This is a genomic window from Archangium minus (genome assembly GCF_044360475.1).
GTDB classification, from domain to species: Bacteria; Myxococcota; Myxococcia; order Myxococcales; family Myxococcaceae; genus Archangium; species Archangium minus.
The window spans coordinates 1,661,578-1,718,862 of record NZ_CP043494.1 but is presented as its reverse complement, the minus strand read 5'-3'; the positions used below and the strand labels follow the sequence as shown (position 1 = coordinate 1,718,862).

Sequence of the window (57,285 nt, the reverse complement as noted above, 5' to 3'; positions counted from 1 at the left end):
GGAGGCAGTCTGGGATTGGGGCTGTTCGCGGCCGGCTGGCACCTGGCCATCGCCGATGCCCGCCGCCGCCGCATGGAGACCCTGCGCCTCACCCGCACCGAGCTGAGCACCACGCTGGACTGAGGTACCTCACGCCGGGTGCAGCAGCGCGGGAATCGACGAGGGCCCGCGCACCACCATCGAGCGGTGCCACACCACCGGCCCCGGCCCCGGCGAGACCCCACCGTACCGCTCCAGCAACGCCTCCACGGCCAGCCGCGCCTCCAGCCGCGCGAGCGGCGCTCCAATGCAGAAGTGCGGGCCATGGCCGAAGGGCAGCTGCGAGCCCGGCCGATCGATGTCGAAGCGCTCGCTGTTCGGGAACAGCGCCTCGTCTCGGCAAAGCGAGCCCAGCAGCACCACCACCCGCGCCCCCTTGGGCAGACGGACCCCGCCCAACTCCACCTCCTCCGTGGTCACCCGCAGCAGTCCGTGGCCCGGCGCCCCGGTGCGCAGCACCTCCTCGACGAAGCGAGGAATGAGCGAGCGATCCGCACGCACCCGCGCCATCACGTCCGGGTGCTCCATCAGCGCCAGGACACACAGCCCCATCAGGTGCACCGTCGTCTCCAGCCCGCCCAGCAACATCAGGAACAAGAAGGCCAGGATCTCATCATCCGTGAGAGCCTCGCCCTCCACTCGGGCCCGGAGCAGGTCGCTCACCAGGTCCTCTCCAGGCTCGCGCCGGCGGCGCTCCACCACCTCGCTGAAGTAGCGCCTCACGTCCGCGACGGCCTGCCGCACCGGCTCCTGACGCTCCGTCTCATCGGGACGGATGGCGGTGACGCTGGTGAGCTGGTCCGCCCAGCGCTTGAGCTGCGAATGCAGCGAGGCGTCCAGCCCCAGCAGGTTGCCGAGCACGAACGCGGGCACGGGCAGGGCGAAGGCGGGAACCATGTCCACGGGGTGCTCCAACGGCAGCTTGGCGACGACCTCCTGGGCGAAGGCGCGCACGCGTGGCTCCATCCGGTTGACCGCCGCGGAAGTGAAGGCGTGGTTGACGAGCATTCGCAGCCGCCCATGCTGGGGCGGATCCATCGCGCCCATCGACTGTGACACGGGGTTGCCACCGAGCCACGGTGGGTTGGTCGCCAGCCCGAAGCCCGCCGAGGAGAAGAGTCGCGGGTTCTTGAGCACATACATCCCCTCTTCGTAGCGCGCGACGGCCCACATACCGCCCGGGTCCACCTGGCTGACGGGCGCATTGCGGCGCAGCTCCGCGTACAGGGGATAGGGATTCGCCTTCAGCTCGGGCGTCATCAGATTGGGGCGACCACTCATGGACAGGTCTCCAGGGAAGAGGCAGAACGCAGCAAACCGTACACTCAAGAACGCTACAGAGCAGGCGAGCGGACGAGCCTATTTGCCGCACAGGTTATCCCGTCTCGTTGGGAAGCCAGCAAACCTCGCGGCGCCTGTCTGGCCGCCTGCTCGCATTTTGGGAATGAATGTGAGAGCACCCTGTCCTGCCCCCTGGACAGGAACTGCCCATGCCGTTCCCGCGGCTCCGCTGGAGCCTCCTGCTCGCCCTCGTGTGCCTGCTCGCTCCTGGCCTCTCGCCTGGTGCTCAGCCGAAACGCAAACGGGTGAAGACTCCGTCGAAGCAGCTCGTCACCCTCCCGGGCGGCGAGTCGCTGCGCCGTGACGCCGCGGCTGCCTTCCTGCGCATGTCCACGGCGGCTCGCGCTGAGGGCATCCGGCTCTGGGTGAACAGCGGCTACCGCACCCGCCGGCAACAGCGCCTCCTGTATGAGCGCTACCGCATGGGCCTCGGCCCCCAGGCTGCACGCCCCGGCCGCTCCAACCACCAGCGAGGCCTCGCGGTGGACATCGTCGTGGGAGACGAGGACACCCCCACCTATCAGTGGCTCGCGGCCAACGCGTGCCTCCATGGCTTCCGCCGCACAGTGCCTTCGGAGCCGTGGCACTGGGAGTACCGGCCCCGCAGCACCCGCGCGCCGGCCCCGGGCACCGACTGCCTCGGCCAACCCCTGCCATCCAAAGAGCCGGAGCAGACGGCGTCCTCCTCCTGAGGTTTGGAGTGCTCGCTTTTGGGCACCCACGCTGTCGCGCCGTGCCCAGACCGCTCTCGGATGATGAGAGTGCTCGTTAGAGAGCACTCGCAATGTCTTGCTGTGTCATGAGCGTACTCATTTAGAAGGCAAACGAAGGGGGCGAACACCAATGTGGGCTGCCTGCCCATGCTCGCCCTCCTGCTCACAGCCCAGCTCTGGAATGCCAACGCTCCCGCCGGAGCGACGCTGGCCCAGGCTGAACCTCCCCTTGAGACCCAGCCCTCTGGAGCCCTGGCCCGGGCGTGCGAGCACGCCGCGGAGAATGACCGGCTCACCCACCGCGCCTTCGAGGTGGGCGCCGGGACGAGCCAGGACCTGGTGGTGAGTGAGTTCCAGTTGTTCCAGGCGCGGATGGGGGCATTCCTCGCGGAGGCGGCATGCGACTGGTGAAGCAGGGAGTGAGGGGAATGTGGTGGGTAGCCCTGGTGCTGGTCGGGTGCCAGAGCTCCAATGGCAAACAAGGCCCGCAGCAGGGTGGACCGGGAGGACCCGGGGCCGGACAGCCGATGGCGGTGGAGGTGATGGAGCTGAGACCGGGCCCGGTGCGCGACACCGGGGAGTACCTGGGAACGCTCATCTCCCGCCGCAGCATCACCGTCTATCCCCAGGTGGCCGGCTACGTGCAGCGCATCGTGGTGAAGCCCGGCGATCAGGTGAAGCGAGGACAGGCGCTGCTGGAGGTGGACCCGAGGCGCGAGCAGGCCAGCGTGCAGAGCGCCCAGGCTCAGCGCAGCTCGGCGCTGGCTCAGCGGGAGTTCGCCCGGAGCACCCGCGAGCGCGCCGAGCAGCTCCTGCGCGAGGGCCTCATGAGCCGTCAGGACTACGAGCAGGCGGTGACCCAAGCCACGGCGGCCGAGGCGGCTGCGCGCTCGGCGGAGGCCCAGCTCCAGTCGCAACAGGTGGAGCTCGGCTTCTACCGGGTGCAGGCGCCCTTTGACGGCGTGGTGGGCGACATCCCCGTGAAGCTGGGTGACTACGTCACCCCGCAGACGGCGCTGACGAGCGTGAACCAGGGCGAGGCGCTGGAGGTGTCCATCGCAGTGCCGCCGGAGCGCGCCGCGCAGGTGGAGGTGGGAAGCACGCCGGTGGAGGTGCTGAACAACGAGGGCAAGCCGGTGGTGAGCGCCCCCGTCTTCTTCGTATCCCCCACCCCCAACGCGCGCACGCAGTTGGTGGAGCTGAAGGCCGCCTTCGACAACACGGTGGGGCTGCGCCCGGGCCAGTTGGTGCACGTCCAGGTGGTGTACGACACGCGCGAGTCGCTGCGGCTGCCCACCTACGCGGTGACGCAGCAGAGCAGCCAGTTCTTCGCCATGGTGGCGGCACAGGGTGACGGGGGCTCCCCCATCGCGCAGCGCCGGCCCATCAAGGTAGGCGAGCTCCAAGACAACTACTACGAGCTGCTCGAGGGCCTGGAGGAAGGGACGCGGGTCATCGTCGGCTCGCTGCAGGCCATCCGGGATGGCCAGCCCATCCAGCCCAAGCCGGTGCAGCAGCCCCAGGACGAGGGTCAGGGCGTGGGCGGCGCCGCGGATGCGGGCACGGGGGGCGCGGGTACCGGTGACGCGGGAACAGGTGGCACCCGAGACGCGGGGACGGGTCCGGACGGGGGCAGGTGAGAGCACATGTTCACCGATCTCTTCATCCGCCGGCCCATCCTCGCCAGCGTCATCTCCATCCTCATCACGCTGGTGGGGGCCATCTCCATCCCCACCCTGCCGGTCGAGCAGTACCCCAACCTCGCCGCGCCCCAGGTGACGGTGACGTCCAACTACATCGGAGCCTCCGCCGAGGTGGTGGAGAGCGCGGTGACGACGGTGCTGGAGCGCCAGCTCAACGGCCTGGAGGGCATGCGCTACATCTCCTCCACCAGCAGCAACAACGGCACCAGCACCATCACCGTCACCTTCGAGCCGGAGCGGGACCTGGACGTCGCCGCGGTGGACGTGCAGAACCGGGTGGCCACCGCCTCGGCGCGGCTGCCCGCCGAGGTGAACGCGCTGGGCATCACCATCAACAAGACACAGTCGCAGCTGCTCATGTCCTTCGGTCTGTATGACAAGGAAGGGCGCTACGACACGGGCTTCCTCAGCAACTACGCGGACGTCTACATCCGCGACGCGCTGCTGCGAGTTCCAGGCGTGGGCGACGTGCGAATCTTCGGCGAGCGCCGCTTCGCCATGCGGCTGTGGTTGGACCCCACGGCGCTGTCGAGCCGGGGCCTCACGGCACAGGACGTGGTGAACGCCTTGCGCGAGCAGAACGTGCAGGTGGCTGCGGGCCAGGTGGGCCAGCCCCCCGCGCCCCAAGGCCAGTCGTATCAAATCAACGTGCAGGTGCTCGGCCAGCTCTCCACGCCGGAGCAGTTCGGGGACATCGTGGTGCAGCGCGGCGAGGACGGCTCACTGGTGCAGGTGAAGCACATCGGCAAGGTGGAGCTGGGGGCGGAGAACTACAACCAGCTCCTGCGCTTCAACGGCCGCGACGCAGTGGGCCTGGGCATCTTCCAGCTCCCCGGCTCCAACGCGCTGGACGTGCGCGAGGGCGTAGTGGCCGAGCTGGAGCGGCTCAAGACCAACTTCCCGCCGGGCATGGTCTACGAGCGGGCCTTCGACACCACGCGGGCGGTGGAGGAGTCCATCAACGAGGTGCTGCACACGCTGCTCGAAGCCGTCGTGCTGGTCATCTTCGTCATCTTCATCTTCCTGCACGGCTGGCGCAGCATCCTCGTGGTGGCCACGACGCTGCCGGTGTCACTGGTGGGCACCTTCGCCTTCGTGAGCGCGTTTGGCTTCTCGCTCAACACGCTGACGCTGTTCGGCCTGACGCTGGCCACGGGCCTGGTGGTGGACGACGCCATCGTGGTCATCGAGAACGTCGAGCGCCTCATGGCGGAGGAGAACCTGAACGCGCGCGAGGCGACGCACCGAAGCATGAAGCAGGTGGCGGGCGCGCTGGTGGCGACGGCGCTGGTGCTCTCCGCGGTGTTCGTCCCCGTGTCCTTCTTCCCGGGCACGACGGGCTCCATCTACCGGCAGTTCGCACTCACCCTCGCCTTCTCCATCAGCCTGTCGGCCCTGGTGGCCCTCACGCTGTCACCCGCCCTGTGCGCCCGGCTGCTGCGGCCCCACGAGGGCCAGAAGTGGCGCGTCTTCCGGTGGGTGGACCAGGCCATGGACCGCTTCCGCGGCGGCTACGCGCGCTTCCTGGGCAAGCTGCTGAGGCCCGCCGCCCGGTGGGTGGTGCTGGGCGTCTTCGTGGTGTTCCTGGGAATCACCGCGGTGCTCTACAGCGTCACGCCCACGGGCTTCATCCCCGAGGAGGACCAGGGCTACCTCATCGTCGCCATCCAGGGTCCGGAGGGCACGTCCCTGGACTACACGCGGCGAGTGCTCATCCAGGCCGAGGAGGTGCTGCGCCAGCAGAAGGAGGTGGAGGACATCTTCACCGTGGGCGGCTTCTCGCTGCTGGGCACCGGCCCCAACTACGGCGTCCTCTTCGTCAACCTCTCCCCTTGGGACAAGCGCGAGGAAGCGGAGCAGAGCGTTGCGGGCCTGGTGAACCGACTGCGCGGGCCATTCGCCGCCATCCCTGGAGCGCGGGTGCTGGCCTTCCAGCCCCCCACCATCCGCGGCGTGGGCAGCGTGGGCGGCTTCGAGTTCGTCCTCGAGGACCAGGAGGGTAACCACACCCTGGAAGAGCTGTCGGCGGCCACGCAACAGCTCGCGGCACGAGCCAATCAGTCCCCCGAGCTGCGCAGCGTCTTCTCCTCCTTCACGGCGAACACCCCGTTGCTCAACGTGTCGGTGGACCGGGAGAAGGCCAAGGCGCTCGGCGTGTCACTGGACACACTCTACTCCACGCTGCAGGTCTACATGGGCAGCCAGTATGTGAACGACTTCACCTTCGCCAACCGCGTCTACCGCGTCTACGTGCAAGCGGCCACGCCCTTCCGTGACGAGCCCCGGGACATCTCCGCCTTCTACGTGCGCTCGGCGCAGGGCGACATGGTGCCGCTGGAGAGCCTGGTGAAGGTGGCGCCCGTCACCACCGCGCAGAACATTCAGCACTACAACCTGTTCCGCTCGGCCACCATCAACGGCCAGGGCGCACCCGGCGTCAGCACGGGACAGGCGCTGGAGGCCATGGAGGCCGTCGCCCGCCAGGCGCTGCCCGCCGGTTACACCTTCGAGTGGACGGGCCTGTCGCTCGAGCAGAAGCAGGCCTCGGGCAAGGTGCTGCTCATCTTCGGCCTGGGCATCATCTTCGTCTTCCTGGTGCTGTCGGCGCAGTACGAGAGCTTCGCCCTGCCCTTCGTCATCATGCTGGCGGTGCCGGTGGCCATCCTGGGAGCGCTGGGGTTGCAGAACCTGCGCGGGCTGGCCAACGACGTCTTCTGCCAGGTGGGTCTGGTGATGCTCGTGGGCCTGTCCAGCAAGAACGCAGTGCTCATCGTGGAGTTCGCCGAGCAACTGCGTCACCAGGGCAAGAGCGTGGTGGACGCGGCCATCCAAGCGGCGGACACTCGACTGCGACCCATCCTGATGACGTCCTTCGCCTTCCTGCTGGGCGTGGTGCCACTGGTGCTGGCCTCGGGCGCGGGCGCGGCCTCGCGCAAGTCGCTGGGCACGGCGGTGTTCGGCGGCATGCTGCTGTCCACCTTCGTGAACCTCATCTTCATCCCCGTGCTGTACACGCTGGTGGAGCTGGCGCGCACGAAGCTGCTCAAGCGACACAAGCACGGAACACCGCCGCCCGCGGCGCCAGGAGGAGATGGGCAGACACCGCATCCAGCCTGAGGCCCTTCCCCTCTCCCTTTGGGAGAGGGACGGGGTGAGGGTATCGGGTGAACCCAGGCGGCCCCCCCTGCCCACACCGTGGAGCGACTGAACGGTGCCGATTCCGCCGCGGATGAGGTGGGGAATGTCGCAGCGGGAGACCTGCTCCACGACCACGGGGACGGTCGGCGGCCCCGTTGCCGTGCGTAGCTTCGAGGTGGCGACGACGCGCGTGTCAGCTACGGCGCGCCGAGGGCCCGCTCGAACAAAAAAACAGCGGCGGGCGTTCCCTCTGGCAAAGGATCGCCCGCCGCGCACCACATCGAACCGTCAGAGGAGGAGGAGTTGACGGGTCATGTCACGGTGTAGGGCTCCATAGAGCACGCGCCATGCCAAAGCCCAACCCCTTGATAAGATGAGGGCAACTTTTCAGACATGGTGCGTCAATGCTCCACGTTCAAGACTCAAGAATGTAAAGAGCCCTGACAATCCCACCTGAATCCCTTGGAGTCTCAACACTTTGGGAGGCTCATGCGACGGTGTCCCGAACCAGGACACCCCTGTCCTGGTCCAGGACAGTCTACCCACCCCACCCGTGTCAGCGCGAGAGGACCCGGAGGGAGCACACGAGCCACGGTGATAAGGAAGACTCCGCCCAACACCGAGGCTCTTGTGGTCCGCCCTGCCAAGCACATCGAGAACGTCCGATACGCCATCCGCAACGTCGTGGCCGAAGCGAGCCGCCTGGAGGCACAGGGACGGGAGATCCTCTACCTGAACATCGGGGATCCACTGAAGTTCGACTTCCGGACTCCGCCGCACCTGATTGAAGCGGTCCACCAGGCGATGCGGGACGGACACAACGGGTATGCGCCCTCGGCGGGAATCCCGTCAGCGCGAGAGGCCATCGCCCGAGAGGCCCACCGCCATGGCATCCCCGGCGTCGCGCCGGCGGACGTGGTGGTCACCACCGGTGCCAGCGAGGCGCTCGAACTGGCGCTCACGGCGCTGCTGGAGCCCGGAGAGCGCGTGCTCCTGCCCTGCCCCGGCTACCCGCTCTACAACGCGCTGATGGCCAAGCTGAGCGCCCAGGGCGTGCCCTACTCGCTCGACGAGGAGAACGGCTGGTCGTTGGACCTGGAGGAGATCGACGCGCTGTGCACGCCCGGCACCCGCGCCATCCTGCTGTGCAACCCCAACAACCCCACGGGCGCGGTGCTCGACCGGAAGGCGCTGGAGGGCCTACTGGAGATCGCCCGGCGGCGCGGGCTGGTGGTGCTGTCGGATGAGATCTACGACAAGCTCATCTACGACAAGCCGCACGTGCCCACCGCGTCGCTCGCGACGGATGTGCCCATCATCACCTTCAGCGGCATGTCCAAGGCATACCTGGCCTGCGGCTGGCGAGTGGGCTGGCTCGTCTTCAACAACGCGCACCTGATGCCGGAGCTCAAGAGCGCGGTGATGCGGCTGGCGGATGCGCGGCTGTGCGGTCCGGCCCCGCAGCAATACGCCATCGCGCCCGCCTTGGACGGGCCGCAGGACCACATCGCGGAGATGATGAAGCGGCTGCGCGTCCGGCGCGACCTGATGGTGCGCCGCATCAACACCATCCCCGGCCTGTCCGTGGTGGAGCCCGCCGCCGCGTTCTACGCCATGCCCCGCATCCAGCTGCCCGGCGTGCTGAACGATGAGGACTTCGTCCTGTCGCTGCTGCGCACCACGGGCGTGCTGTTCGTCCACGGCAGCGGCTTCGGGCAGAAGGCCGGCACCACCCACTTCCGGGTGGTCTTCCTCCCGCCCGAGGACATCCTCACCACCGCGTTCGACCGGCTGGAGACCTTCGTCCGCGAGCGCTACCCGCGCTGAGCCATCCACCGGTCGCGCGCGGCCCACAAGGCCTCGCAGGCGGCCACCGCGCCCATCTTCAGCTTCACGTCGACCACCTCCGACAGCTCGGTGCTCCCCGGGTTGATCTCCACGGTCGGACGCTTGTGCGCGATCGCCTCGAGCACGGGCCCGTCGATATAGGGGAACAGGCTCGAGGTCCCGATGGAGAACACCACATCGAACCCCGTCGCGAGCTCCTGCTGGAGGCGCATCACCTTCAGCTGCGGCAGCATCTCCTCGAAGAGCACGACCTCGGGGCGCAGCAGCGCGCCACACTGAGGGCAGCTCGGACACGGCTCCAGGTTCGAGTAATCCACCACGCGCTCGGTGAAGGAGCACTGCGTGCAGCGCAGCTCGTGGATGTCACCGTGGATGTCGATGACGTTCTTCGAGCCCGCCGCCCGGTGGAAGCCGTCGACGTTCTGCGTGAGCACCCAGCAGCGCTCGAAGCACTCCTCGAAGCGCGCCAGGATTTCATGGGCGCGGTTGAAGGTCGCACCCCGGCAGGCGCGCTCGATTTGATGGATGTGGTTCCACGTCAGCTCGGGCCGGCGCCGGAACATGCTCCCCGAGAGCGCCACCTCGATGGGCAGACCCTCGTCGGTGGTCTTGCCATTGTAGAGCCCTCCGATGCCGCGATAGGTGGGGACACCCGACTCCGCTGAGATTCCAGCGCCCGTGATGAACAGCACACTGCGGGCACGGGAGAGATGCGTGATGACGCGCTCGATCGCCTGGTCCATGGGATGAGCGTCGCAGCCGGACGGCCCCCTCGCAAGACTCAGCGGAATTCCGACCCCGAGCCCCCGCCGGGCATGGAAGCGGGCTCCCTCGGACAGCCCCCGCCAGAGAGGGACGCCGGGCCGGTGGGGGCGTGTTATGTGAGGCAGCATGCCTCCCCGCCGTCCTGAAATCCTCGCCCCCGCGGGCGACCTCGAATCCCTGCGCGCGGCGCTCGCCAGCGGAGCGGACGCCGTCTATTTCGGGCTGGACGAGGGCTTCAATGCCCGCGCCCGCGCCGACAACTTCTCGCTCGCTCGCCTCCCCGAGACGATGGCCGTCGTCCACCGAGCCGGAGCGCGCGCCTATGTGACGCTCAACACGCTCGTCTTCGAGCCCGAGCTGCCCGTGGTGGAGCGCATCCTCCGCCGGGTGGCCGAGTCGGGCGTGGATGCCCTCATCATCCAGGACCCAGCCATCGCCCTGCTGGCCCGCGCCATCTGCCCTCAATTGGAGCTGCACGCCTCCACGCAGATGACCGTCTCCAGCGCCGAGGGCATCCGCTTCGCCCGGGCCCTGGGCATCACCCGCGTCGTCGTCCCCCGCGAGCTCTCCACCACCGAAATCCGCCGGCTCGCCGGGCAGACGGACATGGAGCTGGAGGTCTTCATCCACGGCGCGCTCTGCATGTCCTGGAGTGGCCAGTGCCTCACCAGCGAGGCCTGGGGCGGACGCTCGGCGAACCGGGGCCAGTGCGCCCAGTCCTGCCGCCTGCCGTATGACCTGGTGGTGGACCACCAGACGCGCGACCTGGGCGAGGTGAGGTACCTGCTCAGCCCCAAGGACCTGGCCGGCGTGCGCGCCGTGCCCGAGCTGATCGACATCGGCGTCCACAGCCTGAAGATTGAGGGCCGCCTGAAGGGTCCGCAGTACGTGACGACCACGGTGCAGGGCTACCGGCGGTGGGTGGAAGGAATCCTCGAGGGCAAGCCGGATGAGCGCCAGCTCGAGAAGGACCTGGCCGCCATGTCCCTCACGTACAGCCGCGGCTTCTCGAATGGCTTCCTCGCGGGCTCGGACCACCAGACGCTCGTCGAGGGCCGCTTCCCCAAGCACCGGGGCCTGTACCTCGGCCGCGTGCGCTCGGTGTCCGGCAAGGAGGTCGTCGTCACGCCCGACGAGCGCCCGTGGACCGGAGGCCTCGGCCTGGGCGAGGAGCGCCCCGAGTCCCCCAGTGGACAGGTGTCCTCTCCGCTCGCGGGTAACGAGCCCACACCGGCGGCCGTGGACCCGCGTCCGGGCATGGGCGTCGTCTTCGACGCGGGAGCCCCCGAGGACAAGCACGAGCCCGGAGGCCCCATCTTCCGCGTGGACCGCAAGGGCAACGGCTGGGTGCTGGGCTTCGGCCACCCGGGACCGGACCTGGGACGGGTGGCACCGGGCCAGCGCGTGTGGCTCAACAGCGACCCGTCGCTGGCGCGCCACACGGAGAGCCTGCTCTCGCACGGTGAGCCCGAGGGCCGCATCCCGCTGACCCTGAAGGTCTCCGGCGCCGAGGGCACCCCGCTGCGCCTCCACGCGAGCGCCTGGGGACACGAGAGCACGACCGCGGGCCAGACGCTGCTCGCTCCCTCGAAGGGCAAGGGCCTGGACGAGGCCCTGCTGCGAGACAAGCTGGGCGCCATGGGAGGCACGCCCTTCACGCTGGCGCAGCTGGACTGCACGGAGCTGGCGCCGGGCCTGCACCTGCCCGTCTCCGAGCTCAAGGCGCTGCGCCGCGACCTTGTGGCCGAGCTGACCGCGGCGGTGGAGCGAGGCCCCAAGCGCACGGTGGAGGAGAAGCCGGTGCTGGAGCAGGTGCGCGCCTCGCTGCTCGAGCGCGTACCCGAGGTGCCGGCCGAGGACACCCCGCGCCTGCTGCCGCTGTGCCGCAACGACGCGCAGCTGGAAGCTGTCATCGCCGCGGGCCTGCGCGAGGTGGAGCTGGACTGGATGGAGATGGTGGGCCTGCAGCGCGCGGTGGAGCGGGCGCGAGCGGCGGGGCTGCGCGTGACGATCGCCACGGTGCGGGTGCAGAAGCCGGGCGAGGAGGGCTACGACGCGCGCCTGGACAAACTGCGTCCCGACGCGGTGCTGGTGCGCCACTGGGGCGCGATGATGCACTTCCTGGAGCGCCCCGCGGGCCAGCCGCGCCCGGTGCTGCACGGGGACTTCTCGCTCAACGTCACCAACTCGGTGACGGCGGCGTACCTGCTCGGGATGGGGCTGGACACGCTCACCTTCTCGCACGACCTGGACGAGACGCAGCTCTTCTCGCTGCTGGAGCACGTGCCGGCGCACCGCTTCGCCGTGGCGCTGCACCACCACATCGCCACGTTCCACACGGAGCACTGCGTGTACTCGCACACGCTCTCGAGCGGGCGCGACTACCGGAGCTGCGGCCGGCCGTGCGAGAAGCACCAGATTTCGTTGCGGGACCGCATCGGGCTGGAGCACCCGGTCATCGTGGACGTGGGCTGCCGCAACACGGTGTTCAACGCGCAGGCACAGAGCGCGGCCTCGCTGGTGCCAAAGCTGCTGGCGCGCGGGGTGAAGCGCTTCCGAGTCGAGTTCGTCCGCGAGTCGCAGGAGGAGGCCACGCGCGTGCTGACGGCCTACCAGGAGCTGCTGGCCGGAAGGATTCCGCCGTCCGAGGCGGTGCGGCGAGCGGCGGTGCACGAGCAGTTCGGTGTCACGCGAGGCACGATGCAGGTGCTGAGCCAGGTCCCGGAGACGAAACGCGGCTAGACCCTCTCAGGTAGAGTGGGAGTCATGACGGTCGCCATCATTGGATACGGACGCTTTGGCCGCGCGCTCGGCTCGCTGTTGGAGGAGGCGGGCATCGACTACCGGGCGCTGGATCCGGTGGCGGACGTCCCCGCGTCCCGTCGCGCCGGCTCGATGAGGGAACTGCTCACCGGGGCCACGCGAGTGGTGGTGGCCGTGCCGGTTCCGCGGATGCGGGAGGTGCTCGAGGCGATGCTCCCCCACCTGCGCCCGGAGCAACTCGTGCTGGACGTGGGCAGCGTGAAGGTGAAGCCCGTGCAGGCCATGAACGAGGTGCTCGGAACCCGGGTGCCCTGGGTGGGGACCCATCCCCTCTTCGGCCCGCTCAGCCTGGCCATGGCCGAGCGCCCCTTGCGTGTCGTGGTCTGCCCCAACCCGCTCTATCCGGAGGCAGCCCGAGAGGCCCGAGCCTTCTACGAGCGGCTGGGCTGCGAGATCATCGAGCAGACGCCCGAGGGACATGACCGGGTGATGGCACACACGCACGCGCTGACCTTCTTCGTAGCCAAGGGCATGGTGGACGCGGGCTCGGGAGTGGACGTGCCCTTCGCGCCCGCGAGCTTCAAGGCGCTGTCGCGCACCATCGAGACGGTCCGCTCAGACGCAGGGCACCTCTTCACCGCCATCCAGCACGAGAACCCCTTCGCGCGAGAGGCGCGCGGGCACCTGCTCCATGCACTCGAGGCCATCCACCACGAACTGGAGACGATACCGCCCGAGGCCGCCACGCCGGACACGCCGAGCATGGAGCTACCGGCGCTCGAGACGGGGCTGCCGGAGCTCAAGGAGACCCGCGAGCTCATCGACCAGCTCGACCACGACTTGGTGGAGTTGCTGGCCCGGCGAGCCGAGCTGGCCAGGAGAGCCCTTCGCGCCAAGGCCCAGGCGGGCACGCCGGTGCCGGACCCGGCACGGGAAGAGGCGGTGATCGCCACGCGCCGGGCCTGGGCAACCGAGTTGGGAGTGGACCCGGAGGGCATGGAGGCTATCTTCCGCGCCATCCTCCGCTTCTCCCGGCGCGCCCAGCAAACGAAGGAGTGACCCCAATGGAATTCAAACCCGTTGGAGCGGGTGCTCCCACACGTGCCCTGCCGGCAGTGGACGCTGTCCTTTCCGCACCGGGTGTGGTGGGTGCTGCTGATGGAGAAGGGGCTGCCCTCGGGCGTCCTCACCCTCTTCCTGCGAGCGGCGTTCGCCCTGCAGCATCGGAGGGCTCAGCGGCTGGGTTTGCGGGGTGGGCAGCTCAGGGCCGTATCGTTCTGGGAGGGCGGCCTGGAGAGGCCTGCGCCCAAAAGTGGCTGCACTGTCTCTACACTGCCTGGCCTAACCGCTCTCCTCGGCCTTTCTGCACCAGCCCACACTCTCAATAGGCTTCTTCATTTGCCCTATACGTCGAAGATGCTCGTGAACGAGGAGGTCTCGCAACTGCAGTCGGTCCGCGTCGGCGCGCTGTGCGGCCTAGCGATGGTGCTGCTGGAGCGCTGGGCCCCGAACAAGGCGAAGCCGTTCATTCCCTCGCCGTCGAGCATGGAGCTGTTCATCGTGATTCCGGACGCGAACTCCATCAGCGTCTTCATCGGTACGGCCATCGCCGAGTACCTGCGCCGCAAGAAGCCGCAACTGGCCGAGGCCACCGTGCTCCCGGTAAGCTCGGGCTTCATCGTCGACAAGAGCCTCATGGGTGTCGCCGTGGCGATGCTCAAGGACTTCGAGGTGATGCCCATGAGGCCCTCGCGGAAGGTGCCGAGGGCGGGAGCCGCTCCGTCTCGAGCTCTCGCGTCCACCGATCTAGGTATTCCTCACGCGTCTGCGCGTCCGGCAATCCCTCGATGAGCAGTGCGACGGTGACCCCGTTGCAGCTGAGAGGACACGCAGCGGTGCGAGAGTGGGGCCTTTCCTCGTACTCGAATCGGAGCCGAAGCTGTTCCGGGGGACGTACGTGGACGGCCTTCACCCGGGTTCCGTTCATGGTCGTGAACGAGTATCCCTCCTTAAGCCGTCCATCGAGATAGCCCGGCCAAAGAAGTCCAAGGGCTTCAAAAAGGGCCTTCTTACCTTGTCACATGCTTGCTGGTCTGACAGGATCCGAGATCACCATCGGGTAGGAAATTTGGATCGTACGCTATGCCATCTGAAGCTCCTAAGCACATTCTGAGCCAGTTGAAGTTTCCAGATCGGTATGAGCGACTGTCCTCTCTATTGGGCAGTCGCGTAGCTGAACTGCTTATCCCTCCTCCGGATGAAGTTCTGCTTGGGTTGCGTAGCATTGCGCATAGTGTTGACACCCGAGGGGAAGGATTCTTCTTGCCTTTGTCTGGCCCTACAGGAACTGGCAAAACAACACTGGCCAATAGCCTCAGCGCCTTTCTTCCTGAATATTTCTGTCAAACCTTTGAGCATCCAGAGTCGTCCACAATTACATTCGACTCTTTGCAAACGACGGCCATCAAGGGGCGAGAACTTACCTCGCTGGACGATCATCGAATTCTCCCGATTAATATTGATAACCGAGAAGGTGCTCCGCCATCCGAGCGGGAACTTGCAGAAATCAAGCGTTTCCTAAGGTCTCCGAAGACAGGAAGTAAGGCGATTGTCATATGGCCCGAGACATCGCAATCGATTGCCCAGCAAATCGGGAAAGATTTTCAGCAAATTGCAGGTGCAACGATAATTCCTCTTCCTTTTGAGGCGAAGGGGCCTCCTCGAAATACTTGGCAGGACACAGCGCTCCATATTCTGCATCTTTGCAATGAGATTACGTCTCTTGAAGAGTTGGGGATCAATCCGAAGAATTATGATCCGAACAAGTATTCGACTCTGGGAGAGTTTCTCAAAAAGATTTCCATTGATTTTGATACTCAGTCTGCAGAGTTGCGGGCGTCAACTCAAAAGCCACTACATCTGTTGATTACATTTGTTTCGGAGAGCATTGAAGCAGGGGCTTTGACGCACCTGACAACGCCCAGTAAGTACGGTCTCCTCGATGCCAATGGTCTTCTTAATGCAACAAAAGATAGCGCCATTGGTAAGTGGTGGTCCGCTCGGCGAGCATTGTTGACTCAATCGATCATCAAGCTCAATGCGCGCGCGTTCCATTTGCCTCCGTCGACCAGCATGATTATTTTGCGACGATTTGGTCCCGAAGACGTCGTCAAAAAGCTGAATAGCCTCACCAAGAGTTCAAAGAGAAAACTCCCCAGGGCAGATCAGTCGCGTGTTGCGGAATACGTGCGACGTACGGATTTGGGGAAATATATGTCCAATTCGACAGCAACTGCGTATGAAACACGAGGGCGACCGCCCGAGGAGGCCAAGGCCGCATTTGCGGCTATGGCCAAACAGGGAATTTGGACCGCGGGAAAAGACAAGCAATTAAATGGAGCCATGCTGGAGGCTCTTAAGATTCTACTGGCGTCCGCAAACATTAAGATTTCAGAGGCACAACACGAAAAGGCCATTGATGGACTGCCGTTGATTCCTGACAACTCAATGAGAATCAGCGATCAGGTTTTTTGCATTGAATATGCTTGGCGTTCAGGCAATTTCCTTGACTCTGGCAATAGGTCTGAAGCTGCCCAGTATTGCCTCAGTAAACTCAAAAATTATGCGCTGGCGTTCGGCTGGACCGCCCCTTGACGCTTAGGATTCTCTATCGGCGCGGCCATCGCTGAGTACCAGCGTCGCAAGAAGCCGCAACTAGCCGAGGCCACCATGCTCCCGGTGAGTTCGGGCTTCATCGCCGGCAAGAGCCTCATGGGTATCGCCGTGGCGATGCTCACAAGGCCTTCGGAGAGATGCCCAAGAGAACCTCGCGGAAGGTGCCTAGGGGCGGGAGCCGCCATTTCGTACCCGTCCGGATTTCGACGGGGGTTGCGTCCGAGGCACAGGAGGCCATGGACCCCATCCTTGAGCTGTACCTGAGAAGATGTCGAGAAGGTGTCAAAGAACTTGAGCAGCACGACCTGGCACGACACGCGGTGGGAAAGAGAAAAGCGGTATCCGTCCGGCCAATGACGTGCTGAGGAGCTTGGCCGGGGTGAGGGAGCCGACGGACCCTGCCGGGCATGTCGAAGCAGAGTGAGAAGCCGGAGTGGGTCCGGGTCGCCGAGGAGTACGAGGCGAGCGGGCTGACGCAGAGGGAGTTCGCGGAGCGTCGGGGCATGACGCTGAGCACGTTGCAGTCGTGGGTGTACCGGCGTAGGCGTCAGGAGAGAGCGCCTGTGGTGGAGCCAGTGCGGCTGCTTCCGGTCCAGGTGAGGGCGGCCCCGGTGGAGCGCGGCAGCGGCACCCTCGAGGTGCTCACCGCCAGCGGGGAGCGCGTGAGCTTCGCGGTGGGCACGGACGTGCAGTACGTGGCGCGACTGGTGGCCGCGTTGGAGCGCAAGACGTGCTGACGCTGCCCGGCTCGGTGAGGATTCTGCTGGCCACCCAGCCGGTGGACATGCGCAATTCCATAGACGGGCTCATGGCCCTGGTGCGCACCGCCTGGGGCGAGGACGTGTACTCGGGGCACCTCTTCGTCTTCGTCAGCCGCAAGGGCGACCGGGTGAAGATTCTCACCTTCAGCCGCGGCGGTTTCGTCCTTTACTACAAGCGCCTGGAGACGGGCCGCTTCCGGCTGCCGCCCGTGGACGCTGACGCCCAGGCCGTGCAACTGGACGCCACGCAATTGGCCATGCTGCTGGACGGCATTGATGTGGCACGCGTGGAGCGCCCGCGTGCCTGGACTCCTACCGGCCAGCCTTCGGCAGAAGTCACCTCGCAGAAGTGACCGCCTCAGTAGGGTGTTGGCGGAGGCATGACTCGCCAGCTTCCCCTGGACCATTTCTGCCCCTGGCGCGAGGAGGCCGAGGAGCTGCGCGAGCGGCTGACGGCGCTGGAGGCCAAGACGGCCACCTTGGAGCGGCACGTCTTCGGCAGGAAGGCCGAGCGGCTGCCGGGAATTCAGCAGTTGCTGCAGCGCGAGCAGACCGACGAAGACACCGAGGCACGCCGGCAGCAGGCTCTGGACAAGCGCCGGGAGCGAGCGGCGCGTCGGGCCGAGGCGCCTGCCCGGCAGGTGCACCACCTCGTCCCCGAGGAACAGCGCAGGTGCCCCGCGTGCGGAAACAACGAGCTGAAGGAGTTGGGGCAGGGGCGCACCACGGTGGTGTACGAGTACATTCCGGCGCGCCTCGAGCGTCAGGTGCACGTGCAAGAGACGCTGGCATGCGCGTGCGGCAAGGGCGTGGTGACAGCGCCAGCGCCGCCCAAGGTGGTGGACAGGGGCGAGTACGGGCCCGGTTTCATTGCCCACGTGGTGGGCTCCAAGTGCGCCGACTCCATGCCCTTGCATCGGCTGGCGCAGAGGCTGGAGCGTGGCGGTGTGCCCATGAGTCGCAGCACGTTGACGGACTTGTTCCACCTGGCCGCCGAGGTGTTGTCGCCCGTTTCAGTCCGCCTGTTGCAACACATTGCGCGCGCCGAGGTGGTGTGGGCGGACGAGACGCCCTTGCGCGTGCTGGACGTGAAGAAGACGCGCAAGGGCTACCTGTGGACCTTCCTCACCAGGAATGAAAAGGGCGAGTGGCTCATTGGCTACCGCTTCAGCATGGGCCGTGCGGGCAAGACGCCCAAGGATGTGCTGGGGGGCACCACGGGCGCGCTCGTGGTGGACGCGTACACCGGTTACAACACGGTGACGGTGCCCACGGGCCGCGTGCGCGTCGGCTGCTGGGCGCACGTGCGCCGCAAATTCTTCGACGCCCTCTCCAAGACGCCCGAGGCCGGGACGGTGCTCGATTCAATCCTGGCGCTGTACCGGGTGGAACACGAGGCGCTCAAGGCCGGCGTAGTGCGCACGCTCGCCCACCGCGCCTTGCGCCAGCAGAAGAGCCGTCCCGTGCTGGAGGCGTTGCACGCCTACCTCACGCAGCAGCAGCCGCTGCACCTGCCCAAGGGGCCCATGGGACAGGCCATTGCCTACGCACTCAACCAGTGGGACGCCCTCTGCCGCTTCGTGGAAGACGAGCGGCTGCCGCTCGACAACAACCGCTCGGAGGGCGCGCTGCGCAAGGCCGCTGTGGGCCGCAAGAACTTCCTCTTCGTCGGGCACGAGGCGGCGGGTGAAAACCTCGCGGGCCTCTACGCCCTGGTGGCCACCTGCGAGGTGAATGGAATCAACCCCGAGGAGTACCTGGCCGACGTGTTGCTGCGCGTGCAGACGCACCCCAACTCGCGCCTCGACGAGCTGCTGCCGCATGAGTGGAAGCGGCTGCGCGCCGCGGACTCCTCCTGAGCGCTCCCGCGCTCGCAGCCCGCCCTGCTCATCGCCTCCGGCCAGCTCGCGACCATCGCCGAGCACGCCCCTCGTCCGCCCTCAAGCAGCCTCAGCACGTCGTCCGTCGGACGGGTACGAAAAGCGGGAAACGCGCCGAGAAGTCCCCTCGCCTCCACCGAGCCGCCGCCTCTCGAAATGCCGCGACGAAGGCCCGGTATTGCTCGCGTAACTCCTTCAACGCATGCCTCGTGGAGGCATGCCCCAACGGCCTCGGGCCCCTCTTGAGGTGCGCGGGCCGGGATGCGGGTGCTGCTCCCGCACAACCCCAGCCGCCAGAACAGGCGAACCCCGTGCTTGGGCTTCGGCTTCCACTTCTTCCACCAGCCCCCGCACTGCACGCTGCCTCTCCTCCTCTCTCAGTCCTTCGCAGCACGGCAGGGGCGCTACTTCCAACTCCACCGGCTCGGCCCACTCCTGCGCGAAGCGCCCCTCTCTCTCCATGTCCTCGCCGCTTCCCCGTTTGCTCCAGCACTTCGTCCAGTTGAACACCGGAACTCCCGGGAAGGTGTCAAAGGATTCGTACCAACTCCTTGCTCCCCCACGAATCGTCTGACACCCACAGTCGGCTCCGTCCTACTCGTGGAAGGTATATGCTTGCTCCATGGGTGTGACCTTTTTCTGGCTGTCTCTCCGCATCCCATTCAAGATCGCCTCCGGAGTCGCCGCACGCTTCGCCGAGGCCGTGACCGCCTCGCCCGTGAGTCCAGCGGCGCGCCGGGTGCTCGAGCGCTGGCGCGAGACCCCCAACTCCTTGTCTCCCGAGTTCGTTCCCAATCCTGCCCGTCCTGACGTGTGGATGGAGTCCGAGGGAACCGTGGATTTCGAGGAGTTGTTCCGCCCGGAGGCCCTGAGTGCACTTGGGCAAGGACTCCTCATGCGGGGCACGGAGGCGAAAAAGTGGGGCATCGAACCCACCGAGGAGAATTCAGGCATCATCGTGACCGACCGCATCCCAGCCGCCGCTGCCTTGTACTTCGGACTGGGGGCTGAGCGAGCGGCACAGCTCCCGGGCCACTTCGGAGCCTTCTTCGTGGCTCCGAGCGATGTCGGTCAGGTCCTGCCCCTCCTGGAAGCCGTGCTCGCACGGCCCACCCCGGAGATGCTCTCGCGAGCCCGGCGCTGGCTGGACCGTGGCAATAACGAGTACACCCAGCCCGAAGAACTGTTCGACTTCATTCCCCGTGCCCTGAGGACAGCGCACGCGCGGCATGAAGGATTGTTGCTGCTCACGACCAAGGGCTGACCGGTCAGTTCGCCTGCGGCGACTCGACGGACATCCAGAAAGCGTCCATTGGCAGCATGATCAATGCAGGTTGAATCACTTCTTCCCCAACCAGTACGAGCGTCCCTTGCTGCGCAACACCTCCTCCAGGAACTCGGAGAAGGAACTGGCGATCTGCTCGCAGTAGGCCGGGTCCGGCCATGTCTCGTGGTCGCCGTCGAAGAGGGGTAACGGCCGTTCTGCTGCCGGGCCACGTCCACCACCACGTAGTTGCCGTCCTGCACATCACAGAGGGCATACATCGAGGCCGGGCCCCACTGGTCGTCATCCTCTCGACGAATGGCCACCCTCGCCCGGACGATCTCGGACAGGGGAAGCATCTGGTAGGGGGCATCCGGCAGCCGATTGAACAGCTCCGCTCCGTTGCAATGCAGGTAGAAGGCCCGCAGGTCCGAATCCAGCTTCCAGCCTACCCGCTGCTCGAATGCTTCAATCTCCTCGGGCGTGGCGGGCGCATAGGGGAAGTGTTCGCAGGAGACCTCTTCGAGCAAGCGGCTCATCGGCGTGGCCATCGTCAGTAGTCCGTATAGGGCTCCGAAGTGGTGTCAAACGCTTTGTAAAGCGCTGAGGTCGATGCGTGGGGTCTAGCATGTGGACTGGGCTACGAACTGGGACCAGCGGTGTAGAAGAGGGAGGAGAGGAGGCACAGCATGGCAGGTGAGAAGCGCGAGAAGAGCGGAAGGCTGGGTCCTTATCGGCTCGGCAGGAGGCACGAGAGCAAGGACCCAGAGATGAAGGGCCTGGGACGGCTCTACGAGGCGCACAACGTGCTCACGGACGAGCCTGCGCTGGTACTGGTGCCGGGGCCGGTCGAGGGCGGGGAGCCTGAGGCAGACTGGAAGGTGCGCGTCACGGCCCAGGCTCGGCCGCCCTATGTAGCGCTGGAGGTGGAGCAGGCGCCAGCCACCGGAGGGCTGGGGGCACTGACAGGGCTGTTCGAGGCGCTCGCTCGCGTGATGAAGAGGATGGAGTGGAGCGACGAAGCACGCCGTCACCTGACACAACCGCCGGAGGGATGGCTGAGGCGATGGGCCGCAAGAGCGCGCCGGCTGTTGGAGAACGGGGTGGACTACGGAATCGAGCTGCTCGTCGTGGCCATGGTGCTGCTGCTGATAACGGCGAACGTACGGGCCTACCTCGAGGGCCAGCGGGGCGAGCAGCACGAGGCCGGCGGGTTGGCCGTGCAGGCTGTGGAGGAGAGCCGTGCGCCCACGATGGTGGACATCGGCGACGAGAGCCCAGCGGGCATCGCCTATCCCCTGCCTGCGAAGCCTTTCAGCGACCAAGCGAAGGCGCCGTGCAAGCCCAACCGGTCCGAAGTGGAGCTCAACGGGGGCTGTTGGTTGGCTCTCGAAAAGCGCCCGCCCTGTGGAGAAGATTACGCCGAACACCAAGGCAAGTGCTACGTGCCGATCTCAGCGCGCTCGCGGAAGCCTCGTGAGCCACAGTCCATCCAAGAGTGAAGACATCCACGGACCCCTTGCCCAGTTCCTGCTCCATCCATGCACCATCCACAAGGCCCCGCAGGCGGCAGGCTGTCCGAAGGATCCCGAACTCCGGTAGTGTTGTTGTTGCGTTTCATCGAGCGCTGAGTGGGAGAACATGAAGGACCTGCTCCTGGAAGACCGCTGGACGCCTGTCACATCGGAGCTGGGATTTCTGGAGACCGATGCGGAGCGCGCTGCCCGAGCCTACGCGGCGTGGCAGGGAGGGCTGTTGGCGCCCCGTGGCATCACCGTGGGGGTATCCCCGGTCTCAGGTCCCCTGGAGCAGACCCTTTCCACCTTGCTGCCCCTGAACGATGCGGAGAGGCGGCGGCACCTCTTCATCCCAACGCGCAGTCCCTGGACGGCATACGTCGACAACGGGTGGCAGGGGACCGATGCCGCGAGCGCTATGTCCTACATGGCCGAGGCGCTGGGCTGCCGAGGCATGCGGGTGGTCGCGGTGCCCCACACACTCCGTCAGGACAAGGGTCGCTATGGGGCCGTCATGTTCGAGCTGTACAGCCCACAGCAGACGGACGGGCTCAACTACCTCCGCACCATTCATTCCATGAATGATGGTGGCCGCTGGGTCTTCGGCCAGTCCGGTCAACCCTTCCCCTTCGAGAAGCTGGAGCGGTACCAGGCGCGCAAGGTGAGAGACCGCTTCACCTTCGACATGCTCGAGGAGTACCTGCACCACCTGGGGCTGTCCCCCTTCCAGGAGGACTTCTACCTGCCGCGAGGCGCTCCCGCATGGCTCGTAGAGAAAACGGGGCCCGTAGTCCCCGCTCAAAAGGAGTACACCCTCGCCCAAACTCGTGAGGACTTCTGAGGGGAATGGCCTCAAGGGGCGAGACAGCCAGCACGAGAGCAGCGAGGGCGGCAACCATGGCACGCAGCGAAGAGTCCGCGTGCCAGCACCGCTTGAGAGGGCTCCGAGAGAACGCTCAGAGTCACCCCCCACCATCCATGGGATGGCGCACGGTGTCGGTTACCCACGTCCTGCCGTTTCCCTAGGGTTGCGGCACGCATGACCGGGTATCATCACCGCCGAGAAAACAACGAGGGCCAAGGGGTCACGATGCTTCAGATGCTGGCGTGCCTGTCGTTCGTCGCTTGTCACCCAATCGAGAGCGTCCTCCCTGCGTGGCTCGAGACGACAAAGTCCGCCCCTGCGCACTGCGCACTGTCACTCGCGCGAGCAGAAAACGCAGGATTGCGGTTAGCGGTGCCCAGCAATGTTTGCGCGATGGCAGGATCATCTGGGCCGCGTAAACGGCCGGTGAACAAGAGCCGCTGTCTGGATTCGGCGGCCGCTGGTGGCGTGGTATGGACAGCGTTCTGCACAAGCATCCAGGATGCCAGCATCCGCAAGAGATGTTTCGAGGTTAGCTTGGAGAGCGAGCAGCGGCGGAAGGGATTCTGCAACAACTTCTTCTAGATCTGGACAACATGGCCAGCGAGTCCTTTGCGGATCGGCTTGAACGCAGCAAGAAGGCTTCCGGACCCATCATTGCCGAGAGGGTGTTCGAACTCAGCGGACGGCCACGGGCTGTTCGCGTGCGGTTCAGAAAGCCTCGACAGGATCCGAAGACCGGCAATCACTGGTGCACATTCGAGGTATCCGGGCTGGAAGAAACGACGGGTTTCAAAGTGTGGGGCATCGACTCTCTCCAGGCACTCCAACTCGCGATGCGCGCAGCAGGCGAACTTCTGCGGGAAAAGGGCCACGGCATGACGTGGTGTGGAGATCAGGACCTCGGATTCCCCAGGACGTATCCCTCCTTCCTGTCCGCATCGGCCCATTCACGAATTGAGCGGCTGATCGACCGGGAACTCGCCAAAGAGGAGCGGGTATCGAGAAAGAAGCGCTCCAGTGTGCCCCGAAAAGATGTCAAACACTTCGTCAAGCGTTGAGGTCGACATCAACCCACAGCCGAGCGCCGACACGAGCGGCAGAACGAAGAGCAGCTCGTCGAGCCTGGGGAATGTGCTCTCTCAGGAGGAATGGGCCGCGAAGACGGTCCGCAGGCCGGCGATGAGCGCGTTGTCGGGGTAGGGCTTGCCCAGCGTGTCCAGCGAATCGAGCAACGCGCCAAAGAGCGCGCCCACGTGATGGCCGTACGTGCCGTCCCAGTTGAGGTGTTTGGCGAGGTGTTCGCTCTGCTTCTTGAACTCCGCCAGCGCCGCGTCGTACGGCGCCGCCGTGGGAATGTTGATGCGGAGGAGCACTCCCAGCAGCGCGATGACCTCCGTGAAGTCGTAGCGCCGCGCCTTGAAGTCGTAGAAGTCCTCGAGACGAATCCCGTCGGTGTTGAACCAGAAGCGGATGTGGTCAACGGCCCACTGAGCGCTGTCCTCCACGGTCACGCTCATCTGCGCGTGGAGCTCTGGGTCCGCCTGCGTCACGAGTGATTTCTGGACGGTGAGCTTTCGCAGAGTGCTGCTGTCGAAGCGCCGCTTCGGCAGCGTGCGCAGCAACGTCTGGTGGACGGACAACTCCTCGAGCTTCGGCAGACGCGTGAGCACCTCGGGGAAGTCCCACATCATCTCGACCTTCTGCCAGCCACCAAAAGAGGCCCGAACATAGGAGTACGGGTTGTTGGTGAGGTTCACCGTTCGCAGCTCGACGCACCGGGCGAGTGACTCCGGGAGCCGCCAGATGCAGTTGGCCTCGAGGTCCAGGAAGCGGAGCTTCGTCAGCGCGCCGATGGACTCGGGCAGCGTCTGCAGACCGTTGCCTCGGAGGCGGAGCTCTCGAAGCTCCGTGAGGAGTCCGAGCTCCTCGGGCAGCGTCCGGAGCTTGTTGTGCGTGAGGTCGAGCTTCTCGAGGCGCCGAAAGCGGAAGAGCTCTTCCGGCAACGAGGTGAGGTCCTTACCTGCCAGCGAAAGGCTCTTCACCTTGTCGGGGTCCTCGAGCTTCTTGGCAACGAGCTTCCGGAATGCGCCCCGGACGCTGGTGAATTCGGGCCGAGAGATGGGCTTGCCGGCGGCCAGGAGCTCCCGCGCCTTGTGGAGGTTGACACGATCGTCTTTCACCACCGCCGGGACAAACACGCCCTTGGCCTCATAGGGGTCCTGCCTGTCTTCGACGCCACCCGAGACAGCGAAGACCTTCGCGCCCCATCCGAGGTACCGGTGCGCGTCGAGCTGGCCCTCCGCCGTGATGGTGTGCTCGGTGGCAATGGTGCGGGCCACGAGCTCGCCGCCGGCCGCGAAGCAGCCATGGTTGTAGACGCCGACCATGTCCCCGGTCGTGACGTTCCCGTTGACCCTGACCTGTGCGCCACCGGTCGCGATGCCCTGAGCGATGAGGTGGCCATGAACCTGCAGGAACGGCCCGTAGTCGTCCTCGAAATTGAGGAGGCAGCCCTCGATGGTCAGGTTGCCGCGCACGATGAGCCCGGCGAAGGGCGGCTCGTTCTCATCGGCCAGGGCGAGGATGCCGCGGCGGTAGTCGAGCCAGAGGTTATGGGGCACGACGACGTCCCCGGTGAGCACCAGGACGCGATCGTTCTCGTTCTCGGAGTTGCCAGCGGCCTTCACCTCGTCCTTCACCTGCGACCAGGTGAAGGTCTCGAAGGCGAGCTCGCTGGCGTAATAGCCCTTGGCGACCTTGGCAGCGACGGTCTTCCGCGCGAAGGACGCCGCAGCCTCCTCCGAGGGGAAGGCCTTGGACTCGCGCTTGCCCGCCGTGCCCACCACCCCGTGATGCAGGTCGAGGCTCGCGCCGCGCTGCTCATATGACCAGAATTTCAGAGCCGCCCCCTCCAGGCCCTGGAGCCGCAGCTGGAGGCGATGGGGGATCATCGGAAGTCGTGGTGCTCGCATGGGCCCGAGGAACTACTGTGAAGCGATGACGCCGCGCAATGAAACGGTCGCCGAGCGCCACCTCGTGCAGGTGCGTCTTGCATCGGAGCGCCTCCTCGCTGAGCATCGCTCCGTGTCTCCGCCCCCCTCCACGTCGTCCCGCTGCTCGCACTCCTCTCGGGTGGGACGGCCTTGAGCGCGGGCACCGGCTCGCCACCGCCTCGCGTCCTGGCCGACGTCTTCGCCCGCACGCGCATCCATGATGGGGCGCTCGTGCTCGGCGCCGCGCTGTTCACCGCGTTGCTCGCGCAGGTCGCCATCGCGGTGCCGGGCTCCCCGGTGCCCATCACGGGACAGACGCTCGCGGTCGTCCTCACGGCCGCCGCGCTCGGGCCCGTGCGGGGCATGGCCGGGCAGTTCGCCTACGTCCTACTCGGGGCAGTGGGGCTGCCGTTCTACTCCAAGGGGGCCAGCGGCTGGGCACAGGTGTTCGGGCCGACTGGTGGCTACCTGGTGGGCTTCATCCCCGCGGCCTTCCTCGTGGGTCTCGCGGCTCGGCACGGCTTCGACAGGCAGCCGTGGAAGGCCGTCCTGCTCTTCCTGACTGGCCAGCTCATCATCCTGGCCATTGGCGTGTCCTGGCTCTGCGTGGCGGCCTCACTCGAACTCTCCACGGCCCTCCACAAGGGCTTCCTGCCCTTCCTCCCCGGTGGGCTGCTCAAGGCCGTCATCGCCGGCCTGTGGATGCCCCTCGCCTGGAGGCTCGTACGGCTTCGCGAGCCATGAAGGCGCGCCTGCCCCGGTGAATCACCGCGATGCTTGGGAGTGATGTCCGAGCGCTCAGGAGCCTTTCGTGCGCTCGAGGCGGACCCTGTCCGCGTAGGCCGCGGGCGACTCGCCGACGAACTGCTTGAACACCCGGCAGAAGTGGGCCTGGTCGGTGAAGCCGAGCTCGAGGGCCAGCTCGGCGAAGCCCGGCGTGCCGGAACGCGAGAGGGCGCCCGTCGCGAGGCGCTCGAGGGCCTCGTGCATCCGGTAGCGCTGAATCACCCACTTGGGGCTGACGCCGACCTTGGCCCGGAAGAGCCGCTGGAGGGCGAGCACCGTGAACCCGGCCCACCGCGCGGCGGTCTCCACCGCCGTGACCTCCCGATTGCCGGCGATATGCTCGACGATGCGCCGCGCCTCGTCCGCCGCCGGGTCGGGCGTCATCTCGAGGCTGCTCAGCGCCGCCGAGAGCCTCTCCACCGCCTCCTCCTCGCCCAGCGCGTCGAGACCCCGTAGCGCGCGCCCCACCTTCGCGCCGAGGAGGCGGGAGGCGGGCACCTCCCGGTCAGTCAGGGTGTGGAGCGGCTCGCGGGTGAAGGCGCAGAGGCCCGCCGGGCGGAACTTCGCGGCGACCACCCGGCCGGAGCCGCTCAACCGCCGCACGAAGCGCCCGCGCGTCACTCCCAGCAGCTCGCTCCGCGTGCCCTCGACCGTCCAGTGCACGACCGGGTGCGGGAGCGTGGCCTGCTCCAGCGTCTGCCCGGCGGGGAGCGACCAGCGCACCACCCAGAAGTGCTCGACGTAGGGCGCCAGCTCCGCGGGCGGCTCGAGGCGCAGGAGGCGCACCGGCTCACCGTTGGCCTGGCCCTGGCCGGGGCCGTGCACGATGCCTCGGGGGCGTTCGGTCTTGTGGCGCAGCGGGGCCATGCGGACGTGTTTGTACAATACGGCATCCGCCGATTCAGCCATGAGGAGGGCATGGAAACGACGAGGGAAGTGAAGGCGGTGTTCTCCGTCTCCGGCTGGGACGAGCAGCCCTACGCCGAGGCGGACGGGGTGAAGCTCGCGAAGGCGCGGTACACGAAGCGCTACCGGGGTGACCTCGAGGGCACATCGGTTACCGAATCGCTGATGGTGTACCGCACGGACGGCAGCGCCACCTTCGTGGAGCTGGAGCGGTTCGAGGGGAGCGTGCTCGGCAAGAGCGGCAGCTTCGTCATCCACTCCGACGGGGAGTACCGCGCGGGCTTCGCGGATAGCCGGGGGCACATCGTCCCGGGCACGGGGACCGGCGAGCTGCGGACCCTCACCGGGGAGACGCCCTATCGGGTCGGACACGCGCCGGAGCATCCGGTGGTATTCCGTCTCGCCTTCGGGTGAAAGGCGCTCCCCACAATGTCGTGCGGCATTGCTCGCCCCCGAACCGTGGGGAGCTTGAGGTCGTCGCAACTTCCGGGTCGCTCTCGTGGGACGGATGCGGCATCTCCCACGGTAGGAACTCGAAAGGGAGCGCCTCATGGTTTCCGGAGCAAGCACCGCCGCCGTTCGCCGCCGCAGGGCCCCTGGCCTCCCGGAGCGTGTGGCGGCGCTCGACTGGGAGCGCATCGCCACGGACCTGGACACGCACGGCTGTGCCACCGTGGGCGGGCTGCTCTCACCGGCGGAGTGTCTGGAATTGGCGGAGTGCTATCCGTCGGACGCGCTGTTCCGCAGCCGGGTGGTCATGGCGCGGCACGGCTTTGGACGTGGGGAGTACAAGTACTTCGCCTGGCCGCTGCCAGATGTCGTCTCGCAGCTCCGGACGACGCTGTACCCACCGTTGGTGGGCATCGCGAACCGCTGGAACGAGGCGATGGGCCTCGACGTGCGCTACCCGGACGCGCACGCGGCGTTCCTCGAGCGCTGCCACGAGGCTGGGCAGACACGGCCGACGCCGCTGCTCCTGCGCTACGGCGAGGGGGACTACAACTGCCTCCACCAGGACCTGTATGGGGAGCACGTCTTCCCGCTGCAGGTCGCCTTCCTCCTGTCGGTGCCGGGGGCGGACTTCACGGGTGGCGAGTTCGTGCTCACGGAGCAGCGGCCCCGCATGCAGTCCCGCGCGGAGGTGGTGCCGCTGGGGCAAGGTGACGGCGTCATCTTCCCGGTGCACCACCGGCCGGTGAAGGGAACGCGTGGGTACTACCGCGTCAACATGAGGCATGGGGTGAGCCGGCTACGCTCCGGTCAGCGCCACACGGTGGGCATCATCTTCCACGACGCTCGATGAGGTGCTGGGCCGCTCCGTGCAGGCCGAGCGGGCCCGGAGTGGGGCCTCGCCGCAAGCCTCACGAGAACAGCTTGAGCAACGCGGGTACGGTGAGCACCGCGGTGTAGTAGCCCATGAACTGCACGCCCGTGTTGAATCCGAGGGTGCGCGACAACAACCCGCCGAGCAGTCCCATCGCCAGGATCACCAGCAATCCCAGGAGCTGGCCTTCCCAGACGCTGATGACGATGATCAGGCCGACAAAGGTGGCGATGATGGCCTCGTGGCTCACCTTGCGCGAGACGAACAGCGCCGCCCGCCGAGCATGGTTCATGGCGAACGGGTAGGACACCAGTGCCGCCAGCACCACGGACAGCATGCCGTAACCCAGAAACTCCCAGTGACTGAGCAGGTCGTGCAGGTTGTGCGTCTGCCCGGTGGCGGTATCCACCGTGAACCGCGGAGGCGCGTTGAACAGCGGCGCCGCCGGGCCAGCCGCCACCGGACTCAAGGGCAGCCCGAAGGCGATCAGCGGAATCAGCACTTCGGCGATGTAGGTGGCCTCGGTCACTCCGTTGCGCGCGGCCAGCACGGTGGTCAGACGGTGATACGCATGCTTGATGCGTGAGCCCACGGCCTCGCCCATCACCACCGTCATCGCCACCGGGCTGAACACGAACGTGGCGCTCGACACCGCCGCGGCGGCGAACGTCCAGCGGGTCTGGGTGGCATCGAGCACCTTGAACGGGTTGGGAAAATAACCCGACCAGCTCTTGACGTCCGGAGCCAGCGAGAACGTCCGGACGCGGTCGCGTCGCATGCGCGGACCCTCGATCGGGGAGAGCACCAAGAACAGGTCGGCCACCAGCGGGCCGATGGCGATTCCGAGGAAGTAGCTCACACTGAGCTTGACGCCGCGGCTGGCCGTGAACGCCTGCAACGCCACGATGACGAGGACGAAGGGCACCAGCGTGACCACGGACGCCCAACGGCCGCCAGACAGGTAGGCGATCAGCACCGCAGCTGTCAGGAAGATCCACGGCGCCGACTTCGAGATGATGTCCCCGAAGGGCGCGAGCAGGACGGCGAACAACACCGCCAGCGGCACCGCCAGGAAGGCGGCGAGGAGCCCTCCGGACACCATCTTGCGCAGCGCGATGTGCGGCACGCCGAGATTGCGCAGGATGTTGGCGTCCTGCAGCAGTGGAATGGCGGTGGTGTCGCCGGGAATGCCGAGCAGCGCGGTGGGGACCGCATGCGTCATGTGTTTGGCGACCGCTCCGGCGAGGAAGAAGGTGAAGACGCCCGCGGGCGGCACGCCCAGCAGCGCGACCAGCAGGGTCGGCGGAGCAAGCGTCGTCGTCTCGTCGGTCCCGGAGATCAATCCAATGGCGGTGAACACCACCGCACCGAGCAGCCCCATGCCCGCGGCGACCAGGAGCTGGTTCAGGAGGTCCGCTTGCACTCTCACTCCTCCGTCGTCGGAAGTGCGACCTGGGGCATCCCCGGCTCCTTGGCTCGTACCGCCGGGGCGGTCCCGGAAGAGGCTACGGCGGCGTCAGGCACGGTCGGCTGGAAGTTCGCGAACAATTCGTAGAGGTGCAGCGCCTTCATCTCACTCACCACCGAGGGCGGCAGCTCGTCGACCGCTCCGAGTCCGCCGGACTGCGCAGCAAGCTCGTTCAGCACCTCCTGGCGCCACGACGGATCGGCCGCTCCGTCCTCCACCACCTCGCGCTTGGGAGGGAACAGTGCGCCGCAGATGACGCCGGACAGAACGCAGCCGACCAGACCCGCCAGCATCGCGTAGGCACGTGCGAGCGCGGCACTGCCGACCCGGTCCGCCAGGAGATGGCTGGCCAGAAGGAAGCAGGCCAGGCTGACGACGAGTCCGATGGCGATGGACCACGCCAGGTGCCGCAGATCGACCGTATCGCCCCAGACCTCGGCCAGGTGGCCGTGTCGCGGGTCGTGTTTCTTCATTTGTCTGTCTCCGCTCAGTCCCGCCACGCCCAGGGTGCGGTGGTAAGTCTACTTGCTCCGCGGTTCCTCGGGCAGCCCGGGGCTGACCGAACGGTGTGCCAGGCCGGTGCAGAGGCCGCGCAGCCCCCTTGGGGTACACGCCTGTCCGGGCCGCCCTCTATTAGGGCGCGGCAGGGGCCTGGGCCTGTTGGCTCTGGCGACTCGAGGTATCAGGGTAGTTGATGCCCATGAGCCACTCGAAGTCCTCGTAGCGGGTGTCTTCGATGGTGGCGCCCAGGGAGATGCCGGCGTTGTTGATGACGATGTGGATGGCACCCAGGTCCCGTGCCACCTCATCAGCCCAGGTTGGAAAGCGTCGCATGAACGTTTCGTGTGCAAGTTATTGCCGCCAAGGTGCGGCACCACCTGGAGCGCATGAGTTGGTGCACTCCCCGTGAATTCCCCTTGGGGCACGCGTCGGCCATGGCCGCCCTGTCCAGCAAGGATTCCTCAGGGGGGTTGGGCCCGCTGGCGGTTGCAGCCCGGCCGCGCCTGAAACGGTACACTTCGCCTGGATGCTGAATATTCCTGGCTATACCCTGCTCGGAGTGCTCAAGACCACGGGTACGAGCCTGCTGTTCCGGGCGATACGTGCTGCCGATGGCCTGAGGCTCATTCTCAAGACGCCGCTGGTTTCAGCCCCTGGTCCCCGTGAGCGCGAGAACTACCTCCGCGAGTTCGGCATCCTGCAGCGGCTCCAGGACGTGCGCGGCGTCATCCGGGCCCATGCATGTGAGCAGCTCCAGGGCCGGCCGGTGCTCCTCCTGGAGGACGTAGACGGCACGCCCCTGTCCGAGTCCACCGGCGAGCCGCTCGAGGTGACCCAGGCCGTGGACCTCGCCATCGCCGTAGCCTCGACGGTCGCGGAGCTGCATCGCCGCGGCATCGTCCACAAGGATCTCAAGCCCTCCAACATCCTCCTCACGCCCTCGGGGGAGACGCGCCTCATCGACTTCGGCACCGCCAGCCTCCAGCTCGTCGAGCACGTGGACGTGACGCAAGCCCCCCTGGTCGAAGGCACACTGGCCTATATGTCCCCGGAGCAGACCGGGCGGATGAATCGCTCGGTGGACTACCGCACCGACCTCTACTCCCTGGGGATCACACTCTACGAGCTGCTGGCGGGCCAGCGCCCCTTTCACGGCCGCGACGCGCTCGAGTGGTTCCACGCCCACATAGCGCAGGCCCCGCTGCCCCTGACGGCACGGGTGAAGAATCTGCCGCCCGTCCTGTCCGCCATCGTGATGAAGCTCCTGGCCAAGGTCGCCGAGGAGCGCTACCAGAGCGCCGAGGGCCTGAAGGCCGATCTCGAGCGATGCCGGGAGAGCCTGAGCCGGGGTGTGAGCGAGGACTTCGTGCCAGGCCGGCACGACTACCCCAGCCGCTTCCAACTCCCCCAGCGACTCTATGGGCGCGACAGCCACTCCAAGGTCCTGCTCCAGGCCTTCGAGCGCGTCGCCGAGCGCGGTCGCCCGGAGCTCGTCCTGGTCAGTGGCTACTCGGGGATCGGCAAGTCCTCGGTGGTCAACGAGCTGCACAAGCCCGTGGTGCGGCAGCGGTCCTTCCTGCTCAGCGGCAAGTTCGACCAGTTCCAGCAGGACATCCCCTACGCCACCGTGGCGAGGGCCATTCAGGGGCTGGCGCGGCAGCTGCTCGGAGGCACCGATGAGGAGCTGGCGCGGTGGCGTCGGGACCTGAGCGACGCCTGGGAGGGTCAGGGCCAGGTCCTGGTGGACATCGCCCCGCAGCTCGAGCTCGTCACGGGCAGACAACCGCCCGTCCAGGAGCTGCCGCCCTCCCAGGCCCAACAGCGCTTCCATCGGGTGCTCTGCCGGTTCTTTGGCGTCTTCGCCACGCCTGGGCACCCGCTGGTGTTCTTCATGGATGATCTCCAGTGGGCCGATCTGGCCAGCTTCCAGCTGCTCCAGCATCTCCTGACCCACCCGGAGACACCGCCGCTCCTGCTGATCGCCGCCTATCGCGACAACGAGGTCCATTCCACCCACCCGCTGACGCAGACGCTGGAGCAGCTGCGCCAGGCGGGTGCGCGGATGGCCCACGTCCAGCTCGAGCCGCTGAGCATCGAGGATGTCCGGCAGCTCGTCACGGACACGCTCCCCGGCGCGAGCGCGGAGCTCGTCGGGCCGCTGGCGGCGCTGGCCCGTGAGAAGACCGGAGGCAACCCCTTCTTCCTCCTGCAGTTCCTGCAGACGCTCCACCAGGACGGGCTGCTGGTGCGCACGCCCGAGGGCACCTGGCGCTGGGACGCGCAGGGCGCCCAGGCGAAGGGCTACTCCGACAACGTCGTCGACTTCATGGTGGCCAGGCTGCGCCAGTTCCCCTCACGAACGCAGCACCTGCTGCGGCTGGCGGCATGCGTGGGAAATACCTTCTCGCTGCGGACCTTGCTCCTCATCTCGGGAGTGGAGGAGCCGGGCGAGGTGGAGCAGGGCCTCGAGCTGGCGCTCCAGGAGGGGGTGCTGGCCACCACCGGCCCGGAGCAGTACCGCTTCCTCCACGACCGCATCCACCAGGCGGCCCACGCCCTCATCCCCGAGGACCAGCGAAAGGCCGTCCACCTGCGCGTGGGCCGTCTGCTGCTGGCGAGCCTGTCGCCGGAGGAGGTGCGCAAGAACCTCTTCGAGGTGGTGGGGCAGCTCAATACCGGCGCGGAGCTGATCACCGAGCCCGAGGAGCGCCTGCGCGTCGCACGCCTGAACGCCGAGGCTGGCGCGAGGGCCAGGGCGTCGACCGCATACCGCTCGGCCATCACCTATCTGGCGATGGGCTTCCGGCTCCTCCCCGGAGATCCCTGGGCGGTGGATCACGCGCTGGCCTTCAAGCTCCGGCTGGATCACGCGAGCTGCGAGTTCATGAGCGGCAACGCCGCCCAGGCGCGCCGCATGGTGGAGGAGCTCCGAAGCCGGACGCGCACTCCGGCGGAGATGGCCGCGCTCTACCGGCTGAAGTGCGACCTCCACGTTGCCGCCGGCGAGAACCAGGTGGCCGTCGCCAGCCTCCTGGAGGGCCTGTCGATGATGGGAATGCCGCTCTCCCCGCGGCCCTCCTGGGAGGAAGTGGTGGCCGCTCACGAGGAGGTGGGGGCGCTGTTGGGGGAGAGGTCCATCTCCAGCCTCGTCGAGCTGCCCCGCCTGAGCGATCCCGTCAAGGAGGCGGTGATGAGCCTCCTGGTGGCACTGTACTCGCCGACGCTCAACACGGACCCTCACCTGCACCTGCTCCACCTGTGCAAGCTGGTCTGTCTCAGCATCCGGCATGGCAACACGCCGGCCTCCGTCCACGGGTACTCCTCGTATGGGATGGTGCTGGGGCTTGCCTTCAAGCGTTACCGGGAGAGCCTGGCCTTTGGCCAGCTCGCCTGCGCGCTCGCCGAGCGCTACGACGGGGTCGCGCTCCGGGCAAGGGCGTTCTTCGGCATGGGGATGATCAGCCACTGGCTCCAGCCCCTCTCCGAGTCCCTGGGCTTCCTGCGCGGGGCCTTCCAGTACGCGCTCCAGGCCAGTGAGTTCCAGGTCGCCGGCTTCTGCTGCACGCACATCGTCTCGCAGCGGCTCACCCTGGGGCACTCCCTGGAGGAGGTTTATCAGGAGTCGATCGCGCGGATGGACTTCGTGCGGATGAGCGGCTTCGTGGACGTGCGGGACGTCGTCCACATCTACCAACGTTTCACTCAGCAGCTCCGGGGGCGCACCGTCTCGTTCCAGTCGCTGAACGGAGATGACTTCACCGAGGAGGCCTTCGAAGCCAGGCTGACGCCGGAGCGCACGAGCCTCGCCCGGTGCGTGTACTGGCTCCTCAAGATGCAGTCGCGCTTCATGGGCGGGGCGTACGACGAGGCGCGGGAGGCGGCGGACAAGGCCGCCCAACTGAGCTGGTCGTTGCTGGGCCGCATCCAGCTCCTGCAGTTCCACTTCTTCCATGCCCTGACCCTGGCCGCCTGCTACGGAAAGATGGCGCCGGAGTCGAGGGGCGCCACCCTCGAGGTCATCCGTGGGCACCATGCGCGGCTCTCGGAGTGGACGGGCCATTGCCCCGAGAACTTCCGCGCGCTCGAGCGCATGGTGTCCGCGGAGCTGGCCCGCCTCCAGGGTCATGACCTCGAGGCCCTCCGCGCCTACGAAGAGGCCATCCAGGCTGCCCGCGAGCAGGGACGCATCCATGACCTGGCCCTGGCCAGCGAGCTGGCGGCCCGCTTCTGGACCGAGCGCGCAGTGCCCACCATCGCCGAGGCCTACGCTCGCAAGGCCCGGGAGGCCTACCTGTGTTGGGGCGCCTTGGGCAAGGTCCAGCACCTGGATGCCCAATGGCCGCCCCCGCCCGCCCTCTCGCCCGAGGAGGCGACCACCACGGACACGAACTCCGCGCACATCGACGCGCTCACCGTGGTGAAGGCCCAGCAAGCCATCTCCGGGGAGATCGTCCTGGACAGGTTGGGGGACACGCTGCTGCGGGTGGCCATCGAGAACGCCGGCGCCCAGCGGGGCGCCCTGCTGCTCCCGCAGGGTGACACTCTCTCGGTGGTGGCCCTCGTGGACTCCTCACTGGAGGAGTCCGCCGACCCGCGGGACGAGCGCCTGCCGTGGACCCTCATCTCCTACGTCCGGCGCACACGGGAGCACGTGCTCATCGGCGATGCCTCCCAGCCCCACCCGTTCTCCTCCGATGCGTGGCTCCAGCGCGGCGGGGCCCGCTCGGTGCTGTGCCTTCCCCTGGTGCGCCAGGAGGAGTTCCGGGGGGTGCTCTACCTGGAGAACAGCCTGGCCAGCAATGCCTTCACTCCCGTGCGCACCTCCCTGCTCGGACACCTCGCCTCCCAGGCCACCATCTCCATCGAGAACGCGCGGCTGTACACCGAGCTCCAGCGTGCCGAGGCCGCCCTGCGCCGCGCCAACGACGAGTTGGAGAAGCGGGTGGAGGAGCGCACACGGGAGCTCCGGCACGCCCAGGCCCAGCTGGTGGACACGGCGCGCGCGGCGGGTATGGCCGAGGTGGCCACCAACGTGCTCCACAACGTGGGCAACGTCCTCACCAGCGCCGTCATCAACGTCCAGGTCCTGACCCAGACGGTGAGCGCCTCGCGCATGCGGCGGGTGAAGCAGGTCTCCTCGATGTTCGAACAGCACCAGGGAGCCCTGGCCGACTTCCTCACGCGAGATCCCCGCGGTGCCCATCTGCCGGGTTACCTCTCCATTCTCGCCGACGAGCTGCTCCACGAGCACGCGGCGCTGCAGGAGGGCCTGGAGGCGATGAACAAGCACATCGACCACGTGCGGGCCATCGTCCAGGTGCAGCAGACCTACGCCCGCAGCACGCTCGTCACCGAGGAGTGCGATCTGTCGAGCCTCGTCAAGGACGCATTGAGCATCCAGCTGCCCGCGCTCAAGCGCCATGGCGTCAACATCGTCCAGGAACTGTCCACATTACCCGCGGTGCGGGTGGACAAGCACAAGGTGTTGCAGGTCCTGATCAACCTCATCAGCAACGCCAGGAACGCGATGGCCTCGGTCCCCACCAATCAGCGCAACCTGCACGTGCGGCTCGACGCGCTGGACGACATGGCGCGCATCCAGGTGGTGGACAGCGGCATGGGCATCGCACCGGAGTTGCGCGCGCGGCTCTTCACCCAGGGGTTCACCACCCGCGAGGGGGGACATGGCCTGGGCCTGCACTCGAGCTCACTGGCGGCGCGGATGCTGGGCGGGCAGCTCACGCTGGAAAGCGAAGGGCCGGGGAAGGGGGCCACGGCCACACTGAAGTTGCCGCTGACGTAGCGGTGTGACGCGGTCCCCGGCGAGTTGGCGCCCTCCGGGCAACACTGCCATCATGGCGCGGGAGCAGCGGAGGCTGGCGAGGGCTCCTGTTCGGGGCCTCCTCACCGGCCTCGCGCGCGGAGGTTCGCCGCGCTGGCTGTCTCATGAACACATGACTCTGGGAGGAACGCCGATGACGCACGTCGTGGCTGCAAGGGGAAGAGTTTGGGAGCAAAGGCCTCGGGGGAAACCTCGTCACCGCCAGGGAGCCCTGGCGGCGGTGCTTCTCGTGGGGCTCATGGTCGCCGCACCAGGCTCGGCCCATGCCAACGTGGTCGCCGAATGGAACCACCTGATGTTGAGGCTCGAGCCTACGCCGCGGTTCACGCCACACACGCGCGGCGCGGCCCTGATGCACGTCGCGATGCATAACGCGCTCAACTCCATCCCCGGCTCGCGGCGATACACCACCTATCTGCCCCCCGTGCCCGCCTCCGCCGGTGCGTCCCCCGAGGCCGCGGCCTCCGCCGCCGCGCGTTGGGCCCTGCGCCGCTATACCCAGACGGTCCACCCCGAGAACACCGAGCTGCTCGGGCAAATCGAGACGCTCTACACCACCTCCCTCGCGTCCATTCCGGACGGTCCCGCCAAGACGGAGGGCATCCGCGTCGGCGAGGCGGCGGCGGAGCAACTCTGGACGGTGCGCGCCAATGATGGCTGGAACAACCCGGACAATCTCCAGTACACCTTTCCCGCTCCCGCGCCCGGTGTCTGGCGGCCCGTGCCGCCCTGGCCGTCCAACAACCTCCCGCCCTTCTTCTGGTGGAACCGGGTGACGCCCTGGACGCTGACCCAGGCCTCGCAGTTCATGTCGCCCCCTCCTCTGGACATCACCAGCGAGCGGTTCCAGAGGGACGTCGCGGAGACCCGGGCTTATGGTGACATCCAGAGCACGGTTCGCACCGCGGACCAGTCCCTCGCCGCGCATTGGTGGGGCACGTGTGTGGAGAGCAACTTCGGCTCGCCCGGCCTGATCGCCCAGCAGCTCGTCCTGGATCATGGCACCGGGTTGTACGAGAGCGCTCGCATCTTCGCGCTCCTCGCGCTCGTGCAGGCCGACGCGATCATCTCCAACATCGAGAACAAGAACAGGTGGAACTTCTGGCGCCCCATCACCGTGATTCGTGAGAACGGCGATGTGAGCTGGACGCCCTTCCTCACCACCCCTCCGAACCAGGAGTATCCGGCGGGCCATCCCATGGTCAGCGGCGGCGGGGTGTACGTGCTCGCGAAGTTCTTCCCTGGCCGGCTGAAGCAGCCCTTGCGTGTCACGAGCGCGTCCTGCAGCACCCGGACGTTCCTCCACGTCTCGGATGCCGTCGATGAGGTGGTGAGCGCGCGGGTCTGGGGCGGCATGCACTTCCGCCACTCGGGAGAGGTGGGCGCGGGCCTCGGCAAGAAGATCGCCCACTGGGCGTACAAGCACTACCTGCTCCCGCTCGACGAGCCCCACTAGCTCGGCCAGCACTACCTGTCGGGGCTCACCGAACTGACCCTGCTATGCGGCAGGGTCACCGTATTGGCGAGCACACCTTCGGTTGGCTCAACCGGAACAGACGTCTGACCAAGGACGACGAGCGCAAGGAGGAGTCCTCCGAAGCCTTCATCCACCTGGGCATGATAAAGCTTATGCTTCGCCGTATTGCCTGACCGCCCCTGTTCAACAGCCTCTGACACCTTCCCGGGCTCTTGCGCCCTCAGTCGTGTGTGCTCTGGGTTGGACACCTCTTCACGTTTCAGGTGGTTCACCCACGGGTTCGGATGAAGGCCTGAGCGCTGCCCATTTCAGCAGAGCGTCGAGCGCCGGGCACAGCGCCTGTCCCCAGTCCGTCAGGCGATATTCCACCTTGGGGGGCACCTGCGGGTGGACGATGCGCTGCACGACCCCGTCAACCTCCAGCTGACGAAGTTGCTGAGCCAGCATTTTCTGCGTGACGCCCGGGATGGCTCGCTCCAGTTCCGAGAACCGCTTCACCTGGCCGCCGAAGAGATGAAAGAGGATCACCAGTTTCCACCGGCCTTCCAGGATCTTGAGCGCCGCTTCGACACCATCCGCCGCCGAGGCAGGTGTCATGTCCGAGGACTTACTTTTTTGTAAGGGTCTTACTTCTTCGTGCGTTCTTGTCATTTCGAAACCGTAGTTTCATCTTGTCATCCATGCAACGTACTGGTGCATCCGGGGCCGCTGACGGCCAAGGGCACCAGGACGTACGCTGCCTATCAGCAACTCAACCAGGAACCGAGACGATGAATCCATCAACCCACACCCCATCCGATGCACATGAATTCAAGGGCAAGCGCGTACTGGTCACCGGTGGAACCAAGGGAATGGGCGAAGCGATCGTGAAGCGCTTGAGTCGTGCCGGAGCGACCGTCATCACCACCGCGAGATCCATTCCCGCCGATTGGCAGACGCCTGAATTGCTCATCCAGGCGGATCTCAGCACCCCTCAAGGCACGGACACCGTCATCAAGGAGGTACTCGAGCGCTTCGGGGGGGTAGACATCCTGGTCAATAACGTGGGGGGCTCATCCGCTCCGGGTGGGGGCTTTCTGGCCCTTGGCGATCACGACTGGCAGCAGGCCCTCAACAGCAACCTGCTCGCCGCCGTACGGCTGGACAGGGGACTGCTGCCGCGGATGCTGGAGCAGGGCGCTGGAGTCGTCATTCATATTTCATCCATCCAGCGACGCCTGCCCCTCTTCGAAGCCACATTGGCCTATGCGGCGGCGAAGGCCGCGCTGACCACCTATAGCAAGGGATTGTCGAAGGAAGTCGGTCCGAAGGGCGTGCGGGTCAACACGGTTGCTCCTGGGTTCATCGAAACCACGGCCGCGCATGCGTTGATTCTCCGGCTCGCCAGCCAAGCTGGTATCGACGAACAAGCTGCACGACAACGATTGATGGCTTCACTCGGCGGCATTCCTATCGGTCGCCCAGGGCGTCCTGAGGAGGTCGCTGAACTGGTGACATTCCTGGTGTCCGACCGGGCCGCGTCGATCAACGGAAGCGAGTACGTCATCGACGGAGGAACCGTTCCAACCGTCTGACCTCCGTGTAGTGCTTCCCGTCGGGGCCCCCCGCTGCCCGGTCTGTTGCCTGGCCGGCACCGGATAGGTCCGCGCACTCTCACGCACCACGCCACCCTGGACGCGGACGGTCCCCCGCTGGCGCGCGAACGTGTCCCAGCCCGTGAGGCGGAAAAGCCGGAAGCCGTTCTCCAGCGAGGAGTAGAAGAGGACCTCGCTGCCATTGGGGTCCTCCCACACCACGCCCGGCGCCAAGTCCGTGTTCGTCGTGTAGAATGCGGAGCGCACTGCCCGCGCCTACGCGGCGTGGCAGGGAGGGCTGTTGGCGCCCCGTGGCATCGCCGTGGGCGTATCCCCGGTCTCAGGCCCCCTGGAGCAGACCCTTTCCACCTTGCTGCCCCTGAACGATGTGGAGAGGCGGCGGCATCTCTTCATCCCAACGCGCAGTCCCTGGACGGCATACGTCGACAACGGATGGCAGGGGACCGATGCCGCGAGCGCTATGTCCTACATGGCCGAAACGCTGGGTTGCCGGGGCATGCGTGTGGTCGCGGTGCCCCACACACTCCGACAGGACAAGGGTCGTTATGGGACCGTCATATTCGAGCTGTACGGCCCACAGCAGACGGACTGGCTCAACTACCTCCGCACCATCTATGCAATGAATGATGGTGGCCGCTGGGTCTTCGGACAGTCCGGTGAGCCCTTCCCCTTCGAGAAGTTGGAGCAGTATCAGGCGCGCAAGGTGAGAGACCGCTTCACCTTTTGACATGCTCAAGGAATACCTGCACCACCTGGGCAGGATGCCAGCAGCCGCAAGAGATGTTTCGAGGTCAGCTTGGAGAGTGGGCAGCGGCGGAAGGGATTCTGCAACAACTTGGCTCTAACACGCTCGCGCTTTCGATGCCGCATGCGGGATCGTGCACTTTGCTGACGGACGTGTTCGCCTGCGTGCAAAGGAGTCGTTCCGACCAGAACCCCAGACACCAATGGCTGGGTGCCGCACATCAATGCAAGCGATTGGCAGTGGCATTGTGATTTTTCAAGGCACGTCGAATCGAGGAGCAATTTCGCGGAAAAATCGTTTTGACAGAATTTCACGGGCAGTGCACTATCATCCCGCCGCACGGGCGTGTACGCCTGCTCGCGCACCCATAGAAGCTTTCGCATAGCACACGAGGAAGTGTCATGTTCCGGACTCCTGCGCCGCGCTTGACGAGCATCCTGGCCGTTCTGCTTTTCGTGCTGCTTGCCTGCCCGCGACTGGCAGATGCACAGACACGCATCATGCCGCTCGGGGATTCGATTACCGGATCGCCGGGGTGTTGGCGCGCGCTGCTGTGGAACCAACTGCAAAGCACCGGCTTCACGCATATCGATTTCGTCGGCACGCTGCCGCCCCAGGGGTGCGGTGTCGCTTACGACGGCGACAACGAGGGCCATGGTGGATATCTGGCCACCAACGTGGCGGATCAGAATCTTCTCCCCGGCTGGTTGAGCGCGACACGCCCGGACATCGTGCTCATGCATTTCGGCACCAACGATGTCTGGAGCGCGCGAACGCCCAGCCAGATTCTGGCTGCATTCAGCAAGCTCGTGGACCAGATGCGCGCGAGCAATCCAAACATGAAGATTCTGGTGGCGCAGATCCTTCCAGTGGCGCCCGGTAGCTGCGCGGAATGTCCGCGGCGAACCATCGAGTTCAACGCCGCGATTCCCAGCTGGGCGGCGAGCAAGAGCACGACGGCTTCGCCAATCGTCGTCGTGGATCAATGGACCGGTTTCAACCCGGCCACGGATACCTACGATGGCGTGCACCCCAACGACGCGGGCATCGTCAAGATTGCGAACAAGTGGTATTCGCCGCTGACACAGTTCCTGAGCAACCATGGCGGCGATGGCGATGAAATCATCGCTGACGGAACATACCGCGTCACCCCGCGCGCTAGCCCCGGCAAGGCGCTCGATGTGGCGGGGCATGGGACGGCGGACAACACCAATGTGTTGCAGTGGTCCTATGGCGGAGCGAACAATCAGCGCTGGGCGCTGACCCATCTGGGCAACAACGTGTATCGGCTCATCGGTGTGGAAAGCGGCAAGGCCCTGCAGGTCACCAGCACCTCGACGGCCAACGGAACGAATGTCGACATCGGCACCTACACGGGCGCCGCGAACCAGCACTGGACCATCACCGCCACGAGTGGCGGGTTCTATCGCCTTACACCCGTGAGCAGCAGTGGGTCGGCATTGGAGGTGGCAGGCAGCTCCACGGCCGACGGAGCAAATGTTCAGCAGTGGGAGTGGACCGGCGGCACGAATCAACAGTGGTCGTTTCAAACGCCCTGACCACCCTGACCAGGGAAGCGTGTAGAGAGGGGTTCCTTCCAATAAGGGGTTGACAGGCGCCCGCAGTGCGTTTATCTGCTGTCCCAGCATCCAGAGCGGCCTCCGCTTCACGCGGTGGCCCGACAACCTGGAGTCGGACCTCCAAGGTGTCCAAACGATGCGGCTCGAGGAGAAATACCTCCCGGGCAATTCAAGCGTCCGAAGCAGAGGCCACCCCTCCGCTTCGGTGAGAGAGGGCCCCCGTGGTTCCATCCACCCTTGCCGCATCCCTGAACGTCGCCGCTGACCGACTCATGCCGTGCCGTCCCTCGGCCACGAGCATGCGCCAGCTCCGCGCGGGCCACGCTCGAATGCGCCGGCCCGGCGGCGAGCGCTAGTCCGCGTCCGCCAGGGCTCCACTTCCTCCTGATTCCTCTCATGCCGTGGGCGCGCGTGCGCCGCGACGGGCCTTCGTGTGCCCGGAGCGCGGAACGTGTCTGCCTTTGACTGTCTTCCCGGGCCCGCGCGGCCCTCCAGAGGTTCGCAGATGAGCAGCACTCCCTTCCAGGTGATGAAGTTCGGTGGTTCCTCCGTGGGCTCGCCCCCGCGACTCCGTCAGGTCATCGAGCTGATTGGTAGACACGCGAAACAGGGGCCCCTCGCCGTCGTCGTCTCGGCCATGGGCGACACCACGGACTGGCTCATCGAAGCGGCGGGGCTCGCCACCCAGGGAGACCTCGAGGGCTCCCTGGCCGTAGTGGAGCGCATCGCCCACCTCGCGAAGACGAACGCCGCCGCGCTGGAGCCGGCGCGCACCACGGCGCTCGCGGAGCGGGTGGAGTCCCTGCTCGCTCCCCTGCGGCTGCTCCTCCAGGGCATCTCCCTCACCCGCGAGTGCTCGGCGCCCTCGCGCGACAGGGTGCTCTCCTTCGGAGAGCTGGTCTCCGCCACGCTCCTCGCGGAGCTGCTCACGGCCTCGGGCACCGAGGCCACCTTCCGCGACGCGCGGCAGTTGCTGGTGACGGATGACCGCTTCGGCGCGGCCCGGGTGGATGTGGCTCGCACGCGCGAGCGGCTCCAGGCGTCCGTGGCGGGCTGGAGGGCTTCCGTGCCCGTCCTCCCCGGCTTCATCGCCGCGACGCCGGACGGGCGCACCACCACGCTGGGGCGCAATGGCTCCGACTACACCGCGGCGCTGGTGGCCCAGGGCATCGGCGCGACGGAAGTCACGGTGTGGACGGACGTGCTGGGCCTGCACACCGCCGACCCGGACCTCGTGAGCGACGCCTACCCCGTCGCGCACCTCACCCACGGCGAGGGGCTGGAGCTGGCCGCCGTCGGCGTCCGCATGCTGCACCCGCGCACGATGATTCCGCTCATCGAGTCGGGCATCTCCCTGCGCATCCGCAACACGATGCACCCGGACCACCCGGGCACGCTCATCGATGCCATCGGCTCGCGCGACGGCCAGCGGCCCACGTGTATCGCCACCCGTGAGGAGCTCGCGCTGCTCGGCATCGAGGTGCGCAAGCTATCGGACCAGTTCCAGCTCGGCGAGCGCGTGCTGGCCGCGCTGCGCGAGGCGGGCGTCACGGTGTGGCTGTCCACGCAGTCGGCCAATGGCCAGTCGATCGCCGTCGTCGTCCCTCGGCCGGACCTGCTGCGCGCTCGGGGCGCCGTGGAGAACGAGCTGACCCAGGAGCTGGCCAGGCACGAGGTGGAGCCCCTCGCCATCCGCGAGCCGGTGACGCTGCTGACACTGGTGGCCGAGGCCATGGGGCAAGGCGTCAATGTGGCCGGGCGCTTCTTCAGCGCGCTGGGCGCGGTGGGTGTCAACGTGCGTGCGAGCGCCCAGGGTGCCAGCTCGCGCTCCATCTCCTGCGTCGTGGACGCGGCGGACACCGCCATCGCCGTGCGCACCACGCACGCGGCCTTCAACCTGGCGCACCAGCAGGTGAGTCTCTTCCTCCTCGGCCGGGGCACCGTGGGTGGCCAGCTCCTGGCGCAGGTGCGCGCGCAGCAGGCACTGCTCAAGGACAAGCACGGCATCGCCCTGCGAGTCGTGGGCCTCGCCGACAGCCGGCGCGTCCTGTTCGACGCGGCGGGCCTGCCGCTGGAGGGACTGGAGGAGCGGCTGGCGCGCGTGGAGCCGGTGAACCCGGAGACGCGCACGCTGGTGCCGGTGCTGGACGAGCTGCGCCGGCTGCCCGTGCCCATCCTCGTGGACTGCACCGCCGCGAGCGGCATCGAGGCGCTCTACACGGAGGCCTTCCGCCGGGGCATCCACGTGGTGGGGGCCAACAAGAAGCCGCTGGCGCTGCCGTGGGATGACCGGGAGGCGCTGCTCGCCGAGGCCCGGCGCCACCATGTCGCCTACCACTACGAGACGACGGTGGCGTCCAGCCTGCCCGTCATCGACACGCTGGCCAACCTCGTCCGCACGGGCGACACCGTGCGCCTCATCACCGCGTCGCTGTCCGGCAGCGTGGGCTTCATCTGCAACGAGCTGATGGCCGGTGTCCCGCTGTCCGTGTCCGTGCGCACCGCGAAGGAGCGTGGCTTCACGGAGCCGGACCCGCGCGAGGACCTGAGCGGCACGGACGTGGCGCGCAAGGCGCTCATCCTCGCCCGCGAGCTGGGGCTTCCCCTGTCCCTCTCCGACGTGGCGCTGGAGCCCTTCGTCCCCGAGGACCCGCGGCCCGGCGCTTCCGTGGACACGTTCCTCCACGGGCTGAAGGCCCTGGACGCGGCCTACGCGGACCGTGTCACGCGCTGCCGGAGTGCCGGCACGGTGCTGCGCTACCTGGCGCGCATCGATCCGTCGAAGGTGGGCACCGACTCGCCCGTCATCCGCGTGGGCCCCGTCGCCATCGAGGCCGGCCAGCCCGGGGCGGATCTGCGCGGCGCCGAGTCCTTCGTGTCCTTCACCACCACGCGCCACAGCGACTTCCCGCTCGTCGTGCGCGGCGCGGGCGCGGGCGGCGCGGTGACGGCCTCGGGCGTGCTGGCCGACATCCTCCGCATCTCCCAGGCGCTGCGCGGCCGCTGACCTCTTCCCCTGCCCTCACCGACTGAAAGAGCCCCTTCCATGAAACTCGCCACCGCGCTCGTCCACTCGGGCGTGCGCCGGGACCCCACCACCGGCGCGGTCGCCGTCCCCATCTACCAGTCCGCCACCTACCAGCACCCCGCGCTCGGCCAGTCCACCGGCTACGACTACTCGCGCACGAAGAACCCCACCCGCAGCGCGCTCGAGGACGCGCTGGCTCGGCTGGAGGGTGGCAGCCAGGGCCTCGCCTTCAGCTCCGGCATGGCCGCGCTGCACTGCGCGCTCCAGCTCTTCGGGCCGGAGGACCACGTCCTCCTCACCGAGGATCTCTACGGCGGAACGTACCGGCTGGTGGATCGCATCCTCCACGTGCCCTTCACCTTCGTGGACACCACGCGTCCGGAGGCGGTGCGGGCCGCGCTGCGCCCCAACACGAGGGCCATCCTCGTGGAGTCCCCCACCAACCCGCTGATGAAGACGGCGGACCTTCCGGCCCTCGCCGACATCGCGCACGAGGCCGGAGCACTGCTCATCGTCGACAACACCTTCCTCACGCCGTGGCTGCAGCGTCCGCTGGAGCTGGGCGCGGACATCGTGGTGCACAGCGCGACGAAGTACCTCGCCGGGCACAACGACGTGGTGGCGGGCGCCCTGGTGGTGCGTGACGCGGCGCTGGGCGAGCGTCTCGCGTATCTCCAGAATGGCATCGGCGCGATCCTGGGGCCGCAGGACGCGTACCTCGTGATTCGCGGGCTGAAGACGCTGGCCCTGCGCATGGAGAAGCACCAGGCCAACGCGCGCGAGGTCGCCGCGTGGCTGGCCGCGCACCCGCTGGTGGAGCGTGTCTTCTACCCGGGCGTGGGGGGCATGCTGTCCTTCAACGTCACCGAGGCTGCCCTGGTGCCTGGGGTGCTCGCCTCCGTCCAGGTGTGCCTCTTCGCCGAGTCGCTCGGCGGCGTCGAGACGCTCATCACCTACCCAACCACCCAGACCCACGCCGACATCCCCGTCGCGCGCCGGGAGCAACTGGGCATCTCCGACCGACTGCTTCGCCTCTCCGTGGGAATCGAGGACTGTCATGACATCATCGCCGACCTGGCCCAAGCGCTCGAAGGAGCCCGCTGTGCCCACCCGCTTCGCGACGCGCCTGCTGCACACCGGGCATGAAACTGATCCCGCCACCGGCGCGGCGGCGGTGCCCATCTACCAGGTCTCCATGTTCGACCAGCCGGGGCTGGATCAGCCCGGCGAGTTCGACTACGCGCGCTCGGGTAACCCGACGCGCAAGGCGCTGGAGGGCGTGCTCGCCGAGCTGGACGAGGCCCACGCCGCCTTCGCCTTCGGCTCCGGCATGGCCGCCATCTCCACGGTGCTGATGTTGTTCAACGCGGGGGACCACCTCGTCATCACCGACGACTGTTACGGTGGCACCTACCGCGTGCTGACGCGCGTGTTCAGCCGCTTCGGGATCAAGGCCACCTTCGTGGACACGAGTGACCCGGAGGCGGTGCGCGCCGCCATCCGTCCCAATACCAAGGCACTGCTCGTGGAGAGCGTCAGCAACCCGTTCCTCAAGCGCACGGACATCCTCGCGATGTCCATCCTCGCGCGCTCCTGTGGCGCGCTGCTCATCGTCGACAACACGTTCCTGTCGCCGTACGTGTCGCGGCCGCTCACCGAGGGAGCGGACATCGTGGTGCACTCGGCCACGAAGTACCTGGGCGGGCACAGCGACGTGGTCGCGGGGACGGTGGCGGTGAAGACCGCGGCGCTGGCGCAGGATGTGTATTTCCTCCAGAACGCGGTGGGTGCCGTGCTGGGCCCGCAGGACTGCTTCCTGCTCCAGCGAGGCATCAAGACGCTGGGCGTGCGCATGGAGCGCCAGGTGAGGACGGCGGCGGGGCTGGCCCGCTGGCTGGCGGACAGGCCCGAGGTGAAGGAGGTCTTCTACCCGGGGGCGGGGGCGGTGGTGTCCTTCCGGCTGGCACGCGACGAGTGGGCGGCCCCCTTCGTGGAGGCGCTCCAGTTGCCCTTGCTCGGCGTGTCGCTGGGCGCGGTGGAGAGCATCGTCACCGTGCCCGCCCGGCACTCGCATGCATCCGTCCCGGCGCCCGAGCGGCAGCGGCGCGGCATCACCGATGGGCTCATTCGCTACTCGGTAGGGCTGGAGGACCTGGAGGACCTGCAGGAGGACCTCGCGCTCGCCTTGGGACAAGCGGTGCGCGTGGCGGCGTGAGTGTTCCCCCAAGCCCCCCTGTCTGCGGGGGACCGGTTGGACGAACGACCCGGCTCAGCCGCCGAGCAGCCGGGCGCTCTCACCCTCCCCCCGGTTACCGTCCAAAAAGTGGACCTAACTTGGGGACATGTCCGACGCGTTCACCCACCTGGAGGTCGCGGGCCGTCACGTGCGCATCAGCCGGCCGGACAAGGTCTTCTTCTCCGCGCGCGGCGAGACGAAGCTCGACCTCATCGAGTACTACCTGGCCGTCGGTGAAGGCGTGCTTCGCGGCGTCCGCGAGCGCCCGTGCGCCCTCAAGCGCTACCCGGACGGGGCCGAAGGTGCGTTCTTCTTCCAGAAGCGGGTTCCGGCCGGCGCGCCCGAGTGGCTCCAGACCGCCGAGGTGACTTTTCCCAGTGGCCGGCGTGCGGACGAGCTGTGCCCGGTGGACCTGGCGCACCTCGTCTGGGCGGTGAACCTCGGCTGTCTGGACTTCAACCCGCATCCGGTACGCCGGAGTGACCTCTCGCACCCGGACGAGCTCCGCGTCGACCTCGACCCGCAGCCGGGCGTGCGCTTCTCTACCGTGCGCGAGGTCGCCCTGGGCGTGCGCGAGGTGCTCGAGGAGCACGGGCTCGTGGGATACCCGAAGACGTCCGGGTCGAGAGGCCTGCACGTCTATGTCCGGCTCGCACCGCACTGGGACTTCACCCAGGTGCGCCACGCCGCGCTCGCGCTCGCGCGGGAGGTGGAGCGGCGCATGCCACGCCAAGCGACGAGCGCCTGGTGGAAGAAGGAGCGCGGCCGGCGGGTGTTCGTGGACTTCAACCAGAATGCGAAGGACAGGACCATCGCGTCTGTCTATTCCGTGCGGGCCAACCCCGAGGCGCGCGTGTCCTGCCCGCTGCGCTGGGACGAGGTCGCGGACGTGGAACCCGAGGCGCTCACGCTCGCCACGGTGCCCCGGCGCTACAAGAAGCTCGGCGATGTCTGGGAAGAGATGGATGCGCGGGCCTTCACGCTCGACAGCCTTCTCGCGCTCTTCGAGCGGCAGAAGGCCGAGGGGCTCGGGGAAGCCCCCTTCCCGCCACACTTCGAGAAGCAGAAGGACGAGCCGCTCCGTGCGCCGCCTCGCGAGGGCGCTCTCCGCGCGAAACCGGCGCTCGCGGCCCGTGCGAAGCGACAGCCGCGTCGCGGCGGAAGCCGTTGAGCCGGACCGGGGCGCCCCTTTACTGGGCCGTGGCGCCCTCGTGTCCGGAGGCGAAGACCTCGGCGAGCTCGGCCGGGACCGAGCGCTCCAATTGCGCGTAGGTGCACGAGCGCGGCGTCCGGTCCGGGCGCCACCTGCGGAAGTGCGTGGCGTGACGGAAGCGCATGCCCTGCAGGTGGTCGTACGCCACCTCGACGACGAGCTCCGGGCGCACGGGCTCCCAACTCAGGTCGCGCTGCCCGCTCCAGCGGCTCTGGGCCCCCGGCATCCGGACCGTGGCGTCCTCCACCTCCGCCCACTCGCGCCAGGGGTGCGTCTCCATCGCCCGCTTCCGGTACGGCTCGAGCTTCTTCGCGAGCTCCACCCGCTGCTTCGCGGCGAACCCCGTGGCGACGCCCGCGTGTTGCAGCGTGCCGTGCTCATCGTAGAGGCCGAGGACCAGCGAGCCGATGCCCTGGCCGTCCTTGTGCCAGCGGAAGCCACCGACGACGCAGTCCGCGGTGCGCTCGTGCTTCACCTTGTACATCTCGCGCTTGCCTTCGAGGTACGGCAGGTCGAGCGGCTTGACGACGACACCATCGAGTCCGGCGCCCTCGAAGCGGCTGAACCAGGCCTCGGCCACCTCGCGGCTGCGCGTGGCGGGCGTGAGGTGAATCGGCGCACGGACCCCCGCGAGCGCTTTCTGGAGCAACCGCCTGCGCTCGTGGAAGGGCCGCGGCCGCAAGTCCCGCTTGTCGAGCGCGAGCAGGTCGAAAGCCACGAACGAGGCGGGCGTCTCCACCGAGAGCTTCCGGATGCGTGAGGCCGCCGGGTGGATGCGCTGCAACAGCGCGTCGAAGTCGAGCCCGCCGTCCTTGCCCACGATGACAATTTCACCGTCGACGACGCAGCGGTGCGGGAGATGCGTGCGGAGCGACTCGACAAGCTCGGGGAAGTAGCGCGTCATCGGCCGCTCGTTGCGGCTGCCGAGGATGACCTCGTCCCCGTCGCGATAGACGATGGCGCGGAATCCGTCCCATTTCGGCTCGTAGAGCACCTCGCCCTCCTCCGGGAGCTCACGCACCAGCTCGGCGAGCATGGGCGACACCGGAGGCATGACGGGTAGTTTCATGAAGGAAAGCTGGGCCCGACCCGATGGGTAATCAACCCTGAACCCGCTCGTCCCCGCCGCTGATGCCCGCTCGCTCAGCGACCGGGTCGTCTGACAGGAGGGACCCAGAAGACGGACGGAGCCTGGCCGAGGCCCCATCGGCTCGCGGGCTCGCCATCGCCTTCTCGTGCAAAGGACGAGGGGTGTGCCCGTCCTGCAATGCGAAGCGGGCGCATGTGACGGCTGTGCACCTGGTAGAGCGAGTGCTGCCTCACGTGCCCTACCGTCAGTGGACGCTGTCCTTTCCGCACCGGGTGCGGTGGGTGCTGCTCAAGGACGTGGGCCTGCTCTCGGACGTCCTCACCGTCTTCCTGCGCGCGGTGTTCGCCCTAACGGCACCACGCACTTGCGCTTCACCGGGTTGGAGCTTTTACGGCGTGTGGCATCCCTGGTGCCTCCACCGAGGACGAACCTCATCCGCTTCCATGGCGTGTTTGCCCCGGGGGCGAGAGTCCGACCATTTCTGCTCTCCGCAGCGGCGGCCCCGGGAGAGGAGGAGGCACCCGCTTCAGATGCGGCAGCTCGGGCCATGTGCCGCAAGCGTCAGCGCGCCCGGAGGCTGGATTGGGCGGGGTTGCTACGCAAGTCGTTCTCAGTGGACGTCTTCTCCTGCCCGAGGTGCGCAGGAAGGCAGCGGGTGCTGGCCTACCTCACCCAGGGCCGCGTCATCCGGCGCATTCTTCGCCACCTGCACCTGCCCGAGCTGCCCCCTCCCCAAGCACCTGCCAGCGGGCCAGCGCAGCACGCGCTGGGGGAGTGACGCACGGCTGAGTCACGGAGCCCACGGCGACCGGTCGCCTGCGCTGGGGAGGGGGTGCCTGGAGCGCGACGGGAGGGCCTCCTCGGGGCCCTCCTGCACCGTCCCATGCCTGTCGCGCGGCCCTCCTGGACCACCACCTACCCCGGCCCTCTCCCTCAACAGGGCTCCCATGCCTCCTATGCTCCGAGATCTGGGATCAGCTGGACATGATGTCCTTGTTGCAGCAACTCGGCGCGCTTCCCCCCGCCGTACAGGCGGCCTGACCTCTCGTTGAAACCCGGAGTACCTGCTACTGAGAGGAGTCCTCCCGTCAGGGATGCCCTCGCCCGCCATACTCCGCCAGCCCCTGTGACGGAGGCCAACGAGGCCCACCGGGTGATGGCGGGAGGGCACGTACGCGGAAAGCTGCTGTTCGTCACGTGAGCCAGGGCTGTCCGTCTGTCAGGCGGCGCCTCAGCTCGTCGAGCAACCACCGGCCGGCGGTCCCCAGCACGCGGTCGCGTCTGTGGGCCGCATAGATTGTCAGTCCGTCGCATGGGGTCGTTGCGGCCAGCAGCGGAAAAGCTGCCCGTGTCGGCAATCGTCACGAGGACGCGCAGTTGATCCAGAGTGAGGTTGCCAATCATAATCCATCATCCGCGCCGATGGAGATCATCATGATTTAATCACTCCCGCGGGGGAGAGGCGGCGTTTAGATTGACGAAATGCAAATGAGCACGAAAACAAAAAGCATGACGCGCCGGGGGCTGCTCGGCGCGATGGGTCTGGCGGTGGTGGCGCTTCCCCTTCCCCGCTTCCTGGCGTGGGCGAAGCAACCCGCGAAGCAGGTGAGGAAGGGCTGGGCCACCGGAGGAACCGCCGCGATGACCGGCGCCAGTGCCTACCCCAATCCCTTCACTTCCCAGGTGGGAGCGGCGTGCAAGCTGACGTGCGAGCAGGTCGTGGGCCCCTGCTATGGGAGCACGAAGGTGCGCAAGGACATCAGCGAGGGTCACGCGGGGCTGCCCGTGCGGCTCGCGTTCCGGATATTGGATGAGACCTGCAAGCCCATTCCGGGGGCGAGCGTGGACATCTGGCATGCCGGACCCGAGGGCGTCTATTCGGGCGACGATCAGCACCCGCTCTGCAATCCCCATGACGAGAAGGCGCGAGCCGCGCATTGGTTCCGGGGTGTGCAGACAACGAACGACGAGGGCCGGGTGGATTTCAATACCTGCTTTCCTGGCTGGTACAAGAGCCGGACCGTGCATATCCACTTCACCATCAAGATCGCGGGCACCGAGAGCGTGACGTCTCAACTCTACTTCGAGGACTCGCTCAACGACGACATCCTGAGCACCCAGGCGCTCTACAACACGCGCGGCGTACGCGACACGCGCAACTCAACCGACAAGACGGCGGCACCCGACAAACAGGGTGACTTCGTGCTCCAAACCCAGAAGATGTCGGATGGTGCGCTGCTGGCCTGGAAGACATTCATCGTCCGCTCCTCGACGGGCATTCCCTTGTGCAATGCCAGCAGCGAGCACGTCAAGGCGTTGATAAAGTCGGGCGTCAATCCTGCGGACCCAAACACCTTCCCCTCCGAAATGCTCTCCCCGGAGAATTGAGGCGTATAGGAGCCTGACGCGTGCATGGTTCGCTCGCCACGGTGCCGCGCCCGATTCAGAACGCGACGCCCGTTACCGATGGCGAGCTTCAGGTCGAGCGCCAGGGGCTCGCTCGATCTCAAGGCGGCGTCTCAGGTCCTCGAGCAGCCAGCGCCCGGCGGGACCGAGCATTCGATCTCGTCTGTGGGCCGCATAGATCGTCAGCCCGTCGCGCGGAGTCGTATCCTGATCGATGTGGAGCAGCGTCAGCCGACCGGCAGCGAGCGGTTCGGCGACGAGATGCTCGGGCATGCGACACCACCCGAAGCCGGCAAGCAGGAAGTCGAGACGCCGTCCAAGATCGACGAAGCGCCAGAGTCTCGCGCTTAGAAGCCCATAATTCTCGCCGCCGGGCTCGACTGGATCCGTGAGCACGAGCTGGACGTGCGGCTCCAGGTCAGCCCGCGTAGCCGCTCGCCCGAGCGAAGCGAGCGGATGCGCGGGCGCCGCCACGGGCAGCAATCCGATCCGGAGCAGCGGGTAGGCCACGATATCGTCAGGAACGGCAGGTAGGAGCAGGCAGATCGCCAAGGCGGCCGAGCCGTTGCGCAGGCGCCGCAACGAACCGCCGAGCCCCTCCGTCGAGAAGCTGACCGGAAGAGCGGGAAAGGTGCCGCTGAGCGCGCGCAGACTTTCGATCAGCGGCGCCGTCGGCACCAGGGGATCGATCGCGAGCGCGAGTTCGGGCTCCAGCCCCGCGCGCGTGCTTGCCGCCACCGCTTCGAACCGGGTCGCGCTCGCCAGCACCAGCCGCGCCTGCTCGACGAGCACGCGCCCGATCTCGGTCAGCTGCGGTCGGTGACCGCTCCGGTCGAAGAGCAACACCCCCTGCATGTCCTCGAGCGTCGCCACGGCCTGGCTGATCGCCGATTGCGCACGGCTGAGCTTGCGGCCAGCAGCGGAAAAGCTGCCCGTGTCGGCAATCGTCACGAGGACGCGCAGTTGATCCAGAGTGAGGTTGCCCATCATGATCCATCATCCACGCCGATGGAGATCATCATGATTTAATCACTCCCGCAAGGGAGAGGCGGCGTTTAGGTTGACGAACTGCAACCGACAGGAAACCTCTAATGCCCAAGCTTCTCATCGTCGAGACCAGCCCGCGCGGTGACCATTCCATCTCGCGCAACATGACCCGCCGCTTCGTCGCCGAATGGCGAGCCGCGCATCCAGGCGGCGAAGTGGCCGAACGAGACCTCATGGAGACCGAGCTCCCGTTCGTCACCGCGCCCTGGCTCCAGGCCTATTTCACGCCGCCCGAGCAGCACTCGCCGGGAATGAAGGAAACGCTCCGGCTGTCGGACGAGCTCGTCGCGGAGCTGCTTGCCGCCGACCACCTCGTCATCGCCACGCCGGTCTACAACTACAACGTGCCGGCGGCCTTGAAGGCGTGGATCGATCACATCGTGCGCAAGGGGCTGACGCTTGGCTACGATGGGCAAGGCCTCGTCACGGGCAAGAAGGCGACGATACTGCTCGCCTCGGGCGGCGTGTATACCGAAGAGTCGCCGATCCGGAATCGCGACATCGCGACACAGTATCTGCGCCTGATCCTGAACGTGATCGGCATCACCGACGTGACGATCGTCGCGGGCGGGGGCGCGAAGGTCGTCGACATGGGCAAGGAGACGATGGACGGGTTCCTGGCGAGGATCGAACCCGACATCGAGCGCGCCGCGTCGAGTTAGAGGCCGGGGGTCGAGGCCTCGCCGACGAACGTGGCGATGCTCTGCGGATCGACATAGAACGACGCCGCGCCATTCAGGACTTGATAGCCGCCGCCGTAGCCGACGTTCAGGCTCGACGAGGTGCTGTACTTGGTGAACCTGGCCAAGCGACCGCTCGGCACGCTGACGTTGAGGCCTCGGTGCTGCGTGCTGGTGTTGACGACGACGAGCACGATCTTGCCGTCAGGCGTCTCGTACGCGGTCGCGTAAACGTCCGAATACGGTTTCTCGGTGGCACCGATGCGCACGGAGCCGGGCCGGACAAAGCGCGCGAACTGGGACATCACGTAACCGCGCTTGCTGACGCTGCCGTTCTCCGAGATCAGGCCGTAGCTGCGTCGGATGTACCACCAGATGTACCCGCTGTAGTTGGCGACCATGCTCTTGTGCAGTTCGCTGCCCACCTCCAATGCCGACGGCCAGACATTGGCATCGGTGTTGTCGGTGAAGTGCTCGGTCATCCACAGTTCCTTGCCTTTGCTCCGAGCCAGCGGATAGTCCTTCGGCTGCACGCCGTACAGGTGGCCGCCGACGATGTCCAGGTGCTGGCTGGTGGTGGCGTTGTTGAGGATTGGATCGGTCATCGCCGGGTTGAAGTTCAGCGACTCAGCGGCCAACACCTTCAGCGTGCCGAACCTGGCGCCCTGGGCATTCAGGAAATTGGCGAAGTCGGTCCCACTCCACTCCGCCGACTCGTAGTCCGGGTGCCAGTCGGGCTCATTCTGCAAGGAGATCGCGTACAGCGGCGCGTTGTTGTTGGCCATGTAGCTGGCGAAACCGAGCAGGTGCGTCGCATAGGCCTCGTAGTACTGTGGCAACAGTTTGCCGCCGTTGATCAGGCTGTTGTTCGACTTCATGTAGGCAGGAGGCGTCCACGGCGTCCCCAGCAGGAGCGCTCCCTTGGCATGCGCGCGCGCGGCTGAGGGCACCTGTAGATTCCACCTGGAACTCGACGGGTCGATGCGCATCCGCATGATCGACAGGCCGAGCTGGCCGGCGCCGCTGCCGAAGGCCAGATCGACCTGGGCCGGCGTCAGATCGTCGATCCAGCCCGGAGCATTCATGCCGCCGAAGCCGCGAATGGCCTGATGCGTTTTCGATGGATCGATGACGACGTCCTGCGCCGATGCGCTCGCACCGAAAAGACATGCACCCAGCAGAGGTAAGACCGCCCGTAGTACGAATGACGCTTTCATGTTGCTCCCGGTCCTGTGAGATGAGCATCTGGTCCGGTGGCCTGGAGCACCACCGAACCAGCATCGCTGACGCCGTGGTCAGCAGGAGGAGTTGGTCTGGGTGAGGAGCCCGAGCTTCCAGGGCAGCAGGTTGTAGTCACCGCCCGCCGAGGGGTTCTTGCCCTGGTAGAGGTACTGCAAGCGGCACGGGTCGATCTCCATCGTCTGGTCGATGCCGGAGCGGATCATCTCTCCGTGGCTGATGTCAGCACTCCAGGCCCCCGACGGGAACGTGACGTTGTTCGCGCGCGCGAACGGGTTGCTCTCCGTTGCCGCCAACGGTGTCCACGAACCGGTGATGCCATTGGCGGTCCACGACCGGAAGTAGCGCTTACCGTCACTGCCGATCGCCTCGACGAGCAGCAGATAGGTGTTGGTGCCCTTGATCTTATAGATGTTCGACGCCTCCCACAGCGCGTACTTGTTGGAGTCCTGCAACACCATCACGATGGCAACGCGGCCGCAGTGGCCACCCCTTGGGTTGAGTCCGGGGACGGTCGAACCACCACGGAAGCCGCGGCGATGGCGCTACTCAGGGAGAGAGTGGTCGCGGCGAGCACCGCGCACCAGCGTATTCCTCGCATTGGAGTCCCCATCGTCATCGTGAATGGGCGAGCCGCCTCGATGCCCGACGCAGCCCGACCTGGGTCAAAACTGCCGCTCGTCTGAGCTTCACTCTCAGTCACCATAACGACGTCGTTTTCGACGAGTCAATGCTCGAACAAGACAGGTTGTGAGCGCTCACATCCATTTGTTCAAAAATGGATGATATATCCAAGACAGTGGCTCTAGAGAATTCCTATATTTGTTGCAATGACTGATTCAGCGCAGTCCTTTGGCTGGCAGGGTCACCTGCGTTCGCCATGGAACGCTGGCCCGGCTCTGCGTTGAGCCAGGGGGTGGTGCGTGCCACACTCCACGGATGGCTGACACGTTAAGACCGGATACCGCCGTCCCGGTGGATGTAGACCGTCGGCAATTCCTGACATGGATGGTGGCCTCGCCGACGTTGGTGGTCGCGGCGCGATTGGGCCTCGACCTTCCGCCGGGCAGCCCGGTGGAAGCCGGCGCGATGGCCGCGACTGAGGCGATGACACCGGACGCGACCTCGTTCGATATCTACATCGCCCTCCGCTCCGATGGGCGAGTCGTGGCGACCCTGCCGCGTACCGAGACGGGGCAGGGCATCACCACGGGAGTGGCGATGCTCGTCGCCGAGGAGCTCGACGTCGGCCTGGGTTCGGTGGAGGTGCGCACCGCCGACGCGGACCCGCGCTGGCTCATCCAGCTCACCGGCTTGTCCTCGACGATGCGCTACCTCGCGGGCCCCCTGCGCGCCGCGGCCGCGAGTGCCCGAGCGAGGCTGGTCACCGCCGCCGCGCACCGCTGGTGGCTGCCGGCCTCCAGCCTCACCACCGCCAACGGAGAGGTGCTCGCTCCCGACGGCCGCCGGGCCGGGTACGGCGAGCTGGCCCAGGACGCGGCGAGCGTGTTGCTGCCCGAGGTCTCTCCGCAGCCCAAGAAGGCGAGCGCGTACAAGGTGGTCGGGCAACCCACCGGACGCATTGATGCCCGCGACATCGTCACGGGAGCGGCACGCTACGCGCTCGACCTCGACATCCCCGGGGCACTGCCCACCGTGGTGGCCCGGCCGCCCACACTCCGGGGCTCGGTCCAGAGCTACGACGCCTCGGCGGCGTTGGCGATGCCGGGCGTGATGGGGGTGGTGAGCCTGCCCACGGGGGTGGCGGTTGCCGCCCAGAGCTTCGCTCATGCGCTCGCGGCTCGTGACGCCCTGCGGATCTCCTGGGCGCCGGGTCCGGCCAGCCATCTCTCCGACGCGGACATCCGGGCACGACTGCGCGATGAAGTGGGGGCGCGGCCTCTGCCGCCGCTGTTCACGTCACAGACCCTCGAGGCCCGCTTCGACTTTCCCTATCTCGCCCACGCGCCCATGGAGACGCAGAGCTGCGTGGCCCATGTGAGGGGTGACCACGCCGAAATCTGGATGGGTGCGCAGGATCCGAAGTTCGCTCAGCGTGAGGTCGCGACGGCGCTCGGCTGGGCGCTCATGCCGCAGCGGGTCACCGTGCACACCACTCGGGCAGGTGGCGGGTTCGGCCGGAGGTTCTTCAACGAGCCCGCGGTGGAAGCCGCGCTCATTTCACGAGCGCTCGGGCGGCCCGTGAAGTTGATGTGGACCCGCAACGACGACATGCGTCAGGGCCGCTATCGGCCGGCCAGCCACCACCGGCTCCTCGCCTACCTTGGCGCTGGCGGTTCGATCCGTGGCTGGCACCACCGGGCTGTCATCCCCACCGTGGAGTTCCCTCACGGGTTGGGGGATGTCGTCACCTCCCTGATTGGAACGCTCCTGCCCGACGTAACCAACGCGGTGTTCTTCGAGCTGTCGCAGCACGTGCCGTACAGCTTCGGCCTGGTCACGCAGCAGCTCCGCGAGGTCTCGATTCCCATCCCGACCGCCTCGTTCCGCTCCGTGTTCAGCAGCCAGGTGGTGGTGGCCAACGAGCTCTTCGTCGACCAGCTGGCCCGAGAGCTCGGGAGGGATCCGGTCGAGCTGAGGCAATCCCATCTCACGTCGAACCGGCTCAAGGCCGTCCTGAGCAAGGTCGCGCTGGAAGGGCAGTGGGGCAGGACGCTGCCGCCCGGTGTCGCGCAAGGTGTCGCGGTTCACGAGGAGTGGGACAGTGCCATCGCCCACCTCGTCGAGGTCGACGTCAGCGGAGCGGAGCCCAAGGTCGTGCGCGTCGTCATCGCCGCGGATGTCGGCCTGCCCATCAACCCCAGGAGCATCGAGGCGCAGCTCCAGGGAGCCG

The 57,285-nt window shown here is 67.0% G+C and carries 45 protein-coding genes, 4 pseudogenes and 1 riboswitch (2 of these 50 cut by a window edge); of the genes and pseudogenes, 36 read left to right on the top strand and 13 right to left on the bottom strand.

What is annotated here, in order from left to right:
* Positions 1-123, top strand: partial view of an MDR family MFS transporter gene (locus F0U60_RS07205; protein WP_395815756.1) — the 3' portion only. 1,137 nt of this gene lie to the left of the window's left edge; only the last 123 of its 1,260 coding nucleotides appear in the window; its start codon lies off the left edge, out of view; it ends in the stop codon at positions 121-123.
* Between the two features lie 6 nt (positions 124-129).
* On the opposite strand, the gene F0U60_RS07200 is transcribed toward F0U60_RS07205, so the two are convergent.
* Positions 130-1,320, bottom strand: coding sequence for a cytochrome P450 (locus F0U60_RS07200; protein ID WP_395815754.1), 1,191 nt, complete (start codon positions 1,318-1,320; stop codon positions 130-132).
* A gap of 209 nt (positions 1,321-1,529) precedes the next feature.
* Here F0U60_RS07200 and F0U60_RS07195 point away from each other — a divergent pair, with 209 nt between their 5' ends.
* The 5 genes from F0U60_RS07195 to F0U60_RS07175 all read left to right on the top strand — a co-directional run bounded on the left by F0U60_RS07195 (position 1,530) and on the right by F0U60_RS07175 (position 8,761).
* Positions 1,530-2,072 carry a D-alanyl-D-alanine carboxypeptidase family protein gene (locus F0U60_RS07195; protein WP_395815752.1) on the top strand — a complete coding sequence of 181 codons (543 nt, stop codon included), beginning with the start codon at positions 1,530-1,532 and terminating at the stop codon, positions 2,070-2,072.
* Between the two features lie 168 nt (positions 2,073-2,240).
* Positions 2,241-2,504 (top strand): hypothetical protein, encoded by a 264-nt coding sequence (locus F0U60_RS07190; RefSeq protein ID WP_395815750.1) that lies wholly within the window; start codon positions 2,241-2,243, stop codon positions 2,502-2,504.
* Positions 2,492-3,733, top strand: a complete 1,242-nt coding sequence (locus F0U60_RS07185) for an efflux RND transporter periplasmic adaptor subunit (RefSeq protein ID WP_395815748.1) — start codon at positions 2,492-2,494, stop codon at positions 3,731-3,733. The genes F0U60_RS07190 and F0U60_RS07185 overlap by 13 nt, the downstream gene beginning before the upstream one ends.
* Positions 3,734-3,739: 6 nt before the next feature.
* Positions 3,740-6,913 (top strand): efflux RND transporter permease subunit, encoded by a 3,174-nt coding sequence (locus tag F0U60_RS07180; RefSeq protein ID WP_395815746.1) that lies wholly within the window; start codon positions 3,740-3,742, stop codon positions 6,911-6,913.
* 651 nt (positions 6,914-7,564) lie between these two features.
* The gene (locus tag F0U60_RS07175) at positions 7,565-8,761 is read left to right on the top strand and encodes an aminotransferase class I/II-fold pyridoxal phosphate-dependent enzyme (RefSeq protein WP_395815744.1); all 1,197 of its coding nucleotides are present in this window, start codon (positions 7,565-7,567) and stop codon (positions 8,759-8,761) included.
* On the opposite strand, the gene F0U60_RS07170 is transcribed toward F0U60_RS07175, so the two are convergent.
* Positions 8,749-9,525, bottom strand: a complete 777-nt coding sequence (locus tag F0U60_RS07170) for an SIR2 family NAD-dependent protein deacylase (RefSeq protein ID WP_395815742.1) — start codon at positions 9,523-9,525, stop codon at positions 8,749-8,751. The genes F0U60_RS07175 and F0U60_RS07170 overlap by 13 nt on opposite strands.
* 148 nt (positions 9,526-9,673) lie before the next feature.
* Between F0U60_RS07170 and F0U60_RS07165 the strand changes: the two genes are divergently transcribed.
* From F0U60_RS07165 to F0U60_RS07130, 8 genes are all read left to right on the top strand, one after another.
* Positions 9,674-12,289 (top strand): DUF3656 domain-containing protein, encoded by a 2,616-nt coding sequence (locus F0U60_RS07165; RefSeq protein ID WP_395815740.1) that lies wholly within the window; start codon positions 9,674-9,676, stop codon positions 12,287-12,289.
* 24 nt (positions 12,290-12,313) lie between these two features.
* Positions 12,314-13,369: a prephenate dehydrogenase/arogenate dehydrogenase family protein gene (locus F0U60_RS07160; RefSeq protein WP_395815738.1), complete on the top strand. Its 1,056-nt coding sequence runs from the start codon at positions 12,314-12,316 to the stop codon at positions 13,367-13,369.
* 339 nt (positions 13,370-13,708) lie between these two features.
* A complete protein-coding gene (locus F0U60_RS07155) occupies positions 13,709-14,161 on the top strand; it encodes an OPT/YSL family transporter (protein ID WP_395815736.1) in 453 nt (150 codons plus the stop codon).
* 291 nt (positions 14,162-14,452) lie between these two features.
* Positions 14,453-15,964 carry a hypothetical protein gene (locus tag F0U60_RS07150; RefSeq protein ID WP_395815734.1) on the top strand — a complete coding sequence of 504 codons (1,512 nt, stop codon included), beginning with the start codon at positions 14,453-14,455 and terminating at the stop codon, positions 15,962-15,964.
* Positions 15,965-16,392: 428 nt separating this feature from the next.
* The gene (gene tnpA / locus F0U60_RS07145) at positions 16,393-16,722 is read left to right on the top strand and encodes an IS66 family insertion sequence element accessory protein TnpA (RefSeq protein WP_395815732.1); all 330 of its coding nucleotides are present in this window, start codon (positions 16,393-16,395) and stop codon (positions 16,720-16,722) included.
* Positions 16,716-17,099, top strand: coding sequence for an IS66 family insertion sequence element accessory protein TnpB (tnpB, locus tag F0U60_RS07140; protein ID WP_395815730.1), 384 nt, complete (start codon positions 16,716-16,718; stop codon positions 17,097-17,099). Before tnpA ends, tnpB begins: the two co-directional genes overlap by 7 nt.
* A gap of 27 nt (positions 17,100-17,126) precedes the next feature.
* Positions 17,127-18,605 (top strand): IS66 family transposase, encoded by a 1,479-nt coding sequence (gene tnpC / locus F0U60_RS07135; RefSeq protein WP_395815728.1) that lies wholly within the window; start codon positions 17,127-17,129, stop codon positions 18,603-18,605.
* 643 nt (positions 18,606-19,248) lie between these two features.
* Positions 19,249-19,890: a hypothetical protein gene (locus F0U60_RS07130; RefSeq protein ID WP_395815726.1), complete on the top strand. Its 642-nt coding sequence runs from the start codon at positions 19,249-19,251 to the stop codon at positions 19,888-19,890.
* 75 nt (positions 19,891-19,965) lie between these two features.
* Here F0U60_RS07130 and F0U60_RS07125 read toward each other — a convergent pair.
* Positions 19,966-20,441 (bottom strand): annotated as a pseudogene (locus tag F0U60_RS07125) (SMI1/KNR4 family protein).
* A 138-nt stretch (positions 20,442-20,579) separates the two neighbouring features.
* Between F0U60_RS07125 and F0U60_RS07120 the strand changes: the two are divergent.
* The 3 genes from F0U60_RS07120 (at position 20,580) to F0U60_RS07110 (ending at position 23,333) form a co-directional block, all read left to right on the top strand.
* A complete protein-coding gene (locus tag F0U60_RS07120) occupies positions 20,580-21,392 on the top strand; it encodes a hypothetical protein (protein ID WP_395815724.1) in 813 nt (270 codons plus the stop codon).
* Between the two features lie 139 nt (positions 21,393-21,531).
* Positions 21,532-22,248: a hypothetical protein gene (locus tag F0U60_RS07115; protein ID WP_395815722.1), complete on the top strand. Its 717-nt coding sequence runs from the start codon at positions 21,532-21,534 to the stop codon at positions 22,246-22,248.
* A gap of 620 nt (positions 22,249-22,868) precedes the next feature.
* Positions 22,869-23,333 carry a DUF6968 family protein gene (locus F0U60_RS07110; protein WP_395815720.1) on the top strand — a complete coding sequence of 155 codons (465 nt, stop codon included), beginning with the start codon at positions 22,869-22,871 and terminating at the stop codon, positions 23,331-23,333.
* An 81-nt stretch (positions 23,334-23,414) separates the two neighbouring features.
* Here F0U60_RS07110 and F0U60_RS07105 read toward each other — a convergent pair whose 3' ends face one another.
* Positions 23,415-25,226 (bottom strand): WGR domain-containing protein, encoded by a 1,812-nt coding sequence (locus F0U60_RS07105; RefSeq protein WP_395815718.1) that lies wholly within the window; start codon positions 25,224-25,226, stop codon positions 23,415-23,417.
* Between the two features lie 192 nt (positions 25,227-25,418).
* Between F0U60_RS07105 and F0U60_RS07100 the strand changes: the two genes are divergently transcribed.
* Positions 25,419-26,012, top strand: a complete 594-nt coding sequence (locus F0U60_RS07100; protein ID WP_395815716.1) for a biotin transporter BioY — start codon at positions 25,419-25,421, stop codon at positions 26,010-26,012.
* A 54-nt stretch (positions 26,013-26,066) separates the two neighbouring features.
* Here F0U60_RS07100 and F0U60_RS07095 read toward each other — a convergent pair whose 3' ends face one another.
* Positions 26,067-26,939, bottom strand: coding sequence for a DUF6597 domain-containing transcriptional factor (locus F0U60_RS07095; protein WP_395815714.1), 873 nt, complete (start codon positions 26,937-26,939; stop codon positions 26,067-26,069).
* A 33-nt stretch (positions 26,940-26,972) separates the two neighbouring features.
* Between F0U60_RS07095 and F0U60_RS07090 the strand changes: the two genes are divergently transcribed.
* Together F0U60_RS07090 and F0U60_RS07085 are read left to right on the top strand one after the other, a co-directional pair.
* Positions 26,973-27,374, top strand: coding sequence for a DUF3224 domain-containing protein (locus tag F0U60_RS07090; RefSeq protein WP_395815712.1), 402 nt, complete (start codon positions 26,973-26,975; stop codon positions 27,372-27,374).
* Between the two features lie 136 nt (positions 27,375-27,510).
* Entirely contained in the window at positions 27,511-28,263 is a 753-nt protein-coding gene (locus F0U60_RS07085; protein WP_395815710.1) for a 2OG-Fe(II) oxygenase, read from the top strand.
* 58 nt (positions 28,264-28,321) lie between these two features.
* Here F0U60_RS07085 and F0U60_RS07080 read toward each other — a convergent pair whose 3' ends face one another.
* The 3 genes from F0U60_RS07080 to F0U60_RS07070 all read right to left on the bottom strand — a co-directional run bounded on the left by F0U60_RS07080 (position 28,322) and on the right by F0U60_RS07070 (position 30,586).
* A complete protein-coding gene (locus tag F0U60_RS07080; RefSeq protein WP_395815708.1) occupies positions 28,322-29,707 on the bottom strand; it encodes a tripartite tricarboxylate transporter permease in 1,386 nt (461 codons plus the stop codon).
* Between the two features lie 2 nt (positions 29,708-29,709).
* Entirely contained in the window at positions 29,710-30,225 is a 516-nt protein-coding gene (locus F0U60_RS07075; protein WP_395815706.1) for a hypothetical protein, read from the bottom strand.
* Between the two features lie 160 nt (positions 30,226-30,385).
* Positions 30,386-30,586, bottom strand: a complete 201-nt coding sequence (locus F0U60_RS07070) for a hypothetical protein (RefSeq protein WP_395815704.1) — start codon at positions 30,584-30,586, stop codon at positions 30,386-30,388.
* Positions 30,587-30,779: 193 nt separating this feature from the next.
* Between F0U60_RS07070 and F0U60_RS07065 the strand changes: the two genes are divergently transcribed.
* From F0U60_RS07065 to F0U60_RS07055, 3 genes and pseudogenes are all read left to right on the top strand, one after another.
* Complete coding sequence (locus F0U60_RS07065; protein ID WP_395815702.1) at positions 30,780-36,056, top strand: AAA family ATPase; 5,277 nt, start codon at positions 30,780-30,782, stop codon at positions 36,054-36,056.
* Positions 36,057-36,333: 277 nt separating this feature from the next.
* On the top strand, positions 36,334-37,551 hold the full coding sequence (locus F0U60_RS07060; protein ID WP_395815700.1) for a vanadium-dependent haloperoxidase: 1,218 nt from the start codon (positions 36,334-36,336) through the stop codon (positions 37,549-37,551).
* Positions 37,552-37,613: 62 nt separating this feature from the next.
* Positions 37,614-37,745: pseudogene (locus F0U60_RS07055) on the top strand (IS5/IS1182 family transposase); the annotation flags it as partial.
* 79 nt (positions 37,746-37,824) lie between these two features.
* Here F0U60_RS07055 and F0U60_RS07050 read toward each other — a convergent pair.
* On the bottom strand, positions 37,825-38,169 hold the full coding sequence (locus F0U60_RS07050; protein ID WP_395815698.1) for a winged helix-turn-helix transcriptional regulator: 345 nt from the start codon (positions 38,167-38,169) through the stop codon (positions 37,825-37,827).
* A 173-nt stretch (positions 38,170-38,342) separates the two neighbouring features.
* Between F0U60_RS07050 and F0U60_RS07045 the strand changes: the two genes are divergently transcribed.
* From F0U60_RS07045 to ligD, 7 genes are all read left to right on the top strand, one after another.
* Positions 38,343-39,146 carry an SDR family oxidoreductase gene (locus tag F0U60_RS07045; RefSeq protein ID WP_395815696.1) on the top strand — a complete coding sequence of 268 codons (804 nt, stop codon included), beginning with the start codon at positions 38,343-38,345 and terminating at the stop codon, positions 39,144-39,146.
* A 490-nt stretch (positions 39,147-39,636) separates the two neighbouring features.
* Complete coding sequence (locus tag F0U60_RS07040; protein ID WP_395815694.1) at positions 39,637-39,894, top strand: hypothetical protein; 258 nt, start codon at positions 39,637-39,639, stop codon at positions 39,892-39,894.
* Between the two features lie 419 nt (positions 39,895-40,313).
* A complete protein-coding gene (locus F0U60_RS07035; protein ID WP_395815692.1) occupies positions 40,314-41,471 on the top strand; it encodes an RICIN domain-containing protein in 1,158 nt (385 codons plus the stop codon).
* An 81-nt stretch (positions 41,472-41,552) separates the two neighbouring features.
* Positions 41,553-41,674: riboswitch (SAM-I-IV-variant riboswitch) on the top strand.
* A 323-nt stretch (positions 41,675-41,997) separates the two neighbouring features.
* A complete protein-coding gene (gene thrA / locus F0U60_RS07030) occupies positions 41,998-44,499 on the top strand; it encodes a bifunctional aspartate kinase/homoserine dehydrogenase I (RefSeq protein ID WP_395815690.1) in 2,502 nt (833 codons plus the stop codon).
* 39 nt (positions 44,500-44,538) lie between these two features.
* Positions 44,539-45,666, top strand: coding sequence for a trans-sulfuration enzyme family protein (locus F0U60_RS07025; RefSeq protein ID WP_395815688.1), 1,128 nt, complete (start codon positions 44,539-44,541; stop codon positions 45,664-45,666).
* A complete protein-coding gene (locus F0U60_RS07020) occupies positions 45,578-46,735 on the top strand; it encodes a trans-sulfuration enzyme family protein (protein ID WP_395815686.1) in 1,158 nt (385 codons plus the stop codon). Before F0U60_RS07025 ends, F0U60_RS07020 begins: the two co-directional genes overlap by 89 nt.
* 127 nt (positions 46,736-46,862) lie before the next feature.
* Positions 46,863-47,927 (top strand): non-homologous end-joining DNA ligase, encoded by a 1,065-nt coding sequence (ligD, locus tag F0U60_RS07015; protein ID WP_395815684.1) that lies wholly within the window; start codon positions 46,863-46,865, stop codon positions 47,925-47,927.
* Between the two features lie 19 nt (positions 47,928-47,946).
* Here the strand turns inward: ligD and F0U60_RS07010 are convergent, their stop codons facing one another.
* Positions 47,947-49,038, bottom strand: coding sequence for an ATP-dependent DNA ligase (locus tag F0U60_RS07010; RefSeq protein ID WP_395815682.1), 1,092 nt, complete (start codon positions 49,036-49,038; stop codon positions 47,947-47,949).
* 62 nt (positions 49,039-49,100) lie between these two features.
* Between F0U60_RS07010 and F0U60_RS07005 the strand changes: the two are divergent.
* From F0U60_RS07005 to F0U60_RS06990, 4 genes and pseudogenes are all read left to right on the top strand, one after another.
* Positions 49,101-49,307, top strand: a pseudogene (locus F0U60_RS07005) (transposase zinc-binding domain-containing protein); the annotation flags it as partial.
* A pseudogene (locus F0U60_RS07000) lies at positions 49,223-49,504 on the top strand (hypothetical protein); the annotation flags it as partial. The pseudogenes F0U60_RS07005 and F0U60_RS07000, both read left to right, overlap by 85 nt.
* 102 nt (positions 49,505-49,606) lie before the next feature.
* Complete coding sequence (locus tag F0U60_RS06995; RefSeq protein ID WP_395826015.1) at positions 49,607-49,837, top strand: ATP-dependent helicase HrpA; 231 nt, start codon at positions 49,607-49,609, stop codon at positions 49,835-49,837.
* Positions 49,838-50,547: 710 nt separating this feature from the next.
* Positions 50,548-51,447, top strand: coding sequence for a protocatechuate 3,4-dioxygenase (locus F0U60_RS06990; RefSeq protein WP_395815680.1), 900 nt, complete (start codon positions 50,548-50,550; stop codon positions 51,445-51,447).
* A gap of 72 nt (positions 51,448-51,519) precedes the next feature.
* On the opposite strand, the gene F0U60_RS06985 is transcribed toward F0U60_RS06990, so the two are convergent.
* Positions 51,520-52,455 (bottom strand): LysR family transcriptional regulator, encoded by a 936-nt coding sequence (locus F0U60_RS06985; RefSeq protein ID WP_395815678.1) that lies wholly within the window; start codon positions 52,453-52,455, stop codon positions 51,520-51,522.
* 101 nt (positions 52,456-52,556) lie between these two features.
* On the opposite strand from F0U60_RS06985, the gene F0U60_RS06980 reads away from it, so the two are divergent.
* Entirely contained in the window at positions 52,557-53,174 is a 618-nt protein-coding gene (locus F0U60_RS06980) for an FMN-dependent NADH-azoreductase (RefSeq protein ID WP_395815676.1), read from the top strand.
* Here the strand turns inward: F0U60_RS06980 and F0U60_RS06975 are convergent.
* Both F0U60_RS06975 and F0U60_RS06970 read right to left on the bottom strand, forming a co-directional pair.
* Positions 53,171-54,409, bottom strand: a complete 1,239-nt coding sequence (locus F0U60_RS06975; RefSeq protein ID WP_395815674.1) for a glycoside hydrolase family 30 beta sandwich domain-containing protein — start codon at positions 54,407-54,409, stop codon at positions 53,171-53,173. The genes F0U60_RS06980 and F0U60_RS06975 overlap by 4 nt on opposite strands.
* A gap of 78 nt (positions 54,410-54,487) precedes the next feature.
* Positions 54,488-54,892: a non-reducing end alpha-L-arabinofuranosidase family hydrolase gene (locus tag F0U60_RS06970; protein ID WP_395826012.1), complete on the bottom strand. Its 405-nt coding sequence runs from the start codon at positions 54,890-54,892 to the stop codon at positions 54,488-54,490.
* A gap of 478 nt (positions 54,893-55,370) precedes the next feature.
* Between F0U60_RS06970 and F0U60_RS06965 the strand changes: the two genes are divergently transcribed.
* Positions 55,371-57,285 carry the 5' portion of a molybdopterin cofactor-binding domain-containing protein gene (locus F0U60_RS06965; protein ID WP_395815672.1) on the top strand. Its footprint extends 266 nt past the window's final position, so only the first 1,915 of its 2,181 coding nucleotides appear in the window; it begins with the start codon at positions 55,371-55,373; its stop codon lies off the right edge, out of view.

Bases quoted from the DNA above. Each gene is read 5' to 3' on its own strand.
- F0U60_RS07130 (WP_395815726.1), top strand. From the start codon at position 19,249: ATGGGTGTGACCTTTTTCTGGCTGTCTCTCCGCATCCCATTCAAGATC.
- F0U60_RS07170 (WP_395815742.1), bottom strand. From the start codon at position 9,525: ATGGACCAGGCGATCGAGCGCGTCATCACGCATCTCTCCCGTGCCCGC.
- F0U60_RS07190 (WP_395815750.1), top strand. From the start codon at position 2,241: ATGCTCGCCCTCCTGCTCACAGCCCAGCTCTGGAATGCCAACGCTCCC.
- F0U60_RS06975 (WP_395815674.1), bottom strand. From the start codon at position 54,409: ATGAAAGCGTCATTCGTACTACGGGCGGTCTTACCTCTGCTGGGTGCA.
- F0U60_RS06970 (WP_395826012.1), bottom strand. From the start codon at position 54,892: ATGGTGTTGCAGGACTCCAACAAGTACGCGCTGTGGGAGGCGTCGAAC.
- F0U60_RS07020 (WP_395815686.1), top strand. From the start codon at position 45,578: ATGACATCATCGCCGACCTGGCCCAAGCGCTCGAAGGAGCCCGCTGTG.
- F0U60_RS07010 (WP_395815682.1), bottom strand. From the start codon at position 49,038: ATGAAACTACCCGTCATGCCTCCGGTGTCGCCCATGCTCGCCGAGCTG.
- F0U60_RS07160 (WP_395815738.1), top strand. From the start codon at position 12,314: ATGACGGTCGCCATCATTGGATACGGACGCTTTGGCCGCGCGCTCGGC.
- thrA (WP_395815690.1), top strand. From the start codon at position 41,998: ATGAGCAGCACTCCCTTCCAGGTGATGAAGTTCGGTGGTTCCTCCGTG.
- F0U60_RS07090 (WP_395815712.1), top strand. From the start codon at position 26,973: ATGGAAACGACGAGGGAAGTGAAGGCGGTGTTCTCCGTCTCCGGCTGG.
- F0U60_RS07195 (WP_395815752.1), top strand. From the start codon at position 1,530: ATGCCGTTCCCGCGGCTCCGCTGGAGCCTCCTGCTCGCCCTCGTGTGC.
- F0U60_RS07060 (WP_395815700.1), top strand. From the start codon at position 36,334: ATGGTCGCCGCACCAGGCTCGGCCCATGCCAACGTGGTCGCCGAATGG.
- F0U60_RS07120 (WP_395815724.1), top strand. From the start codon at position 20,580: ATGGCAGGTGAGAAGCGCGAGAAGAGCGGAAGGCTGGGTCCTTATCGG.
- F0U60_RS06995 (WP_395826015.1), top strand. From the start codon at position 49,607: ATGTGCCGCAAGCGTCAGCGCGCCCGGAGGCTGGATTGGGCGGGGTTG.
- F0U60_RS07165 (WP_395815740.1), top strand. From the start codon at position 9,674: ATGCCTCCCCGCCGTCCTGAAATCCTCGCCCCCGCGGGCGACCTCGAA.
- F0U60_RS07110 (WP_395815720.1), top strand. From the start codon at position 22,869: ATGGCCAGCGAGTCCTTTGCGGATCGGCTTGAACGCAGCAAGAAGGCT.
- tnpC (WP_395815728.1), top strand. From the start codon at position 17,127: ATGACTCGCCAGCTTCCCCTGGACCATTTCTGCCCCTGGCGCGAGGAG.
- F0U60_RS06990 (WP_395815680.1), top strand. From the start codon at position 50,548: ATGAGCACGAAAACAAAAAGCATGACGCGCCGGGGGCTGCTCGGCGCG.
- F0U60_RS06980 (WP_395815676.1), top strand. From the start codon at position 52,557: ATGCCCAAGCTTCTCATCGTCGAGACCAGCCCGCGCGGTGACCATTCC.
- F0U60_RS07035 (WP_395815692.1), top strand. From the start codon at position 40,314: ATGTTCCGGACTCCTGCGCCGCGCTTGACGAGCATCCTGGCCGTTCTG.
- F0U60_RS07065 (WP_395815702.1), top strand. From the start codon at position 30,780: ATGCTGAATATTCCTGGCTATACCCTGCTCGGAGTGCTCAAGACCACG.
- F0U60_RS07115 (WP_395815722.1), top strand. From the start codon at position 21,532: ATGAAGGACCTGCTCCTGGAAGACCGCTGGACGCCTGTCACATCGGAG.
- F0U60_RS07085 (WP_395815710.1), top strand. From the start codon at position 27,511: ATGGTTTCCGGAGCAAGCACCGCCGCCGTTCGCCGCCGCAGGGCCCCT.
- F0U60_RS07180 (WP_395815746.1), top strand. From the start codon at position 3,740: ATGTTCACCGATCTCTTCATCCGCCGGCCCATCCTCGCCAGCGTCATC.
- F0U60_RS07040 (WP_395815694.1), top strand. From the start codon at position 39,637: ATGGCCGAAACGCTGGGTTGCCGGGGCATGCGTGTGGTCGCGGTGCCC.
- F0U60_RS07050 (WP_395815698.1), bottom strand. From the start codon at position 38,169: ATGACACCTGCCTCGGCGGCGGATGGTGTCGAAGCGGCGCTCAAGATC.
- F0U60_RS07070 (WP_395815704.1), bottom strand. From the start codon at position 30,586: ATGCGACGCTTTCCAACCTGGGCTGATGAGGTGGCACGGGACCTGGGT.
- F0U60_RS07045 (WP_395815696.1), top strand. From the start codon at position 38,343: ATGAATCCATCAACCCACACCCCATCCGATGCACATGAATTCAAGGGC.
- F0U60_RS07105 (WP_395815718.1), bottom strand. From the start codon at position 25,226: ATGATCCCCCATCGCCTCCAGCTGCGGCTCCAGGGCCTGGAGGGGGCG.
- ligD (WP_395815684.1), top strand. From the start codon at position 46,863: ATGTCCGACGCGTTCACCCACCTGGAGGTCGCGGGCCGTCACGTGCGC.
- F0U60_RS07150 (WP_395815734.1), top strand. From the start codon at position 14,453: ATGCCATCTGAAGCTCCTAAGCACATTCTGAGCCAGTTGAAGTTTCCA.
- F0U60_RS07200 (WP_395815754.1), bottom strand. From the start codon at position 1,320: ATGAGTGGTCGCCCCAATCTGATGACGCCCGAGCTGAAGGCGAATCCC.
- F0U60_RS07025 (WP_395815688.1), top strand. From the start codon at position 44,539: ATGAAACTCGCCACCGCGCTCGTCCACTCGGGCGTGCGCCGGGACCCC.
- F0U60_RS06985 (WP_395815678.1), bottom strand. From the start codon at position 52,455: ATGATGGGCAACCTCACTCTGGATCAACTGCGCGTCCTCGTGACGATT.
- tnpA (WP_395815732.1), top strand. From the start codon at position 16,393: ATGTCGAAGCAGAGTGAGAAGCCGGAGTGGGTCCGGGTCGCCGAGGAG.
- F0U60_RS07185 (WP_395815748.1), top strand. From the start codon at position 2,492: ATGCGACTGGTGAAGCAGGGAGTGAGGGGAATGTGGTGGGTAGCCCTG.
- F0U60_RS07075 (WP_395815706.1), bottom strand. From the start codon at position 30,225: ATGAAGAAACACGACCCGCGACACGGCCACCTGGCCGAGGTCTGGGGC.